Genomic DNA, 50,241 nt, shown 5'->3' on the forward strand with positions numbered 1-50,241 from the left:
GACCCGCCGCGCGGGCGGGGGCGGCGGCCAGCCGACCCCCCAGGGTGGCTACCAGCCGCCGCCCCCGCCCGGAGGGTATCCGCCTCCGCCGCAAGGCAATTACCCGCCCGGCGGATTCCCGCCGCCGCAGCAGGGCGGTTACCCGCAGGCCGCGCCCGCCCTGCCCAAGGAGGCCTACACCTCCTGGTTGACTCGCGTTGCCGCCTGGTTCATCGACTACATCCCGGTGTTCATCCTGGTCGGGCTCGGACAGGGCATCGCGATCCTCACCGGCGACAACAACTGCGAGAACATCAACGGCGGCTACGCCTGCACGTCGGAACCGTCGGCTCTCGGCGCGACAGTGAGCATCCTGGCGTCGGTGCTGACCTTCGCCTACGTGATCTGGAACTACGGTTACCGGCAGGGCACGACGGGCTCCAGCATCGGCAAGTCGGTGATGAAGTTCAAGGTCGTCAGCGAAAAGACCTTCCAGCCCATCGGTTTCGGGTTGTCCGTGGTCCGCCAACTGGCCCACACCGTGGACACGATCATCTGCTACATCGGGTACCTCTTCCCGCTGTGGGACGGCAAGCGTCAGACGCTCGCCGACAAGATCATGACCACGGTGTGCCTCCCCACCACCCCGCAGGGGCAGCACGGGCAGCAGCCGACGCACCACTACTGAGCCAGGGAATCGGCGCCGGCGCTGGGATGCGCCGGCGCCGATCGCTGCGCCCCGGTGCCGGGTCGACAGCGAGACGGTCCCCAGGGCTACCGTGGCAGCATGAGTGAGCAGCGCAGCGCGTCCGAGCACTTCCGGGCACTGGGACCGGCGACCAAGGCCATCCACGCCGGCTACCGGCCCGATCCGGCCACCGGCGTGGTCAACACCCCGATCTACGCCAGCTCGACGTTCGCCCAGGACGGGGTCGGCGGGCTGCGCGGCGGCTTCGAGTACGCCCGTACCGGCAACCCGACCCGAGCGGCCCTGGAATCCGCCTTGGCTGCAGTCGAATCCGCAACCCATGCTCGCGCGTTCAGCTCGGGGATGGCCGCCACCGACTGCGCGCTGCGCGCGGTCCTGCGGCCGGGAGATCACCTCGTCATCCCCGACGACGCCTACGGCGGCACCTTCCGGCTCATCGACAAGGTGTTCACGCAGTGGGGGATCAGCTACACCGCGGTGGCACTCGGCGATCTCGACAAGGTGCGGGCAGCGGTCACCGACCGCACCAAGCTGATCTGGGTCGAGACGCCGACCAACCCGCTGCTCTCGATCGCCGACATCGCCGGCATCGCGTCGCTGGCCGCCGAACGCGGCGCGAAAGTGTTGGTGGACAACACCTTCGCCTCACCGGCACTCCAGCAGCCCATGCTGCTCGGGGCCGACATCGTGCTGCACTCGACCACCAAGTACATCGGCGGACACTCCGATGTCGTCGGCGGCGTGCTGGTGACCAACGACGAGGCTCTCGACGACGCCTTCGCGTTCCTGCAGAACGGCGCCGGCGCGGTACCGGGCCCGTTCGACGCGTACCTGACGATCCGCGGCCTCAAGACGCTGCCGCTGCGGATGCAGCGCCACAGCGAGAACGGCGCAGCCATCGCCGAATTCCTCACGGGACATCCCGCGGTGGAGACCGTCCTCTACCCGGGGCTGGCAGACCACCCGCACCACGACGTCGCGGCCCGGCAGATGAGCGGGTTCGGTGGGATGGTGTCGGTGCGGCTGAAGGGCGGCCCGCAGGCTGCACGCGACTTCTGTGCGCGCACCGACATCTTCATCCTGGCCGAGTCGCTCGGCGGCGTGGAGTCGCTGATCGAGTACCCCGGGGCGATGACACACGCCTCGACCGCGGGCTCGCAGCTCGAAGTCCCCGACGATCTGGTTCGCCTGTCGGTCGGTATCGAAGACGTGGCGGACCTGCTCGGCGACGTCGAACAGGCGCTCGCTTAGGTCAGCTCTGCCAGCGCCTGCCGCACCGCCGACGCGGTGACGGCGAGGTTGACCTCGGCCAGCCCCGTCGGCGACTCGTCCAGCCAACTGCCGGCGGCGATCTCGCCGGCCCGGGCGTGCACCCACCGCCAACCGCGGTCGTTGAGGCTGAGCAGCGCCCCCAGGCCGTCGGCGGCATGCAGCACGGTGATGATCGCCGCGGTCGCGGCGGAGGGGGGCCGTCGCTCGAACAGCGCCGCCAGCAGCGCGTCGCGGGCGGGTCCCACCCGGCGGCGGTCGGTCGGCGAGGTACTCGTGCGTCGTCGCAGAGCGCTGGTACGCACGGCGACCCGACGGATCTGGCCGGTCCGCTCCAAGTGTTCGGCCAACCGGTGTTCGGCCGACCGACCCAGGACCTTGATCGCCTGGCCCGGCCGTCGCGGGGCTCTGCCGATGTAGTCCACCGCCGGTGCGGTCAACGGATCGACCGGGCCGGCAGCCGCGAGCGCCACCAGAGTTCCCGGCGGTGCCGCCTCGCCGTCCACCGCAGGGCGCACCCGGCAGGCGTACGCCACATCGAGCAGGGTGGCGGCCGCCAGCGCATGAGCGCGCCGCGTGTCATCGAGGCCGGGTTGGCCGGATGCGTTGTCGACCAGGAGCAGAAACAGCTCTTCAGCGATCTGCGCCACGCCGGTCAGCCGTGATAGGGCTCCGCGGAGACCAGCGTGACCTTCACGGTGTTGCCGTTGGGCACGGTGTAGGTCCGCGTGTCGCCCACCTTGGCGTCGAGCAGCGCGCCGCCCAGCGGAGAGTTCGGGGAGTACACCTCGAGCTTGCCGTCGGTGACGCCCTCCTGGCGGGTTCCGATGAGGAACGTCTCGGTGTCGCTCTCGTCGTCGTCGTAGTAGACCTTGACCACCGAACCGGGCAGCGCGACGCCCGACTGCTTGGGTGCCTCGCCCACCTTCGCGGTGTTGAGCAACTCCTGCAGCTGGCGAATCCGGGCCTCCTGCTGGCCCTGCTCTTCACGGGCGGCGTGGTAGCCGCCGTTCTCGCGCAGGTCGCCCTCTTCGCGGCGGTCGTTGATCTCGGCCGCGATGACGGGGCGGTTGGCGATCAGCTGGTCGAGTTCGGCCTTCAGCCGGTCGAACGCCTCTTCGGTCAGCCAGGTGACCTGGGTGTCAGTCATATCGGCGCGCTCCTGTCGTCGTCGCTTTCAGCGCTTCTCGCGTGAAAAGTTCTCGGGCACGGTGCCGGGGCGGTGCTGAGGAACCAGCGTGTATCAGCGTGTATTGCCGCATCCGCCCGTTGTCGCAACTCATCTGTCGTGATCGTCGTAACGGCGCTCAAATGCAGCAATACACGGCCCCAGCAGGAACCGTGTACTCAGCCATGATAGCACCGGGCGGCCACCCGATTTTCATGTTTTCGCAGTCCGCGGTTGGTTGCGGGACGATCCGTTGTTGCTCGCCCTACCCGCCGACCAGGTACGACGGCACGTCGGTACCGCACCCGTAGACGTCGCCGACAACCGCCGGCCGAGACGTCGTCACCGTCGTCCGGATCTGGACGATCTCGGTCGTCGACGGCGCGACCAGCAGCTCCCGGCGGCCCACTTCGTCACCGTCGTAGGACCGGGCCCGCACGATGCACACCACCGGCGCAGAAGGGTCGTCGCGGGTGATGCTCGCCGTCACCTCCACGGTGCGGTCGTCGACGACGCGGTATCCGCCCAGTTCCCCCTTGACCTCCGGCGATCCCAGCCGGGAGTACGCCACCGCGGCGATCGTCACACCGAGCACCACGACCGCCGCGAACAGGCCCACGATGACCCATCGGCGGGTGCGTCGGCTGCGCTGTGGCGCGCCGTAGCGCGACGCAGGACGGTCGAGGGGACTGTCGGTCATCACGTTTTGCATGCCCGTCGTTCGGATGGGTGTACTAGGACTGGAACTATAGGACGTGTCGGATGTGTTGAATTCGACCGTGAGTGTCCATCCAGGTGAGCAGCTAAGAGGGAACTGTTGAGCGAACTGCGGTTGATGGCCGTGCACGCGCACCCCGACGACGAGTCAAGCAAGGGCGCGGCGACGATGGCCCGCTACGTCGATGAGGGCGTGCGGGTGATGGTGGTGACGCTGACAGGCGGCGAGCGCGGCGACATCCTGAACCCGGCGATGGACCTGCCCGAGGTGCACGGCCGGATGGCCGAGATCCGCCGCGAGGAGATGGCCAAGGCGGCTGCCATCCTCGGCGTCGAGCATCACTGGCTGGGCTTCGTCGACTCCGGCCTGCCCGAGGGCGACCCGCTGCCGCCGCTGCCGGAAGGGTGCTTCGCGCTGGAACCGCTCGAGGTACCCACCGAGGCCCTGGTCCGGGTGATCCGCGACTTCAAGCCGCATGTGATCACTACCTACGACGAGAACGGTGGCTATCCCCATCCCGACCACATCATGTGCCACAAGGTGTCGGTCGCGGCGTATGAGGCGGCCGCCGACCACCTGCTCTACCCGGACGCCGGCACGCCGTGGGCGGCCCACAAGCTCTACTACAACCACGGCTTCCTGCGGCAGCGCATGCAGGTGCTGCAAGACGAGTTCGCCAAGAACGGCCAGGAGGGTCCCTTCGCGAAGTGGCTGGAAAGCTGGGATCCGGAGATCGACCTGTCCGCCAACCGGGTGACCACGCGCATCGAATGCGCGAAGTACTTCCAGCAGCGCGACGAAGCGCTGCTCGCGCACGCCACCCAGATCGACCCGAAGAGCTTCTTCTTCACCACCCCGATGGAGTGGCAGCAGCGGCTGTGGCCCACCGAGGAGTTCGAGCTCGCCCGGTCCCGCGTTCCGGTGTCGCTGCCCGAGACCGATCTGTTCACCGGTATCGAGGGGCGGAACTGAATCCATGGTGACCGCCGTGTCCCTCCATGCTCTGGCCGTCGACATCCTGGCCCAGAACCCGCCGCAGCAGAGCGGACCCGACTTCGGCAAGGCCAGCCCGTTCGGCCTCATCGTGATCGTGGTGCTGCTGATCGCGGTCTTCGGACTGGTGTGGTCGATGAATCGGCATCTGAAGAAGGTGCCGGCATCGTTCGACACCGACGCCGATACCGACGCCGAGGACACCGGCGCCCCCGACGCCGATCCCGATCTGGCCGCCGGAAACCCGGCGGATCCGGCGGCGCGCCGTGAGCCCGACGCCGGCACGTAACACCCTCGGGGCGGCCCTGAGCCCCTATCTGCGCCAGCACGCCGACAACCCGGTGCACTGGCAGCAGTGGAGCGCCGAGGCGCTGGCCGAGGCTGCCGCGCGCGACGTTCCCATCCTGCTGTCCATCGGCTACGCCGCGTGCCACTGGTGCCATGTGATGGCCCACGAATCGTTCGCCGATCCTGAGGTGGCCGCGGTGGCCAACGCCGGGTTCGTCTGCATCAAGGTGGATCGGGAGGAGCGGCCCGACCTCGATGCGGTCTACATGGCCGCGACGGTGGCGCTGACCGGGCAGGGCGGCTGGCCGATGACGTGCTTCCTGACCCCCGACGGCCGCCCGTTCTTCTGCGGCACCTACTACCCGAAAGCGACCTTCCTGCAACTACTCTCGGCCGTCAGCGAGACGTGGCATCAGCGCCGCGCCGAGGTGGAGCAGGCCTCGGCGCACATCGCGGGCGAACTGCAGGCGGTGGTCGGCGGCCTGCCCGGGGGCGCACCCGTGACCGCGGAGGTGTGTGACGGCGCGATCGATGCGGTGCTCACCGATGAGGACGCGGTGCACGGCGGTTTCGGTGGACCCCCGAAGTTTCCGCCGTCGGCTCTGCTGGAGGCACTGCTGCGCCATCACGAACGCACCGGTGCGGACGGGGCCCTGCAGGCAGCGGTCCGCGCGGGTGAGGCGATGGCGCGCGGCGGCCTCTACGACCAGCTGGCCGGTGGATTCGCCCGCTACAGCGTGGACGAGGCCTGGGTGGTGCCGCACTTCGAGAAGATGCTCTACGACAACGCCCTGCTGCTGCGCGTGTATGCGCACTGGGCGCGACGCTCTCGTGATCCGTTGCCGCTCAGAGTGACTCGGGAGACGGCGAGATTCCTGCTCGACGATCTGCGCCGCGACGGCCTGTTCGTCTCGTCGCTGGATGCCGATGCCGCCGGACGTGAGGGGTCGACGTACGTGTGGACACCGGCGCAGCTGCGCGACGCGCCGGGTGACGACGCTGCTTGGGCTGCAGGGGTTTTCGGGGTGACCGACGCCGGCACCTTCGAGCGCGACGCGTCGGTGCTGCAGCTGCGTACCGATCCCGTCGACGCCGAACGGTTCGCCGCCGTGCGGGCCGCGCTGCGCGCGGTGCGCGCCGAGCGTCCACAGCCGGAGCGTGACGACAAGGTCGTCACCGCATGGAACGGCCTCACGATCACCGCACTGTGCGAAGCCGGCGTCGCGCTGGCCGAGCCCGAGCTGATCGACGCCGCCGCGGCGTGCGCCGACGCGCTGCTGGATCTGCACCTGCGCGACGGACGACTGCGCCGCACCAGCCTGGGCGGCGTCGTCGGGCCCGGCACGGCGATCCTCGAGGACCACGCGGCGCTGGCCACCGGACTGCTCACGCTGCACCAGGTGAGCGGCGAGCAGCGGTGGCTGGAGTCAGCCACCGAGGTGCTCGACCTGGCGCTGGACCACTTCGCGGATCCGGACAACGCGGGCCGCTGGTACGACGTCGCCGACGATGCCGAGCAGCTGCTGGTGCGGCCGGCTGATCCGTTCGACGGGGCCACGCCGTCCGGGGCGTCGTTGCTCGCAGAGGCGCTCATGCTGGCGGCGCACCTCGTCCCGTCCGACCGGGCGGCCCGCTACGCCGATGCGTTCGACGCCACGCTCGCAGCAGCCGCCCCGGTGATCACCGGCGCGCCCCGTTCGGCCGGGCACTGGCTGGCGATCGCCGAAGCCGCGGTGCGCGGCCCGATCCAGATCGCGGTGTCGTGCGACGACCCGTCGACGTCGGATCTGCTGGCCACCGCTCGCGTGCTCGCGCCCGGTGGCGCGATCGTCGTCGGCGGCCCGGCCGACGGTTCGGAACTGCTGCGAGACCGGCCGCGGGTGGCCGGCATCGACGGACTCAAGGATGCCGCGTACGTGTGCCGCGGGCGGGTGTGCGATCTGCCCGTCCGCACAGCGGACGATCTCGCCGCCGCGCTGGGTCCGTCCGTGTAGCGTTGCGGCTCATGAGCTTCGAGCCCGACGTCCTGCAAGGTTTCGTCAAGCGCTACCTCGACACGGTCGCCAACGGCAAGGCCGAGGATGTCGCGGCGCTCTACGCCGAGGACGCCACGCTGGAGGATCCGGTCGGGTGCGGGGAAGTGCACATCGGCCGGCAGGCCATCGCCGGGTTCTACAAGGGCATGGAAGGTGATCACGACATCACCACCGAGCTGCTGACATTCCGTGCGGGTGGGCACGAGGCCGCGTTCACGTTCGCGATCACCGTGGGCGGTGCGATGCGGATCGAGCCGATCGAGGTGATGGTGTTCGACGGCGACGGCAAGATCACGTCGATGAAGGCCTACTGGAGCCAGGAGAACATCACCCCGCTGTAAGGGGCGCTGTCGTTCTGGGGGAAGGGTTCAGCCCGAGAAGACGGCGAACCACATCGCGATGTAGTGGCAGATCGCCGCGACCGCCGTGCAGGCGTGGAAGAACTCGTGATGACCGAAGGTCGTCGGCCACGGGTTGGGCCACTTCAACGCGTAGAGCACACCGCCGATGCTGTACAGCGCGCCACCGACGATCAGCAGCACCACCGCGGCCACCCCGGCGCCTTGCATGATCGGACCGATGAACCAAGCCGCCACCCAGCCCAGCAGGATGTAGAGCGGCGTTCCCACCCATCGCGGCGCCGACGGCCAGAACATCTTCAGCAGCACCCCGGCGAGCGCACCGCCCCACACGATCCAGAGCAGCACCCGACCGCTGTCCTCGGGCAGTGCGAGCACAGCGAACGGCGTGTAGCTGCCGGCGATGAACACGAAGATCATCGAATGGTCGGCGCGCTTCATCCAGGTGCGCGCCGTCTTCGACTGCCACGTCACCCGGTGGTAGGTCCCGCTGACGGTGAACATCGCCACGATCGTCAGCGTGTAGACCAGCGTCGCCAGACCCGCCTGCGTGGACTTCATCGACCACGACACCGCGACCAGCGTGGCACCGCAGATGACGGCAATCACCGCGGAGTAGACGTGAATCCACCCCCGCAGCCGCGGCCGGCCCAGGAACTGGGCGACGCCTTCGGCGACCGCCTCGGGTAGATCCTCGGGGTCCCGCGGCGTGTCGGCGGTGTACCAGGGCTCGAGAGATGTCGGCATTTCACCTCCGCTGACTGGCGTGGACAATCCACGGGCCACAGTAGTCTGGATCATCGTGGACCTCATTCCGCCGCGGCTCAAGGAACCGGCTTACCGGCTCTACGAGATGCGGCTGCGCCAGGGGTTGGCCCGGCAGAAATCCGAGCTCCCACGCCACATCGCGGTGCTGTGCGACGGCAACCGTCGGTGGGCCCGTGAACTCGGTCACGACGACGTCGCGTACGGCTATCGCGCGGGCGCGGAGAAGATCGCGGAGATGCTGCGCTGGTGCGCCGAAGCCGGCATCGAGATGGCGACGGTCTACCTGCTGTCCACCGAGAACCTGCAGCGCGACGCCGATGAACTCGCGGCCCTGATCGACATCATCACCGATGTCGTCGAGGAGATCTGCGCGCCGGCCAACCAGTGGACCGTCCGCACCGTGGGAGATCTCGCTCTGATCGGCGAGGAACCCGCCCGCCGGGTGCGCGAGGCCGTGCAGTCGACGGACGCGAACGGCGGGAGGTTTCACGTCAACGTCGCCGTCGGGTACGGCGGCCGGCAGGAGATCGTCGACGCGGTCCGTGCCCTGTTGAGCAAGGCGATGGCCGACGGCGCCACCGGGGACCGATTGATCGAAGCCGTCACCGCTGAGGCGATCTCGGAGAACCTCTACACCTCCGGCCAACCAGACCCCGACCTGGTCATCCGGACCTCCGGCGAGCAGCGCCTGTCGGGGTTCCTGCTGTGGCAGAGCGCGTACTCCGAGATGTGGTTCACCGAGGCGTACTGGCCCGAGTTCCGGCGGGTCGACTTCCTGCGGGCTCTGCGCGATTACAGCGCCCGGCACCGCCGCTACGGGCGCTAGGGGCCCGTGATGCTCGGCCTGTCCGCCGCGGTGTTCGCACTGAGCTGGTGGCTGGGCCTCTATCTGCTGGCCCGCGATCCGCGCAAACCGGTGCTGGTGCTCGCCGCGGTCGGCCTCACCGGCTTCGCCGCCGTGGTGGCGCTCGACGCGGTCCGCACGGGCGCCGGCGTCGACGCGCTCGGCCGGATCGAGGTGTATCTCGTCGCCGTGCCGGGGGTGGCGTGGTTCGCCGTCCTGCTGGAGATGTCGCGCCCGCGGGACTGCGTGCGCGGCCGGGGCCGGGAAGCCGCTCTCGTCGGCGCTGCGGCCGTCGTCGCCGCCACCGGAGCCGCGATGGCCGGCGATGTCGAGGGGCCGCTGCGCCTCGGTCACTGGGTGTTGTTGGCCGCGGTCTCCATCCCGGCCGTGGGCGCGCTGCTGGCCGCGGTCCTGCGTCGTCACCAGCCCCGCCCCGTCGTCGGCTTCGTCGTCGTCGCCACGCTTTTCTTCGCGCTCGGCAACGCGATCCTGGTCATCCCGCTCGGTCTGGTTCCGAGCTGGCTCGCGCTCGCCTCGACCGGGTGCGACGTCGTCCTGCTCGGCGTCGCGGTCGCACTCGGCGACGCCTTCGACGAGGGCCAGGCACTGCGCAAGGACATGCTTCGATCGGCGCTGGGCACCGCGGCGGTGGCGGTTCTGTTCGGCGGTCAGGTGTTGCTCGGGGTGGCCGTCTCGGGGCCGGGCGCCACACTGGTCGTACTGCTGTTCACCAGCCTGGCGGTCGCGATCACGGTCAACGTGCTGGCCGACCCGCTGGCCGGCCTCCTGGACCGGCTGGCGTTCTCCCGGACACCCGCGCTGAGCGCCGAACGCGCCGCGCTGCGCAGCACCGAGGCGGCACTGCCGCGCCGCGCGGCCAGCCCCCTCGACGACATGGACGACGAGACGTTCGTACGCGTGACGCGTCGCGCACTGGGGCACTACGCGGACCTGTCCAAGCTCGTCGCGAGCCCGCTGACTGCGCTGCCGATCATCGACGAGCGCCTCATGCGGCGCGGGGCATCCGATCGACCACTGGAACGCGCCAACGAACTGCGCGCCCTGCTGGCCGAGCGCATCGCCGGTCTCAAACCCCGCGACGGCAACGACTTCGGCACCACCGAGGCGTGGCGGCACTACAACGCGCTGTACTTCCCCTACGTCGTCGGCGTCCGTGCCTACGCGCAGAACGCGACCGCCGCCGGCCTGGACCCGGTGGCCCGCCGGGCGTGGCAGTGGCTGGCCACCGAGGTGCCGCAGCGCTCGTTGCACAACTGGCAGAACGCGGCCGCGCGCGTCATCGCCACCGACCTCAAGAGCAGCCTCGTCGACGTGCGCTGACCTGCGGCTGGCAGTAGTTGGCAGCGTTCGGTGTCGATGTGGCACCGACATCGGCGCACCGTCATGGCAGGTACCGGAGTCGCCGTCGGAAGAGGTTACGGCGTCGGCTCCGGTACCGGTCGTCCATCGAGAAAGGAACCCGTCATGACCGCCACCGTCTCCTCCCGCCTCGGCGCGGCGAGCGACTCACTGCTGCGCTTCGCTATGCGCGCCGACGCCGTCTGCAGCGGCCTGACCGGAATAAAGCTGCTGATCCTCGCACCCACCGTCGCCCGCGTGTCCGGCACGACACCGACCGTCGAGTACGTGACGGGTGCGTCGTTCGTCGTGTTCGCCATCGCGGTGCTGGTGTTCGCGTCGCGGCCGCGCATTCGCACCGCCGGTGCGGTGCTGGCCGCCGGCAACCTGGTGTTCACCGTGGCCACCGTGATCGTGGTGTTGGCCGGGGTGTGGCCGCTGACCACCACCGGTGTGGCGCTGTTCCTCGGCACGGGCGTCTACACGCTCGTGATGGCCGAACTGCAGTTCCAGGGTGTGCGCCGCATCAGGGCTCGCGGCTAGAGCTTGCGCAGCCGCAGCCGGTTGATGGAGTGGTCGGCGTCCTTGCGCAGCACCAACGTGGCGCGCGGACGCGTCGGCAGGATGTTGTCCATCAGGTTGGGCCTGTTGATCGAATTCCAGATGTCGCGGGCGGCGAACACGGCCTGCTCGTCGGTCAGCGTGGAGTAGTGGTGGAAGTGCGAGGCGGGGTCGGCGAACGCGCCGGCCCGCATCGACAGGAACCGCGAGATGTACCAGTTCTCAATGTCCTCGATGCGGGCGTCGACATACACCGAGAAGTCGAACAGGTCCGACACCATCAGCGCCGGCCCGGTCTGCAGAACGTTGAGACCCTCCAGGATCAAGATGTCCGGGTGGGCGATGATCTGCTTCTCGCTGGGCACGATGTCGTAGAGCAGATGTGAGTACACCGGGGCGCACGCCGCGTCGGCGCCCGACTTGACCGCGGTGACGAAGCGCATCAGGGCCCTGCGGTCGTAGGACTCTGGAAAACCCTTGCGGTGCATCAGGTTTCGACGCGACAACTCGGCGTTGGGATAGAGGAAGCCGTCAGTGGTGACCAGGTCCACGCGGGGGTGATGTTCCCAGCGGGCCAGCAGCGCCTGCAGCACACGCGCGGTGGTGGACTTGCCGACCGCCACGCTGCCCGCCACGCCGATGACGAACGGCACCGGCCGGTCCGGATTCTGCTGCGGCTCACCGAGGAAGTCGGCGGTCGTGGAGAACAACGCCTGCCGCGCCGCCACCTGCAGGTGGATCAACCGCGCCAGCGGCAGATAGACCTCTTCGACCTCGAGCAGGTCGATCTTCTCGCCGAGACCCCGTAGCCGGACCAGTTCGTCCTCGGTCAGCTTCAGCGGGGTCGACATCCGCAGTGCCCGCCACTGACGTCGGTCGAACTCCACGTAGGGGCTGGGTTCGCTCAGCCGAGCCATGGGCACAGTCTTGCAGTTAGCGTGGTGACCATGGACGCCGGTACTGGTTCTGACACGCTGGTGCGCGACTACCTGATGCTCGGGTTGCGCTTCGATCGCATCGAGGAGGGCTACGTCGACTCGTTCACCGGTGACCCCGCGCTGCGCCGTGCGGTGGCCGACGAGCCCGCACCCGACCCCGCCGACCTGGCGCGTGATGCGCGCCGGTTGCTCGGCGAACTGCCCGCCGGTCTCGACGACGATCGCGCCGCGTTCGTGGGCGCGCACCTGCGGGCCCTCGAGTGCGCGGCACGCACGTTCGCCGGGGAGAAGGTGGGGTTCGTCGACGAGGTCGAGGCCTACTTCGACGTCCGCATCAGCAAGGGCGATCCCGAGCGCTACCGCGAGGCGCACGTCAAGCTCGACGACGCACTCGGCGGCACCGGCCCGCTGGCCGAGCGAATCGCCGCCCACCGCGCGGCCGAGGAGATCCCGCCGGCGCGGCTCGAGGAGGCCATCCACGCGTTCTCCAGCGCGCTGCGCGACAACGTCCGCGCCGCGTTCCCGCTGCCGGAGCGCGAGACCATCACCTACGAGGTGGTGGGCGACAAACCGTGGTCGGGCTTCAACTACTACCTCGGCGACTACCGGTCCACGGTCGCCGTCAACGCCGACCTCAAGCAGCAGATGGCGAACCTGCCACGGCTGGTCGCCCACGAGTCCTACCCGGGCCATCACACCGAGCACTGCCGCAAAGAGGCCGGGCTCGTCGAGGCCAAAGGTCAGGCCGAGCAGACGATCTTCCTGGTCAACACCCCGCAGTGCCTGATGGCCGAAGGCCTGGCCGATCTGGCGCTCTACGCCGCCGTCGGGTCGGGCTGGGGGAGTTGGGCCGCCGAGATCTACGCCGATCTGGGCCTGCGGTTCGACGGCGCACGGGCCGAGACCATCTCGGAGGCGACGGCCGCGCTGGCCGACGTCCGGCAGGACGCGGCGCTGATGCTGCACGACGAGCACCGCGACGTCGACGACGTCGTGGCCTTCCTCAAGCGCTGGTTGCTCGTCGACGACGACCGCGCCCGCCAGATGCTGCGGTTCCTGTCGTCGCCGCTGTGGCGGGCCTACACCAGCACCTACGTCGAGGGGTACCGGCTGCTGCGCCGCTGGCTCGACGACCGGCCCGACGGCGTCACGCTGACGCAGCGGTTCACCACCCTGCTTGACGAGCCGCTGATCCCGTCATCGCTGCGGACCGCCTGACCCCGCCGGTTGTGCGGTTTCATCCGCGACTCGCCGGGTCAGGCGTATGAGGGCGCACACTCGCCGGGTTTTCCGGGCGGGCTCGTCGCCGACTAGGCTCGACACCATGACTGCCACCTCCGCCAAAGGTCAGGGCATCGAATACGCCGACACCGCCAGCGAGGCCTACCGCGCCGCGCTACGGGTGATCGAGAGCGTGGAGCCGCGTATCGCCGAGGCCACCCGCAAAGAACTCGACGACCAACGGCATTCGCTGAAGCTGATCGCCAGCGAGAACTACGCCTCGCCCGCCGTGCTGTTGACGATGGGCACCTGGTTCTCCGACAAATACGCCGAGGGCACCGTCGGGCACCGCTTCTACGCGGCCTGCCAGAACGTCGACACCGTCGAGGCGCTCGCCGCCGAGCACGCGCGCGAGCTGTTCGGGGCGTCGTACGCATACGCGCAGCCGCACTCGGGCATCGACGCGAACCTGGTGGCCTATTGGGCGATCCTGGCTACCCGGGTCGAGACCCCGGGCCTGGCCGAGCTCGGTTCGAAGCACATCAACGATCTGTCCGAAGCCGACTGGGAGACGCTGCGCGCCAAGTTGGGCAACCAGAAGCTGATGGGCATGTCGCTGGACACCGGCGGGCACCTCACCCACGGGTTCCGGCCGAACATCTCGGGCAAGATGTTCCACCAGCGCCAGTACGGCACCAACCCCGAGACGGGGTTCATCGACTACGACGCCGTCGCCGCGGCCGTGCGCGAGTTCAAGCCGCTGATCCTGGTGGCCGGCTACTCGGCGTACCCGCGCCGGGTCAACTTCGCCAAGATGCGCGAGATCGCCGACGAGGTGGGCGCGACGTTCATGGTCGACATGGCGCACTTCGCCGGCCTGGTGGCGGGCAAGGTGTTCACCGGCGACGAGGATCCCGTGCCGCACGCGCACGTGGTGACGACGACGACGCACAAGTCGTTGCGCGGCCCGCGTGGCGGCCTGGTGCTGGCTACCGAGGAGTACGCGCCGGCGGTCGACAAGGGCTGCCCGATGGTGCTCGGCGGCCCGCTCTCGCACGTGATGGCCGCCAAGGCCGTCGCCCTCGCCGAGGCCCGCCAGCCGGAGTTCCGCACCTACGCCCAGGCGGTCGCCGACAACGCGCAATCGCTCGCCGACGGTTTCGTCAAGCGGGACGCCTCGCTCGTCACCGGTGGCACCGACAACCACCTGGTGCTGCTCGATGTCACGTCGTTCGGGCTGACGGGCCGCCAGGCCGAGTCGGCCCTGTTGGACTCCGGCATCGTCACCAACCGCAACGCGATCCCGGCGGACCCCAACGGCGCCTGGTACACCAGCGGTATCCGATTCGGCACGCCCGCGCTGACCACGCGCGGATTCGGCGCCGACGAGTTCGACCGGGTGGCCGAGCTGGTGGTCGAGGTGCTGTCCAACACCCAGCCCGCCGCGGGGCCGAACGGCCCGTCCAAGGCCAAGTACACGCTGGCCGACGGAACCGCGGACCGGGTGCGCTCCGCCGCGGCTGAGCTGCTCGAGGCCAACCCGCTCTACCCGGGTCTGACGCTCTAGACGAAGGCCCGCGACACGGCCGGGGAATTTTTCGATCCCCACAGAATTGGGTTACTGTAACTGCATGGCACAGAAACCTGTCGCTAACGCGCTGACCCTCGAACTCGAGCCCGTCGTCGAGGAGCAGCTGAGGCGTCACCTCGACACCGAGGACGCCTGGTTCGCTCACGACTATGTGCCCTTCGACCAGGGCGAGAACTACGCGTTCCTCGGCGGCCGGGATTGGGACGCTTCCGATGTGACGCTGCCCAAGAAGGTCACCGACGCCGTCGAGATCCTGCTGATCACCAAGGACAACCTCGCCGGCTACCACCGCGAGCTGGTCGAGCACTTCATCCTCGAGGACAAGTGGGGCCGGTGGCTCGGCCGCTGGACCGCCGAGGAGCACCTGCACGCCGTCGCGCTGCGCAATTACCTCGTCGTCACCCGTGAGGTCGACCCGTCGGCCAACGAGGACGTGCGCGTCGAGCACGTGATGAAGGGCTACCGCGCCGACAGCTACAGCCAGATCGAGACGCTGGCGTTCATGGCGATGTGGGAACGCGCCCACGCCGTGTTCTGCCGCAACCTGGCCGCCGAGACCGACGAGCCGGTGCTGCGCGGCCTGGTGGAGAAGATCGCCCGCGACGAGGAACGCCACACCGAGTTCTTCACCGCCCTGGTCGCCCACTGCCTGAGCTCCCTGCGTGACGAGACCGTCGATGCGATCGCCACGCGCGCCGCGGCCCTTGATGTCGTCGGCGGCGACATCGACGCCTATGCCGACAAGGTGGCCACCGTCGCCGAGGCAGGCATCTTCGACCGGGCTGCATTGCAGCAGGTCGTCGCCGACTCGCTCGCGGCATGGGGCGTGAGCGGCGAGCCGCGTCTCGCGGAGTTCATCAGCTCGTAACGGGGCAGCCGCCTCGGCACGGCGCGCCTGCGCGGCGCGGATGCCCGCGCGGGAGTAGCGTCGTTTTCGATGGCTAGCGAATTGCTCTGCTGTCCGGGCGGTCCGAATCGTTTCGACGAAAGGACCGGCCCCGGTCCTTTCGGCCGCGCCCGCGTCCACCGAGATGTTCGCGCCGGGGCTCCGCGAACTCGCGCAGCCTCGAGGAGCGCTACGTGACCGATTCTCCCATCCGGACCTACGTTCTCGACACCTCCGTCCTGCTATCCGATCCCTGGGCCATCACGAGGTTCGCCGAGCACGAGGTCGTGGTTCCGCTGGTGGTGATCAGCGAACTCGAGGCCAAACGCCATCACCACGAGCTCGGCTGGTTCGCCCGCCAGGCGCTGCGGATGTTCGACGATCTGCGTCTGGAACACGGTCGGCTCGATCAGCCGGTTCCCGTTGGGGCACAAGGTGGAACGCTGCATGTCGAGCTCAACCACAGCGATCAGACCGTGCTCCCGTCGGGCTTCCGCACCGAGAGCAACGACACCAGGATCCTGACGGTCGCCGCCAACCTGGCCGCCGAGGGCAAACAGGTCACCCTCGTCAGCAAGGACATCCCGCTGCGGGTCAAGGCGGGCGCGGTGGGCCTGCTGGCCGACGAATACCACGCCCAGGACGTCGTGACGTCCGGCTGGACCGGGATGACCGAGTTGGAGGTCACCTCCGACGACGTCGACGGCTTGTTCGCCGACGGGGAGATCGACCTCGAAGAGGCTCGGGATCTGCCCTGCCACACCGGAGTTCGGTTGCTGGGCAGCAACTCTCACGCGCTGGGCCGGGTCAATCCGGACAAGCGGGTGCAATTGGTCCGTGGGGACCGCGAGGTGTTCGGCCTCCGGGGAAGGTCAGCCGAACAACGCGTGGCTCTGGATCTGCTGCTCGACGAGTCCGTCGGCATCGTGTCTCTCGGCGGCAAGGCCGGCACCGGCAAGTCCGCGCTGGCCCTGTGTGCCGGTCTGGAAGCTGTGCTCGAGCGGCGCACGCAACGCAAGGTCGTGGTGTTCCGGCCGCTGTACGCCGTCGGCGGCCAGGATCTCGGCTATCTGCCCGGCAGCGAGAGCGACAAGATGGGGCCGTGGGCGCAGGCCGTGTTCGACACCCTCGAGGGGCTGGCCTCTCCCGCGGTGCTCGAGGAGGTGCTCTCGCGCGGCATGCTTGAGGTGCTGCCGCTGACCCACATCCGCGGCCGGTCGCTGCACGACTCGTTCGTGATCGTCGACGAAGCGCAGTCGCTGGAGCGCAACGTGCTGCTCACAGTGCTGTCGCGGCTGGGCAGCGGGTCGCGGGTGGTGCTCACCCATGACGTCGCGCAGCGGGACAATCTGCGGGTCGGCCGGCACGACGGTGTCGCCGCGGTGATCGAGAAGCTCAAGGGGCACCCGCTGTTCGCCCACATCACGCTGCTGCGCAGCGAGCGCTCGCCGATCGCGGCGCTGGTCACCGAGATGTTGGAGGAGATCAGCCCCGGCGCCCTGCCGTGACCCTGTGATCTGGCACGCCGCGCGCTGGGCGGCGTGCCAGATTCGCACGGTAGGCTGCCCGACGTGCGTAGGCGTTCCGACAGCTTGACCTGGCGTTATGGCCGGACCGTTCTCGGGACGGCCGCGGCGGTGGCCGTCCTCCTCGTCGGTGGGCTCACCGGTCACGTGCGGCCCGCCAATGCCGACGACGTGGACTGTGCTCAGGTCAAGTGCGTCGCGCTGACGTTCGACGACGGTCCGACGCCGTTCACCGACCGGTTGCTGTCGATCCTGCGCGCCAACAACGCGGACGCCACGTTCTTTCTGATCGGCAACAAGGTGGCCGCCAACCCCGCGGGCGCCAAGCGGATCGCCGACGCCGGCATGGAGATCGGCACCCACACCTGGGAACATCCGAACATGACGACGATTCCGCCGGAGGACATCGCTGCGCAGTTCAGCAAGGGTGTCGACGCGATCGTCGCTGCCACCGGAGTGCGGCCCTCGTTGTCGCGCACCGCCGGTGGGTTGGTCAACGACGCGGTGCTCGCGGAGGCAGGCCGGCAGGGCTTGGCCGACATCAACTGGGACGTCATCCCGTTCGACTGGGCCAACGACAGCAACACCGCGGCGACCAGGGCGCTGCTGATGAGCCAGGTCAAGCCCAACTCTGTCGTGCTGATGCACGACACCTACTCCTCGACTGTGGATCTGGTGGAGCAGTTCATTCCGGTACTGAAAGCCAACGACTACCACCTGGTGACGGTGAGCCGCATGCTGGGACCGCGCCAGCCGGGCACGGTGTACGGCAGCCGCGACAACGGGCCGCCCGTCAACGGTCTCGTCGACCTGCCGGCCGGTCAGATCCCGCCATTGCCGGCGACGCCGTCGCCCGCGCCGATGCCGAACTTCCCGATCACCGACATCCCGGGCCAGAACTCAGGCGGTCCGAACAACGGCGCGTAGGTCCGGCGCGTAGGTCCCGCGACCAGACGCAAACTCGAGCGGACACGCCGTGAAAGTGCTCGAGTTCGCGTCTGTCCCCTACTTCGTGGGGGCCCCACGCGGAAGAAAGTCCTACTCTCCGTCGCGAACTTTCGCCATCTTCAGCACGTCCAGGCGCTTGTCCAGTTCCTCTTCGGAGAGCTTGTCGCCGATCAAGCCGCGATCGATGACGGTCTGCCGAATCGTCTTGCGCTCCTTGAGCGCTTCCTTGGCGACCTTGGCCGCCTCCTCGTAGCCGATCGCCGAATTCAGCGGCGTCACGATCGACGGCGACGATTCGGCCAGCTCGCGCAGGTGCTCGTCGTTGGCCACCAGCCCGTCGATGCAGCGCTCCGCGAACAGCTTCGACACGTTCGACAGCAGCGTGAACGACTCCAGCACGTTGCGCGCCATCATCGGGATGTAGACGTTGAGCTCGAAAGCACCCGAGAGCCCGCCGACGGTGACGGCGGCGTCGTTGCCGATCACCTGTGCGGCCACCTGCGTGACTGCCTCGGGGAGGACGGGGTTGACCTTGCCCGGCATGATCGAGCTGCCCGGCTGCAGATCGGGCAGCTGCAGTTCGCCGAGCCCGGTCAGCGGTCCCGAGCCCATCCAGCGGATGTCGTTGGCGATCTTGGTCAGCGACACCGCGATGGTCTTCAGCGCACCCGAGGCCTCCACCAGGCCGTCGCGCGCCGCCTGCGCTTCGAAACTGTCGACCGCCGTACGCAATTCGGCGATGCCGGTCTGGTCGACGAGCACGTCGACCACCTTCGCGCCGAACCCGTCGGGGGCGTTGAGGCCGGTCCCGACCGCGGTGCCGCCGATCGCCAGCTCGCCGAGGCGGGGCAGTGTCGCCTTGACTCGCTCGATGCCGGCCTGGATCTGCCGGGCGTACCCGCCGAACTCCTGGCCCAGCGTCACCGGCACGGCGTCCATCAGGTGGGTGCGGCCCGACTTGACCGTGGTCCGCCATTGCCGAGCCTTGCTCTCCAGCGACTCGTGCAGCACCTCGAGCGCCGGAATCAGATGGCGCACAGCGGCTTCGGTGGCCGCGATGTGCGTCGCGGTGGGGAAGGTGTCGTTGGAGCTCTGCGACATGTTGACGTCGTCGTTCGGATGCACGGTGACACCGGCCGCGGCTGCGATCGAGGCGATGACCTCGTTGGTGTTCATGTTCGAGCTCGTGCCCGACCCGGTCTGGAACACGTCGATCGGGAACTGGTCGTCGTGTGCTCCGTCAGCGATCTCGGCAGCAGCGGCGATGATCGCGTCGGCCTTCTCCGGTGCCAGCAGGCCCAGGTCCTTGTTCACCTGTGCGCAGGCACCTTTGAGCAGCCCGAGGGCACGGATCTGGGTGCGCTCCAACGGCCGGAACGAAATCGGGAAGTTCTCCACCGCACGCTGGGTCTGAGCCCGCCACAGCGCGTTCTTGGGCACCTTGACCTCGCCCATGGTGTCGTGCTCGATGCGGTATTCGACCTCGTTGTCGCTCATTCGCTTCCTGTTCGTCTCGGGTGGGGATGGTCAGGGCAGGGGATATGCGGCGGTCTTGTCGCCGGTGAAATCGACCGCGGAGTATTCGTTGAGCTTGGCGAGGCGGTGGTACGCCTCGATCATCCGCACGGTGCCGGACTTGGAGCGCATGACGATCGACTGCGTCGTGCAGCCACCGCCGGAGTAGCGGACGCCCCGCAGCAGGTCGCCGTCGGTGACGCCGGTGGCGGAGAAGAACACGTTCTCCCCGGAGACCAGATCCTCGGTGTGCAACACGCGGTCCAGGTCGTGGCCGGCGTCGATGGCCTTCTGCCTCTCGGCGTCGTCGGTGGGTGCCAGCACGGCCTGAATGGCGCCACCCATGCACCGGATCGCGGCGGCGGTGATGATGCCCTCGGGGGTGCCGCCGATACCGGCCAGCAGATCGGTGCCGGAGTTCGGGCGGCAGGCGGAGATCGCGCCGGCGACGTCGCCGTCGGAGATCAGCCGGATGCGAGCGCCTGCCTGTCGGACGTCCTCGATCAGCTGGGCGTGCCGCGGCCGGTCGAGCACGCACACGGTGAGGTCGGCGACGCTGGAGTTCTTGACCTTCGCGACGCGGCGGATGTTCTCGCCGATGGGGGCGGTGATGTCGATGACGTCGACAGCATCGGGTCCCACCGCGATCTTGTTCATGTAGAACACGGCTGACGGATCGAACATCGCCCCGCGCTCGGCCACGGCGAGCACGGAGATGGCGTTGGGCATGCCCTTGCTCATCAGCGTGGTGCCGTCGACGGGGTCGACGGCGAAGTCGCATTCAGGCCCGTCGCCGTTGCCCACTTCTTCGCCGTTGTAGAGCATCGGGGCGTTGTCCTTCTCGCCCTCCCCGATGACGACCACACCGCGCATCGACACCGAGTTGACCAACTCGCGCATCGCGTCGACCGCGGCGCCGTCGCCGCCCTCTTTGTCTCCGCGCCCCACCCAGCGGCCCGCCGCCATCGCGCCCGCCTCGGTGACTCGCACCAGTTCCAGGGCCAGGTTGCGGTCGGGGGCTTCCCGCCTCGATTCCGTCATGGGCGAGATTGTCCCATTAGCGGGCCACCGATCGGGAGCTGGGATACTGGCAGTCATGACCACGCCGCCCGACCCCGGTCAGCCCGCAGGCAGTGAAGGCGCCGAGCGCCCCGCAAGCGGGTACGCGGTACCCGTCGCCAAGCCCGCCAAGGCCCGTCTCCTGCAGGACGGCCGCGACATGTTCTGGTCGATCGGTCCGCTGATCATCGCCTGCGTGGTGCTGGCAGGCGTGCTCGGCAGATGCTCGTTCGCGCCGACGGGCCCCGGTGAGGGCCCGCCTCCCACCTACGACGCCCGTGCCTCGCTGCAGGCCGACGCGGATGCGTTGAAGATCCCGATCCGGGTTCCGCAGCTGCCCCGCGACTGGCGGGCCAATTCGGGGAGCCGTAAGGGCATCGAGGGGGGCCGCACCGATCCGCAGACCGGTCGGCAGGAGCGTGCGGTGGCCTCGACCATCGGCTACCTAGCACCCAGCGGCATGTACCTGAGCCTGACGCAGAGCAACGCCGACGAGGACAAGTTGATCGCCTCGTTGGGGCCAGATCTGGTGCCGACGGGCACCGAGGACGTCGACGGCATCCGATGGGTCGTCTATCAGGGTGGCGAGCAGGACGGCCGGGCCGCCGAGCCGGTGTGGACCGCCCAGCTGCGCGGTCCGTCGGGACCTGCCCAACTCGCGCTGCGAGGGGCTGCAGGTACCGACGAGTACCGTACGCTGGCTGCTGCGACGCAGTCCCAGCAGCCGCTGACTGTCAACTGATCGACTCACCTGACTCAACGATGGAGACGTGATGACTTTTCCTGTTGCAGACCTGTCGGGGTGGGTCTCCGAGCCCTTCACCGCTGCCGGCTATACCCACGGCGTCTACCGCAAAGGCGAGGGGCCCGGCGTCGTGCTGATCCCCGAGATGCCCGGCCTGCACCCCGGTGTGCTCGCTCTCGGTAATCACCTGGTGGACAACGGGTTCACCGTGGCCGCACCATCGCTGTTCGGCACCCCCGGCGCGCCGGCGCTGCGCCCCGGCGCGGTCCCCGTGCTGCTGAAAGGGTGCGTGGCCAAGGAGTTCGCGGCGCTGACGACGAACGCCGACCGGCCGGTCGCGCACTATCTGCGGGCGCTGGCCCGCGACCTCAACGAGAAGACACCCGGGAAGGGCGTGGGCGTGATCGGGCAGTGCTTCACCGGTGGCTTCGCGCTCGCGGCCGCCGTCGACGACAGCGTCCTCGCCCCGGTGATGAGCCAGCCGTCGGTGCCGCTTGCGTTGACGCTCAGGCACAAACGCGATCCCGGCGTGTCCGAAGCCGAGATGGCGACGATCGAACAGCGCGCCCGGACCGAGGGCCTGTGCGTGATGGGCCTGCGGTTCAGCGAGGACGCGATGGCACCGGGGGAGCGGTTCGCCACGCTGAAGAACCGCCTCGGCGACGCCTTCGAATGCATCGAGATCAACTCCAAGAAGGGCAACCCCGACGGCTTCGGTCGGATGGCGCACTCGGTGCTCACCGATCAGGTGCGCGAGGTCGACGGGCACCCGGCCTACGAGGCACGCAAACGCGTGGTGGAGTTCCTCAAGACCCGCCTGACCTGAGCGCCCGGACCGGCAGCAACCGCTGCCACCACGGCGGCTTCTTCTCGTCGTCGGTTGGATCGCTGGTGAGCGAATCCAGCGGCGCGCCTTTGTCGACGGCGAGGTAGACGCTGATCGTCGTCACGATCACGATCATCAGCACCGGCCCCAGCACGATCCCCCAGAAGCCGAACATCCTCAGCCCGGCGAACACCGCCAGCAGCATCAGCGCAGGGTGCAGATGAGCGCTCTTCGGCACGAGAAACGGGCGCAGCAGGTTGTCGATGCTGGTGGTCACCAGGACGTGGAACACCACGATGAACACGCCGCCGGCGACGTTGCCGAAGACCGCCAGGCCGACACCGAGCGGGATCGTGACGATGCCGCTGCCCAGCGGGATGAACGACAGTGCGGTCAGGAAGATCAGGAACATGAAGAACCCGTCGTGCAGCCCGGCCACGTAGATGGAGACTGCGCCGGCGACTCCCTGGCACACCGCGATGATGAACTGGCCCTTGACCGTCGCGGACACCATCGCGCCGATCTTGGCCAGGTAGATGTCGGACACCTCCCGTCCGAGCGGGTTGAGGTCGCGGAACAGGTCGGCCACCGCGCCGCCGTTGGTGAGCATGGCGAGGAACACGTACAGGAAGATCACGAGTGCCGTGACCGTCGCGGCGATGCTGCCCACCGAGTCGCGCGCGAAGTCGAGCGCGACCTGACCTGCGCCCTGGCCGACCCTGGTGGCCGCCTCCCGCACCGACTCCTGGGTCAGCGTGACGTTCACGAACGGCAGCCGGGCGAGCACCTCGTTCGCAGAATCGAGCAGCCGCTGCGCCAGCGCGGTGAAATCGGTCTGCTCGGCCCAGTGCCCGATGCTGGTCACCATCTGACGAATCTGCAGCACGGCCAGCACGATCACGCCGGACAGGGGGATCACCACGGTGGCGACGGCAGCCAGCAGCGTCGCCGTCGCAGACAGGCCGGTGTTCATCCGCGCCCGTAGCCGGTGGTACAGCGGGCTGAACAGGTAGGCCAGCACTGCGGCCACCGCGATGAGCAGGAGGTACGTGCGCAGGAAATACGCGCCGAACCCGAGTGCGGCCACCGTGGCGACGGCCAGCGCGCGCTTCTGCGTGAGCGTGAAGCCTGCCGTACCGGTGACGTTCACGGTGCCTGGTCCATCAGCCGCATCACATGACCGAGCAGGTCCGGGTAGCGCAACAGATGCGCTCCGCCGTTGATGTCGAGCACCTCCCCAGTCAACCAGGAGGATCGCGAATCGCACAGATAGACAACGGCATTGGCGACGTCCTCGGGGGTGCCTGCCCGGCCGAGGGCGGTGTTGTCGAGGTAGTCCTCGACCACGCCGGGCACTGCGGCCGCGGGTTCGGTCAGTGGCGTGTGCACGAATCCCGGCGCCACCGCGTTGACGCGAATGCCGCGCGGGCCCATCTCGAGCGCGGCCACCTGGGTCAACATCGACAGACCCGCCTTGGCGGCGCAGTACGCGCTCATGCCCGCTGCGGCCTGGCGGCCGTTGAGAGAGCTGATCTGCACCAGCGAGCCGCCCGCGCGCAGGTGCCGACCAGCGTGCTTGGTCACGATGAACGCACCGACCAGGCACACGTCGATCACGGCGCGGAAATCCTCGGCCGGCATCTCGGTGATCAGCCCGAGCGTGCTGAAGCCCGCACAGTTGACTGCGATGTCGAGGGCTCCGACGTCGTCGAAAAGGCGCTCCACAGACGGTTCGTCGGAGACGTCGACCCATGCCGCGGAGTGCGGTGCGCCCAGCGCGGAGGCGCGTTCGGTGGCCGCGTCCCGGTCGCGGTCGGCCACGACGACACAGCACCCGTCGGCGGCCAACGCCTGCGCCGTCGCCCAGCCGATGCCGGAAGCTCCACCGACGATCACAGCGACCCGCTCGGTCATGGTGAACTCTCCTTCGGGGCAGGACAGGAAGCGGGTTACAACGTCACACCTGGCCAATCAAAAGGCAATAGCGCTGACGGATTCCCGGCTGGCAGACTCGACATCGTGACCGAATTGCAGAGATCCGAGTCGATTTCGGTGGCGGTGCCGCCCGATCAGCTCTACGCCCTGGTGTCCGATGTGACGAACATGGGTCAGTGGAGCCCGATCTGCAAGGCCTGCTGGTGGGATGAGGGTGACGGCCCGCGCGTCGGGGCGTGGTTCACCGGCCGCAACGTGCTCCCCGAGCGGACCTGGGAGACGCGCAGCAAGGTGGTGGCTGCCGACCCGGGCCGCGAGTTCGCCTGGGAAGTCAACAACGGCTGGGTGCGGTGGGGATACTCCTTCGAGCCCGACGGCGACGGCAGCCGGCTCACCGAACACTGGGAGTTCCTGCCCGCGGGGCTCGAAGGCTTCCGTGAGCGTTTCGGGGACGCCGCGGACGAGGAGATCGCCAAGCGCAGCGAGGCGGCCCGCACCGGCATCCCGGCCACGCTGGCGGCGATCAAGGAGTCGGCCGAGAGCGCCGCCTGATCCTGGGGCCGGTTACCAGTGCGATGCGCGGCAGCCGGCCGCGATGTTGTGGCAGTGTTTGCCTTCCTTGCACCTGCTGCATGAGCAGCGGCATTCGTGGTCGGAACGTCTGGTCATGGTGCTCCTTCTCGTCGGATACAGCGAAAACCGATGTGGCTCATACCCGTATCGACCTGCTGAGGTCTGCGTGCGGCGGGCCGATAGCGTTTGCAGTAACTGTCGGCACACAGAAACGAGCCACCCTTGACGACCTTGCGTGGCACGGGGGTGCCAGGCTGGCGCGGGTCGTAGGTGTCGCCAGCGCAGCAGGGTTGGTTGTCGCGGCTGTCGCCGTACCAGTCGAGCGTCCACTCCCACACGTTGCCGGCCATGTCATGGAGCCCGTAGCCGTTCGGGGGATAGCTGCCCACCTGCGTGGTCTGGCCGTACCCGGTGTCGGGCAGATACGGGAATTCTCCGTGCCAGTAGTTGGCCAGCCGTTGGCGTGGCCCCTCCGGTTTGTCGCCCCAGGTGTATGGCGTGTGCGCGAGGCCGCCGCGGGCGGCGACCTCCCACTCGGCTTCTGTCGGAAGCTGTAGCCCCGCCCACTGTGCATACGCGTCGGCGTCGTCGTAGGCGATGTGGACGACGGGGTGGTCTTCGCGGCCGCGCAGCGTCGAGCGTGCGCCGCGGGGATGATCCCAGCACGCGCCGGGGGTCCACCGCCACCACAGGTTCAGGTGACGCAGGTCGACCGGACCGCTGGTGCGCTGGAAGACCAGCGATCCCGGCACCAGGTTCGCCGGCGGCGCACCGGGGAAGTCCGCGGGGTCGAGCGGTCGTTCGGCGACGGTGACATAGCCTGTCGCAGCGATGAAGTCGGCGAATTGCGCATTGGTGACCGGATGTCGCTGGATGTCGAACTCGTGCACGGAGACGGTATGGGTCGGCGCCTCTTCCGGATAATGGTCGTCGGACCCGACGACGGTGGTCTGCGCGGGGATCCGGACCAGGTCGTCACTCATCGAAGACGCACGCCCAGTCGTTCTTCATGCTCACCGTCGTCCAGCCGAACCGATCGGCGTGATCGAGCAGACGTTCGGCGCCTGCGGTGTAGGCGAATTCGCGGTCGGGATCGTCGTGAAGGACAACGAGGCGCAATGACGGCCCACCAGGCAGACCCGAGTACATGAGCATCTCGTCGTCGCCGTTCGAGTTACCCGCGGACAGGATGGGCCGCCGGCCGATACGGCTCCAGATGCGAACGGGTTTCTCGGGGCCGTCATCGAACACATCCAACGTCGGCTGGATCAGCAGGTTGCCGTGTCCGTCCTGACCCGAGAAGTTCAGGCCTTGTGCGCTCCCGACGACTCGCTCCGGGGGTATGCCATAGATGGTTCCAGTGATGGGGCGCATGAAGTCCCGGGCACCGCCCGAGACGATGTAGCAGGTGAAGTCGTGCGCCTCGAGGTAGCGCAGCAGGTCGACCATCGGTGTGTACACACAGTCGCGGTACGGCCGGCTCAGCGTCGGGTGCGTCGCCTCGGCGAAGAAGGCGGTCACCAACGCGGCGTGAGCTTCCACAGTCATCAATTCGTGTAACGACATCACCGCAGCAGCAAGGGTTTTCAGCGCTGTGTCATCCCCCTGGTAGTGGCTGGTGATCGCATGCCCGAACCATGCGAGATCGGCCGTGCTCGCTGCGAGATACGGCTGCTGGCTGGCCAACGACGGATTCGCGCGGGCTTTCTCGGCGAGGCGGCGGACGAGGAAGTCCAGCTGGATGTAGGCCGGCTTCTCACACCACAGCGTGCCGTCGTTGTCGAAGACGGCGACGCGCTCGGCCGGTGCCACCTCCTGCACGACGCGCTCCACGAAAGCGAGAATCTCGGACTTCGTGGACCCGTCGTTCCAGGATTCGAGCATCTAGTCCTTCGCCAGGAATTCGTGCAGCTTCTCGACCGCCTGGTCCACACTGAAACTCGCCGGCGCGTGGCGGGGCCGGAACTCGGTGAAGGTCTCGAGGAACTTCGTTGCCATGGCCGTCGCGTAGAACACGAAGAAGTCGTGGCGCAGCAACCACTCGTAGTACGTGTTCGAGGTGATGTCGGCGTACTCGAACGGGTCGGTCCGCAGGTTGAACAGCTTGGGCACCCGCAACGGTGTGAACGGCTCCGCCCAGATGCGCAGCGTGCCCTGGCAGCGCTGCTCCATGAACACGATCTTCCAATTCTCGAAGCGCATCGCGACCAGGTCGCCGTCGTCGGAGAAATAGAAGAAACCCCGCCGCGGGCTCTCTTCGACCTCCCCGGTCAGGTAGGGCAGCAGGTTGTAACCGTCGATGTGGACCTTGAACTCTTTGTCTCCGACGGTGTGGCCGGCCTTCAGCTTCTCGCTGATGCCAGGGTCGCCGGCGGCGGCCAGCAGGGTGGGAAGCCAATCGTGGTGCTGGATGATCTCGTTGGAGACCGCGCCGGCGGCGATCTTGCCTGGCCACCGAATCATTTCCGGAACCCGGAACGCCCCTTCCCAGTTGGTGTCCTTCTCGCTGCGAAACGGTGTGGTGCCCGCGTCCGGCCACGTGTTGCGGTGGGGACCGTTGTCGGTCGAGTACACGACGATCGTGTCCTCGGCGATGCCGAGCTCGTCGAGAACGTCGAGCACCGTACCGACGTTGCGGTCGTGATCGATCATCGTGTCGTGGTACTCGGACTGCCACAGGCCGGCTTGGCCGCGGCTCTCGGGCTTGGTGTGGGTGTAGAGATGCATGTGGGTGAAGTTGCACCAGACGAAGAACGGATTCCCCGCATCGTGCTGGCGGCGGATGTAGTCGACAGAGGCCGCGGCGATGTCGTCGTCGATGGTCTCCATGCGCTTGGCGGTCAGCGGTCCGGTGTCCTCGATGGTTTGTTTGCCCACCGGACCGTACCTGGGATCGTCGGGTTCGCTGGAAACGTCCTCTGTCGCCGCGCATTTGAGGACCCCACGCGGTTTGGCCAGCCGATAGAGCCGCGGATAGCGGTCTTCGTGCGGATAGTCGAAGTTCTCCGGTTCCTCTTCGGCGTTGAGGTGATAGAGATTGCCGAAGAATTCGTCGAAGCCGTGCACGGTCGGCAGATATTTGTTGAGGTCGCCGAAATGGTTCTTGCCGAACTGGCCGGTGGCATAACCCAGCGGCTTGAGCAGTTCCGCGATCGTCGGATCTTCGGCCGCCCAGCCGATGTCGGCGCCGGGGATGCCGACCTTGCTCATGCCGGTGCGGTACACGCTTTGCCCACTGATGAAGGCTGCTCGCCCCGCGGTGCAGCTTTGCTCACCGTAGGAATCGGTGAATCGCATGCCCTCGTTGGCTATTCGATCGATGTTCGGGGTGCGGTACCCCATGATGCCGTCGCTGTAGCAGCTCAGGTTGGTGATCCCGATGTCGTCGCCCCAGATGACGAGAATGTTCGGTTTTCCGTCCGGCATGGTGCCCCCCTCGCAGTCCCGCACCTTGGGGCCAGCGTAGGACGGCGACCGCGCCAAGTCAGCCGTTTGGGCGGAAACTCAGCCTTCGGGAGGCGCCGGTGCGGCGGCGTGCACCAGCGGCTCACCGGAGGCGGCCTTCATCCGTTCGAACAACTCGACGTAGTAGGGCAGGCACTGCTCGATCGCCTGCTCGGTGGTGAACAGCGGCTGGTAACCGAGATCGCGCGCCGCCTTGGCGATCGAGAAGTAGTTGTCGAGGTAAAGCCGTTCCACGGCAAGGGGTTCCAGTAGCGGCTTGGGCGCCCCGAAGCGGAAGTGCAGGAACTGCCACAGCGTCATCGCCAGCCACACCAGCCGGCCGGGTACCCGCAGCCGTGGATACGGTTGACCGCAGGCCTCCACGACCGGGCGGGAGAACTCGAACATGTTGATCGGCTCGCCGTCGTTGATGAAGTACGCCTGACCGGGGGCGGTGCCGCCGGGCACCAGGTGCTCGGCCGCCAGGATGAAGCCGTGCACCAGGTTGGCGACGTAGGAGTTGTCCAGCTTGACGTTCTTGCTCCCGACCAACACCTTGACGTGGCCGGCGAGCACGCTCTCGAAGACACGGCGGAACATGGTCTGGTCACCCCGGCCCCAGATGCCGCTCGGCCGGATCGAGCACGTGAGCATCCCGTGCTCCCCGTTGGCGGCCAGCACGAACTTCTCGGCCGCCACCTTGGTCTCGGTGTAGAGGTCGTTGAAGCGTTCGGTGTAGGGCAGGGTCTCGTCGCCGCCGGAGATGCGCTGTCCGCCCATCACGACGCTGTTGGACGCTGTGTAGACGAACCGCTTGGTGCCGGCGTGCTGCGCGGCGCGCACCAGGTTCTGTGTGCCGGTGACGTTGACCGCGAAGCTGCGCTGCCGGAATTCCTCGCTCACCGACCCGCCACCGGTCAGATCGATGATCGCTGCGGTGTGGAACACGGTGTCGATGCCCTCGACCGCGCGGGCGACGTCAGCGGTGCTGGTGATGTCGCCTTCGAGGACCTCCAGCTGCGGGTGGGCGGCCAGGGGTGAGGCCACCCGGTCGAAGCTGCGCACGTGCAGTCCGCGGTCGAGGAGTTCGGTCACGAGGTTGGCTCCCACGAAGCCGGAGCCGCCGGTGACGAGGACCCGGCCGAGTTCGGTCGTCAGCGATGCATCACCCATGGGGGCAGACTAACTGAAACGTGTTCCAATTTTCCAGCATAAGCCGGGCGGCAGGCCCGCGATCAGTCGTCGGAATCGTCGCCGGCGGCCAAGGCGTCGGCCACCCTCTTACGGGCACCAGCTAAGTGCTCTTCGCAACATTTTGCCAGTGCTTCGCCGCGTTCCCACAGTTTCAGCGACGCATCGAGATCGAGGCCGCCGTGCTCGAGTTGCTGCACGACCTCGATGAGTTCGTCGCGAGCCTCTTCGTAGCCGAGCTTGCTAATGGGCTTCATCATCACCGCTCCTCCGCCTGGCCCTCGCTGATCGCCGTCACCGCGCCGTCGGACACCCGCACGCGCAGGCGCACCCCCGCCGGCGCATCGACCACCGACTGCAGCACCTGCGGCTCACCGCCGGCCGGCACCACCTGGACGACGGCATAACCCCGCGCGAGCGTCGCTGCGGGTCCCAGTGTGCTCAACCGCGCCGACAGGTGACCGATCCGATCGGATTCCACGTCGAGCAGCCGGGCGATGTCGCGGCGTCCTGCCCGTCGCGCCCGGTGGATCTCGTCGGCCCGGGCAGCGATCGCCTCCAGCGGGCGGGCCAGCACCGGCCGGCTGCGCAGCTGGGTCAGCGTGTGCTGCTCCCGGTTGACCCAGTTCCTCAGCGCCCGTCCGCTGCGCCTGCGCAGGTCGGCCACCAGCGCCAACTCGGCCGTCGTATCAGGCACGATGCGCTTGGCCGCGTCCGTGGGCGTCGCGGCCCGAAGATCGGCCACCAGATCGCAGAGCGGATTGTCGGGCTCGTGACCGATGGCGCTCACCACCGGCGTCGTGCATTTCGCGATCTCACGGCACAGCGTCTCGTCAGAGAACGGCAGCAGGTCCTCGACGCTGCCACCCCCGCGGGCCAGCACGATGACGTCGACCTCGGGGTGTGCGTCGAGCGCGCGCAGCGCCTCCACGATCTGGGGTACGGCGTTGGGACCCTGCACCACCGTGTTGCGCACGTCGAAGCGCACCGCGGGCCAGCGCGCCGAAGCGACGGCCATGATGTCGTGCTCGGCCGCCGACGCCCTTCCGGTGATCAAACCGATCGTGCCCGGCAGGAACGGGATCGGCCGTTTCAGCCGGGCGTCGAACAGGCCCTCGGCCTCGAGCAGGCGGCGCAGGCGATCGATGCGGGCCAGCAGCTCGCCGATGCCGACGGCTCGGATCTCGCTGACGCGCAGCGAGAACGTGCCGCGGCCGGTGTAGAAATTCGGTTTGCCGTAGACGATCACCTGCGTGCCGTCGGTCATCTTCACCGGCGCGTTGGTGACCAGGTCCCGGGGGCACGTCAGCGACAGCGACATGTCCGCGGCGGGATCCCGCAACGTGATGAACGCGGTGTTCGAGTTGGGCCGCAGTGTCAACTGCGCGATCTGTCCCTCGACCCAGACCGCGCCCAGCTTGTCGATCCACCCGGCGACGCGGATCGCGACGCCGCGAACGGGAAAGGGGTTCTCCGGCGACTGCCCCGGACTGGTCACTTCGCCGACGCGCGCGTGATCCTGTTGGCCAGCAGGGTCTGGAACGGGGCGCGTGCCTTCGTCGTCTCCTCATAGGAGAGCAGCGCCTCCAGATCGGAGATCCGCAGCGATGTCAGACGCGCGCGCAGCTGGGCCAGCGTCAGGTTCTGGTAATCGATCTCGGTGACGATCTCCGGCGCATCGGTTGACGACGTCGATGAGGCCGACGAGGCGGGTGTCGAGGTGGTGTTCGGCGTCTCGGGCTCCTCGCTGAACAGCGCGAAGCGGCCCTCGGTGAGCCGTTCCCCGTCGCGCACCGGCAACGTCACGACATCGGCGCCGGACTGCTCGGCGGCGCCCAGGTCCTCGTCGAACGTCGCCCATTCCGGCTGCTCGTCCTTGGGCGGAAACATCGTGTCGAGCGTCTCGTCGCCCTTGATGACCAGGACCGCGACGTCCTGCTGCACCTTCATGACCATCTGGGCGATCTGACTCACGACGGTCATCGGGTACATCAGGATCGTCTGCGGGAGCTTGCGGGTTTCCTCGATCGCGGTCACCGCTGCACCCACCAGCAGACGGACCCCGTACGGTGCAGTTGCCATGGCGACAGCCTACGGCTGGGCGAGGCAGGGGACCGATCAGTACCCTGGACTCATGCCGCCGACTGTCAACATGGGGATTCCAGGCGCCAGCCGATCCGCGCTGGGTACGGGTCTCGCGCACGACGCGGGTAAGCGGGTCCTGCTGGCCGAGCCGCGCGGCTACTGCGCCGGCGTGGACCGCGCGGTGGAGACCGTCGAACGTGCTCTGGAGAAGCATGGCGCGCCGGTCTACGTCCGCCACGAGATCGTGCACAACCGCTACGTCGTCGACACGCTGGCCCAGGCCGGCGCGGTGTTCGTCGAACAGACCGACGAGGTGCCCGAGGGGGCCATCGTCGTGTTCTCCGCGCACGGCGTCGCGCCCACGGTGCACGAAGAAGCCAAGGCCCGGAAGCTGCAGACCATCGACGCCACGTGCCCGCTGGTCACCAAGGTGCACAACGAGGCCAAGCGGTTCGCCCGCGACGACTACGACATCTTGCTCGTCGGCCACGAAGGCCACGAGGAAGTCGTCGGCACCGCGGGGGAGGCGCCCGACCACGTCCAGGTGGTCGACAATCCCGACGCCGTCGACAACGTCACGGTCCGCGACCCCGACAAGGTGGTCTGGCTGTCCCAGACGACGCTGTCGGTCGACGAGACCATGGAGACCGTGCGACGGCTGCGGGAGAAGTTCCCGACGCTGCAGGACCCGCCCAGTGACGACATCTGCTACGCCACCCAGAACCGTCAGGTGGCGGTCAAGGCGATGGCGCCGGAATGCCAGCTGGTCATCGTCGTGGGCTCCCGCAATTCGTCGAACTCGGTGCGGCTGGTCGAGGTGGCATTGGGTGCCGGCGCCTCGGCGGCGCACCTCGTCGACTACGCCGACGACATCGACCCCGCCTGGCTGGCCGATGTGACGACGGTCGGGGTGACCTCGGGCGCCTCGGTGCCCGAGATCCTCGTCCGCGGTGTCCTCGACCGGTTGGCCGAACACGGTTTCGGGACCGTGCAGCCGGTGACCACCGCCAACGAGACACTCGTGTTCGCTCTGCCGCGGGAGATCCGGCCGGCACGCACCTAGCGGGTACCTTCGGCCCCTGTGGGTGTGCTGAAGCGATCGTCGGCTGTCCTGCTCGTTCTCCTGCTCGTCGTGGCGGGCTGCAGTAACGCCGAAGACCGATTGCGGGACACCGTCTCCGCGTTCGCCGACGCCCTCAGCCGCGGCGATGCGGCCGCGGCGGCCGCGCTGACGACCGACCAGGCCGCGGCGGGCAAGACGCTGGACGCATTGTTCGCGAGCCTGGGTAAAGACGTCCATGTCGGTGTCACCTCGACAGCAGAGGACAACGGCGCGGGCACCTTCGGGCTCGACACGACGTGGAAGTTCGGGCCGCAGAAGCAGATCGAGTGGAGCTACAGCGCCGACGGCCGGGCCGTGAGCGCCGGCGACGACTGGAAGATCCAGTGGGATGCCACGACGGTCGCGCCGGGTCTGGACAAAGGGCCGCTGTCGTTCAGCACCCTCGTCCCGCAACCCGCCGCTCGCGTCCTCGACCGCACCGGCGCCGAACTGCTCACCCAGCACGTCGTCACGCTTGTCGACCTCGCGCCCGGCGCGGACGTCAATGCCGTTGCGGCACTGCTCAATCCGATCGCACCCACGATCACCCAGGAGTCGCTGGCCGGTGAGTTGGCCGGCGGCAAGCCCGTCACCGCGGTCACGTTGCGCGACGAGGACCTGGCACCCATCGAGGCTGCGCTGACGGCGCTGCCGAACGTCACGCTGCGGCCGCAGACCCGGCTGCTCGCGACCGACCGTGCGCTGACCTCACCCACATTGTCCGGGCTGTCGGACCTGTGGCAGCAGCGCACGGACGCCGCGGACGGCTGGGCCGTGACCGCCCAGACCGCGGCGGGCGCGCAGCGCGTCGGCGGGCAGGACGCCAAACCTGTCGGTGACATCGCCGCCACGCTGGACATCGGGATGCAGCGTGCCGCCGAGGGCGCGCTGGCGCCGCTGCCGACACCGGCCGCTCTGGTGGCGATCCAGCCGTCGACGGGCAATCTGCTCGCGGTCGCACAGAACGCTCCCGCCGATGCGCAGGGGCCACTGGCGCTGACCGGTCTCTATCCGCCGGGGTCCACCTTCAAGACCGTCACCGTGTCGGCCGCACTGCAGGCCGGCCAGGTGAGCGCGGACACCGTCCTCGGCTGCCCCGGCACCGAGAACATCGAGGGCAGGCAGATCCCCAACGACGACGAATTCGACCTCGGGGAGGTGCCGCTGCACACGGCGTTCGCGAAATCCTGCAACACCACGATGGGGCGGCTCGCAGTCAACCTGCCGCCCGACGGACTGACGAAGGCCGCGGCTCAGCTGGGCCTGGGCGTCGATTTCACCGCGCCGGGGATGACCACCGTGACGGGGTCGGTGCCGGTCGCCGACACGTCGGCACTGCGCGTCGAGGAGGGCATCGGGCAGGGCAAGGTCACCGCGTCGCCGTTCGGGATGGCGCTGGTCGCCGCGACGCTGGCCCACGGATCGGTACCCATGCCGGCGATCGTCGCCGGGCAGCCGGCCACCGCGGACCGCACCCCGGCGCCCCTGCCCGCCGGGGTCGACGAGCAGATCAAGGCGATGATGGCCGAGACCGTGTCCGGGGGCACTGCCACCCAACTGCAGGACATCCCCGGCATGCTCGGCAAGACGGGGACCGCCGAGTACGTGGGACCCGACGGGGTGCAGCGCGCGCACGGCTGGTTCGTCGGCATCCACGACGACCTGGCGCTGGCGGTGTTCGTCGGTGACGCCGACAGTTCCACGCCGGCGGTGGATGCCGCCGGCCGGTTCCTGCGGAGCTAGATGTCGTATTCCCAGCGGTCGGCGTCGACGTCGCGCGAGGGCCGCCGGCGCGGCCGGTAGTCCTGGTCGTCCGCGTCATCGCCGCCGCGGTACCGCACCCGTGAAATCGGGTGGTGGGTGCTGCTCTCGCGCGGCTCGTACTCGTCGTAACGGGGTCGGCGCGCGGGGCGTTCGTAGCCGCTTAGGCGCTCGCTGGGCGGGATGCGGGACTCTCGCGTCGACGACGACTCCCGCGCCGACGCACGTTGCCCCGATGGCCGGGGGCGGCGCCTCGGCTCGGACGCAGGTGCGTCGTCCGGGCGGGGTCGGCGGCGGCGCGGCCGATCGAGATCGACGACCGGTTCGATGATCTCGGTGGGATCCGGCGGCCGGGCATGCCGCGACCGTGAGGGTGCGGCGCGCTTGGTGGGCCGTTCGGTACGCGACCGCGCGGTGGCCTTGTCGCCAGGGCCCGCGGCCTCGGCGCGACGGCCCGCGGTGTGGCGCCGGCGCGGCGGCTTGGTCTTCTTCTCGGCCGGGTCGGCCGGGTCGGCCTTGCCGCCGCCGGTGACGAAGCTCGACAGCTTCGCCGACACCGGGCTGCTGTGGCCCGCCGGAGAGGCGCCGAGGTAGCGGCGCGCGATGCCGACGACGAGCACGGCCGCAGAGGTGAAGAACATCAGGGGGAAGCGCTCGATCAGCGGATACCCACAGTTGATCAGCAGGTCCTTGATGCCTTTGACCTCACTGCTGTGCATCAGGAAGTACGCGCCGGGCACCGTGACGAACAGCAGCAGCGGTGGCTGGATGACGGCGGTGAACAACCCGCTGCGCCGAACGGCGAGGACCGCGGTGAGACAGCCCATGACGTAGAGCACAGAGAACACGGATGTCAACGCGCCTCCGCCGCCGCTGGCGTCGATGGCGAAGCCCGCCGTGCTGGCGGCGACGGCGATCAGAATGGCGCCCCACCAGGGCACTCCCGCGATACCGGGGTGCGCGGAGCGGAGTTCGGCTGGCACCGCCGAGCGCGCACGCTGTCCTGACACACGTCGACCGTACCGGCTGAGGTGGCCGCATGCCGCCAGCGGACGCCTGTGTGGCGATGGCGGCTGGCCGACATCTGGCAGACTGTGGACTCCGTGGGCCTGAATCTGGGAATCGTCGGACTGCCGAACGTGGGCAAGTCGACCTTGTTCAACGCGCTGACACGCAACGACGTGTTGGCCGCCAACTACCCGTTCGCGACGATCGAACCGAACGAGGGTGTGGTGGCGCTCCCGGATCCGCGGCTGGACAAGCTGGCCGAGATGTTCGGCTCGGAGAAGACCGTGCCGGCGCCGGTGACGTTCGTCGACATCGCGGGCATCGTCAAGGGCGCGTCCGAGGGTGCCGGCCTGGGCAACAAGTTCCTGGCCAACATCCGGGAAAGCGATGCGATCTGCCAGGTGGTGCGCGTCTTCGCCGACGACGACGTCGTGCACGTCGACGGCCGGGTCGATCCGAAGTCCGACATCGAGATCATCGAGACCGAGTTGATCCTGGCTGACATGCAGACGCTGGAGCGTGCGCTGCCGCGGCTGGAGAAGGAAGCGCGCACCCACAAGGATCGCCGGCCGGTGCAGGAGGCGGCGCTCGCCGCGCAGGAGGTGCTCAACGGCGGCACGACCCTGTTCGCGGCAGGTGTTGACGTGACGCTGCTGCGCGAGCTGAATCTGATGACCTCGAAACCGTTCCTGTACGTGTTCAACGCCGACGAGTCGGTGCTCACCGATGCCGCGCGGGTCGCCGAGTTGCGCGAGATGGTGGCGCCGGCGGACGCGGTGTTCCTGGACGCCAAGATCGAGGCCGAACTGCAGGAGCTCGACGAGGAGTCCGCAGCCGAGCTGCTGGAATCGATCGGTCAGACCGAGCGCGGCCTGGATGCGTTGGCGCGGGCCGGTTTTCACACGTTGAAGCTGCAGACGTATCTGACCGCGGGCCCGAAAGAGGCGCGCGCGTGGACGATTCACCAGGGCGACACCGCGCCGAAGGCGGCCGGGGTGATCCACTCGGACTTCGAGAAGGGCTTCATCAAGGCCGAGATCGTGTCGTTCGACGATCTGGTGGCCGCGGGCTCGATGGCCGCGGCGAAGGCCGCAGGCAAGGTCCGCATGGAAGGCAAGGACTACGTGATGGCAGACGGCGACGTGGTGGAGTTCCGCTTCAACGTGTAGTCGCCGCCGCTCGCTGATTCCGCAGCGCACCAGGCCGCGCTAGGTTTGGTCGATGATCGGTGACGAAGATGCCGACGTCGGGGATGACTCCGATCGGTGCAGCGCTGCGATGGACGAGCGCGAACGCAGCCTCACACGGCGCGAAACCGAACAGTCGCGGCGCGAACGGGTTTCTGACGAACGCGACCGGATCGCCGATGAACGTGACACGATCGCCGACGACCGCCAGCAAGTTGCGGATGAGCGCGAGCGGATCGCGGACGAGCGCGAAGGTGCCAACGAGCAGCGTGAGCGCGATCGCTTGCAACGCATCACGGACCGGGAAATCCGTTCCTTAGCAGGGGAGAGACGGGACCAGGCCGAAATAAGGCGCGAAGTAGCCGAGACGCGGCGGTCGATGAACGAAGGCCCGCCCCAGCGGTGCTGACAACTCGAGGAGTGGCGGAGTTCCGCTTGAGCGGCTGGCCGTCGAGCGTGGGGGCTGTGCACGCTTGGGCGCCTGATTGCGTACACAGGGCCACGGTGGGCGCCCGCGGGATGTCGGTGCCCCGGTCTAGCGTCGGCCGGCATGAAGCTCGTATCCGTCCGCCTCATCACCGCCGACGTGCCGCGGCTCGTGTCGTTCTACGAGATGGTCGCCAAGGCCTCAGCGGTGTGGGGTAACGAACTGTTCGCCGAGATCCCGACATCGGTCGGCACGCTCGCGATCGGCAGTGACAAGACCGTTCCGCTTTTCGGCGCCGGGTCCGCAATCCCCGCGGCCAACCGTAGCGCGATCATCGAGTTCCTGGTCGCCGACGTCGACGCCGAATTCGCCCGTCTGCGAGAACAATTGGACGATGTCGTCACCGAGCCGACCACCATGCCGTGGGGCAATCGCGCGCTACTGTTCCGGGATCCGGACGGCAACCTGGTGAATCTGTTCACACCGGTGTCCGAGCAGGCGCGCGCCAAGTTCGGCGTCTGAGAACGCATCAGCGCGGTGTCAGCCTCATGATCGGAATCTGACGACCGGTGTCCGCGGTCTTCTCCCGGTAGTCGTCGTAGCCCGCGTACACCTGCTCGGCCAGCGCGAAGAGTCGGGCGTATTCGTCGGGGTCGGTGACCTCCGAGGCGGTGAACGGCTCGCCGCCGAACTCGCACTCGGGCTGTGCGGTCAGATTGAAGTACCACGACGGATGCCGCCGCTTCCCGTAGTTCGAGGCGACGAGGATGACGTCGGAGCCGTCGTGGAAGTACGTCAACTGTGTCTGGCGCCGCTGCCCGGATTTCGCGCCGGTCGAGACCAGCGGGGCGTTGATGATCGGCCCCATGTTGACCCGGCCGCCGGTGAGCCGGAACAGATACGGGTCGGTGCGCCGCGCGACGTGGCGTGCGAAGAACTGACCGACCGGCGAGCGGCCGAAGCGCACCCCACGCTGATAGGAGCGGCCCCGCCTGCGGTGCGGGTCGACGTAGCGAAGCGGCATATCCGGAAAGCTACCCGAGGGTGGGAAAACGATTCAGCCGCGACGCGACGTGAGGCGCTGCTGCGCGCTGCGCTGTAGTTGGCTGACGGCGACAAGGGCGAGAAGGCCGACCGCCTGACGGGCGAGCACGGGCCGACGGGTGCGCTGGCGCCAGCTCTTCGACTGTGACGCGGAACGGCGGCCCAGGTAGAAGCCGAACAGACCTGTGGCCGCCATCATCGAGAACACGACGATGGCGGCCACAGTGTCAGCTTTCCCGACCGCGGTCGCAGTCAGGTCACAGGCGGGCTACACCTGATACATCAGCCCACGTAGCCGATGAACAGCCCGTTCCACCAGATGCCCCAGGAGTTGGAACCGGGATTCCACACCAGCGGCTGGGGGTCCCGGATACCGAGGTCGATCCAGTTGGCGGGCCGCCACACCGGAGGCAGGCCCAGACGCACCGGGTCACCCCAGTGTCCGGGCGGGCCGGCCAGCGGGCCCGGGCCCTTGGCCACCAGTCCGGGCGGCCCGAACGGGTTGTGGCCGGGCGGGTCGCCCGGCAGCCAGATGTCGTCGTGGCCGTGACCCGGTTTCGCCTGCGCAACACCTGCGCCGGTGCCGAATGCGGCTGAACTGAGTGCTATCGCCGCCACAGCGCCGGCGGCGATTCTCTTGATCTGCATGAAACCCTCCTCAGAGTCGCTGTAGACAACGCAACGACCCCCCGATCCGCTTTCTCAGCGTAGCCACAGAATTCGGCGAGTAAACCGGCGTGTGGCCGCGGCGGGGTCGGACGTGCGGTCAGGTTTCAGCGTCGAGCAGGCCAAGGCTGTTTCCCGCTTTGTTTGTGAACCACATCACGTGAGGGTCCGGGCCGGGTTTGATGTCGAATGGTCCGCGTACGTCCGGGGAGTCGACGAACGTCCACGCGTCGCGGTTTGACGCGTGGTCCGGTACGACGATTGCGATGCGGTCGGTGGCGGAGTCGACCAACCACAGACGGCCGTCCGCGCCGGTGCAGATCCCGTCGGGTTCGACCAGGTCGGGGTGGGTGATGAGGCGGAGGGTGTGGGTGGGGCGCTCGGGGTCGAAGGCCAGCAGGCCGGGAGGTTCGCGTGGGGTCAGCCACAGCGTGCCGTCATCGCTGCGAGTCCATGCGCGCGGAGTCGCCGGAAGCGATCCGATGGTCCTCACGTGTCCGGTGAGCGGGTCGACGCTGCCGATCGATGCCGCGTTCACCCACCAGGGCCGGCCGGCGCCGGTCACGAACAGAGCGGCCGGCGCGGCGATGCCGTCGTCTGTGATCAGCTGCAGCGACGCCACGGGATCTGCGGCGCACGGATCGATCGAGCCGATCGCGTCGGCGCCGCGCAGCGAGAACCACAGCCGACCATCGGGGGCGGCCTTGAGTGCCACCGGGCGACTGCCGGCGGGCAACGGGTAGGAGGTGATCGTCGAGGCCGGATCGGCGCTGTCCGGATCGATGGCCACCAACGCGTCGGAGCCGAGGCTTGTGCACCACACCCGACCGTCGGCCGCCGGAAAGATGTTGGCGGGGAAGCGAATGACGCCGGGCTCGGCGCCGAAGAGTTCGATCTGCCCGTTCCGGACGCGCCCTATCCGATCGTCGCCGATGTTGGTGAACCACACGTCGCCTGCTGCGGCGATGATGCCCGAGGGCGCGTTCAGCCCGAGATGGTGCAGAGCGGTGACCGTGGGCATGTCGAAACTGGTTCAGCCGGCCCGGTATTCGATCACGCGGTCCCGGCTCTGCAGCGTCTCACCCGCGATGACGACGAGTTCGGTGCTCGTCAGCCGGTAGGTGGTGGTGTCGTTATGCGCTTCGAATCCGGCCGGAATCAGCCGGACATCGTCGAGGCGCAGTGAGGCGCCGTCGCGCAGTCGCACGCCCCGGTAGGTGTATCCCTCCGCGTCGCGGCACACCGCGACGGCCGAGTGTTCGGTGCGGGCCACGGCGACGGCGCGCTGATCGGTGTCGCACCGTGCCGCCGAGTCGACGAACCCGCGGGAGTCCATCGGCATGCTCACCGGCGCGGCCGGTTCCACCGGGGCGGGGCGCGGCGGAGGCGAGGGCTTCGCAGGCGCCGCCACCCAGGCGGACACCGTGTTCGGCTGCGCCGGAACGGAGTGCACCTGCTGTTCGGCTGGACCGCGGGAGGCGAGCAGCGCGACGATGATCACCAGCGTGCCGAGTGAGGCGACGACGATGGACAACGCCGGACCGCGTGAGCGCGGCTCATCGTGAGCGTCGGGGGCTGGGGCGTGGTCGGTGACGGTCATGCCTGACGCTTCCTCGTCTCGCAGTGTCTTGAGGACAGCAAAGCATCGCCGGTGGACGAAAGCCGGTAGCCGCACCGGCGTTTCACACGGTGATTCAGGGCGAAACCGCGATCTCGGCGCCCAGTCGATAGCCGTCGGCCAGCGGCAGGTCATCACCACTCCAGAACGATCCCGGATCGAACCAGTTCGCGTTCTTCTCGGTGACGAGCAGGCCCATCTCCTCGTAGGTGATCGCCACGGTCTCCGCGCAGTAGGCGGTTTCCAGGCCCATCTGTGTCCGCTCGATCTTGCGCTTGTCGGCAGCTCGGCGAACAGCTTTGTGCACCAATGGGATTCCGCGCGTGAAGTCGCTGACGGTGGGAATCCGTCCGCGTAGCCAGCGCCCGGTGAGGCGTGCTGTGGAGGGAAACGGGGTGCCGTCCATGCGTGCGATCACGGTGAGCATGCGGTCCTCCTGCTCACCGTCGGCGTGCGGTGTGAGCTGGCGCAGCCAGCAGCGCTGGCCGTAGGCGTCCGCCCAGCGGTGTACCGCTGCCCGCAGATCGTTGAGCTGCACACCGCGATGGTGGGTTCCGGTCCACAGGTCGAGGAGCTTGTCGCCGAGCTCCGCGTGCCAGATCAGTGGTGGCAGATCCTCCAGCGCGACGGTCATCCCGACATGGTTGACCGGACTGTTGGTCATGGACTGGATCGCGCGGTCCGGGCCGGAGTGGCCGCGGAACAACCAGATGTCGCCGGTGCGCGTTTCCTTCAGCGCGCGTTCCAGGGACACCGTGCTTGGCTTCATGCCCGCAGCTTAGGCAGACTGACCGGCATGCGGGGAATCTGGAAGTGGGTCGGACTGGCCGGTGCGGCCGGCGTGGTCGCCGGCGGAGTGCTGGTCGCACGTGATCAGCGGCGGCGAAACTCTTACACTCCGGAGGATATTCGCGCTCGCCTGCATCAGCGCCACGCCCAGGCGCACGGCTCCGACGTCACGCGGTGACGGCGTAGAGCGTGTGCGTGCCGGAGAAGCCCTTCAACTCGGTGTCGCAGTGTCGTTCGACAACCAGATCCTCGCACTCGTCGCGGTCGTCGATCGCATCGCGCACGGCCGCACTGACCAGGATCTGACCGCCGTCGGCCTGCGCCGCGACCCGCGCGGCCAGCGCCACGTTGCGGCCGAAGACGTCGTCGCCGCGCAGCACCGACTTTCCCGTGTGGATGCCGATCCGCACCCGAATGCTGTTGCGGCGCTTGGACAGTGAGTGCTGGATGTCCAGGCCGCAACGTACCGCCTGTTCGGGACGGGCGAAAGCGACCATGAACCCGTCGCCCTGGCTCTTCACGACGTGACCGTCGTGACGCTCGACGAACCGGCGCACGGCCCGGTCATGTCTGGCGATCAACCGCACGAACGCGCGATCGCCGATGCGCTCGTTGAGTGCGGTCGACTCCTCGATGTCGGAGAACATGATCGCGAGCCGGCCGTTGCGGGACAGCCGGGCGAGATCGGGCCGTTCCACCTCGGCCCAGTCCGCGAGATCCTCGATCGAGGAACGCACCGCCGCGCCCAGCCCGTCCCTGCGCAGGATGTTCGCCGTCTGCCACACCGTTTTGACGGCCCTCGTGCCACCCGACACCAGCAGCTGTCGAGTGTCGAGGCGGTTCCGCAGCTCGTCTGCCTCCGCTTCCGCGGCCCGCACCCGTCGCCACAGCAATCCGATCGCGGCTGCCTCGCCGATCGCGACGACGGCCAGGGCCAGCGCGACGATCTGCATCCCGGTCACCGGTCCAGTATTGGATGCTGGAGGCGTGAGTTGTCCACAGGCCCCCTGTTACGAGAGTCGCTGGCTGCGTGCCAACAGCAGGGACGGCACCCGCGCGATCTGGTTGCGCGAGACATTGTTGCGGTCCTCGACCGGCGCGGCGAGCGCGGATGTGTGGGTGATGGCCTTCGATCCCACCGGGCACCGGGCGCTGCGAGAGTCGTTCCCGATCGACTCCGCGGCCTTCGAGGACGTGCCCTGGACCGCCCAGATCGGTCCCAGCAGCCTGACCGACACGGCCGCCGTCGGCGACATCGCCGGCCGCGCGCGCTGGGATCTGACGATTAGTCCGGGTGGGGAGCCCGCGGTGCGCATGCTCTCCGATCGGGCCTACCAGGCCCGGTTCCCACCGGCGAAGACGCTCGTGCGGCATCCGCGGGCGGAGATGGACGGCCGCCTCCAGATCGACGGTCTGACGGTCGACGTCGACGGATGGGTGGGCAGCGTCAACCACAACTGGGGCAGCCGGCACACCGCTGCCTACGCCTACGGGCAGGTGTGCGAGTTCGACGATGCGCCCGACACCACGCTCGAGATCGTCACGGCGCGCGCCGCGGTGGGGCCGGTGCTGTTGCCCGCGGTCACGCTCGTCGTGCTGCGCCACGCCGGCGTCGAATTCGCGGTGCGCAGCGTTCTCGGCAGTCTGCAGACGCATGGCCGATACGAGCCGTTCACCTGGAGCTTCGGCGCACGGGTGGGGGAGCAGACCATCGAAGGCGAGATCGTCGCCGCAACCGACGACGTGATCGGCTTGACCTACACCGACACCGGCGGCGCCGAGAAGTACTGCTACAACTCAGCGTTGGCGACCTGCAGACTCCAGGTGGCCGGCTTCGCCGTCGCGCGTACCGAATTGACCAGTGCAGCAGCGATGTTCGAGATCCTGACCGCCGACCAGGTGGCGGGTGTGCCGCTGCGCGTGTGAGTCAGGGCCGCAGCACGAACGACACGACGGCGTCGGAGAAGGCGTCGTTGTCGTCGCCCGCAGCCGTGTGTCCCGCGCCGGTGAGCTCGACGAACTCAGTACCCGGCACCTTGTTCAGGAAGTCGGCGACGGCCTCCTCGCTGACCACGTCGGACAGCTTCCCGCGGATCAGCAGGATCGGGATGGTCAGTTCGACGGCCGCCTGTTCGAGTTGCTCGACCCGCAGGAACGGATCGTCATGGGGCGCGGTGAGAAACGCCGGATCCCAGTGCCAGTACCAGCGTCCGTTGCGGTGCCGAAGGTTCTTCTTCAGTCCCTCGGGGTTCTGTGGCCGGGCGCGGTGCGGCAAGTAGGCGGCGACCGCGTCGGCGGCGTCGTCGAGGGAATCGAACCCGTGGACATGGCTGAACATGAAGTCGCGGATGCGCGCGCTGCCGTCCTTCTCGTACCGCGGCACCACGTCGACGAGCACCAGCCGGGTGACCTTGTGCGGGCCGGCGTTGCGCGCCACCTGGATGCCGGTGAGCCCGCCCATGCTGGCGCCGATCACGACTGTCGGGCGGCCGATCTGGTCGAGAACGCGCTCTGCATCGGCCGACAGCGCGTCGATGCTGTACCGGGCGTCGGGGGAGCGGTCGCTGTCGCCGTGGCCGCGGCTGTCCAGGGCCACCACGTGCAGCCCGCGGGAGGCCAACACCTGCCCGGTCTTCTTCCACGACCAGCGGTTCTGGCCACCACCGTGGAGCATCAGCACAGACGGGCGAGCGGGGTCACCGTTGTCGGCGGCCGAGGGCCGGTTCCATTCGTCGGCGACCAACTGCAGGCCGTCCGCGCCGGTGAAGGTCGCAATCGTCGCATCGCTGCTGGTCATGGTCCACCGCGTCCTCTCACCGGTCCCCGAAGCCCTGAGGCTACCCAGCGCATCGGATCCGCCGATCCCGGGTCCCGGTAGACCACAGTCGATCTATTATTTTCGGTTGTGCAAATTGTGGCCGGTTCCGACGACGAACGGCGGCGCATCATCGAGGCCGCCTACCGTTGCCTGTCCGATGCCCACCGGGAGCCGGTCACCATGTCGACGATCCTGCGCACCGCCGGTGTCTCCAGTCGCGCGTTCTACCGCCACTTCCGTTCCAAGGACGATCTCTTCCTGGCCCTGATGCAGCAGGCCGCGGACGAGCTCGCGGCGCGGGTGGATCGGGTGGCCGCTGCCGAAATCGGCAGCCCCGTCCACCAGTTGGCAGCCTGGATCGGCGAGGTCTTCGATCTCGTGGTCGACCCGCACCGGCGGATGAAGATGGCGGTGATCGACTCCGAGGAGGTCCGGGCCGCGGCCGGATATCGGGAGTCGCGGATGTATGCGCACGACAGTAGAGAGAGCTCACTTGCCGAGATCCTCCGCCGCGGGCGCGCCGTCGGTGCGTTCCCGCTCACCGATCCCGAGTACGACGCCGCCGCGATCAGCGCGTTGGTGAGCCGGTTCCTGTACACCGTCCTGCCTGACGACGTGCAGGCGGTCAAACAGGCCGAGTCCCGGTTGCTCGACTTCGCGCTGCGCGCCGTCGGCGCGGTGGCTCGCGAGTGAGCGTGACCGGCGATTGCGACTCGTGTTGCCGCACCACATTTTGGTGATATACGGTCTGCCAGCGTCCTCACAGATGTACCGTCACCCCACACACCGGGGGTTGGTCGGTCGGAGGCTTTGGCGGTGAACTGCTTGCGAGGAAGGACCGGTTGAATGGTCGCTTCCGACGTCATCAGCAAACCCGTACGTGCCTTCGGCGGGTTCTTCTCGATGGCCCTCGACACGTTCGTGGCGCTGTTCCAGCCACCGTTCGCGTGGCGCGAGTTCATCGCCCAGTCATGGTTTGTCGCGCGTGTGTCGATCCTGCCCACCCTGCTGTTGACGATTCCCTATACCGTTCTGCTGACGTTCATCACGACCATCCTGCTGACCGAGATCGGCGCGGCGGACTTCTCCGGAACCGGTGCGGCACTCGGCACGGTGCGCCAGATCGGGCCGATCGTCACCGTTCTGGTGGTCGCCGGCGCCGGCGCCACCGCGATGTGCGCCGACCTGGGGGCCCGCACGATCCGTGAGGAACTCGACGCGCTGCGGGTGATGGGCATCAATCCCATTCAGGCACTGGTGGTTCCCCGGGTGCTGGCCGCCACGGTGGTGTCGCTGGCGCTGTCGGCGACGGTGATCCTCGTTGGCCTCTCGGGTGCGTACTTCTTCGTCGTCTACATCCAGCACGTCTCACCGGGCGCGTTCGCGGCGGGGCTGACGCTGCTCATCGGCACCACCGACGTGATCATCGCGTTGGCCAAGGCGGCGCTGTTCGGGCTCTCGGCCGGCCTGATCGCCTGCTACAAAGGCATTTCCGTACGTGGCGGCCCGGCCGGGGTCGGCAACGCGGTCAACGAGACCGTCGTGTTCACCTTCATGGCGCTGTTCGCGATCAACATCGTTGCGACGGCTGTGGCGATCAAGATCACCGCATGACCGTCTCGCGGCCTCATTCCCAGTTCCCGTGGCTCAAGGCCCGGTTCCGCAGCGTGGCCGGACCGTGGAACGACATCGGTACGCAGACCAAGTTCTACGGCCGCACGTTGCGCTCGGTGGGCTACGTCTTCACCCACTACAGCGTCGAGCTGATTCGCATCATCGCCCAAATGGGTCTGGGCGCAGGAGCACTCATCGTCATCGGCGGCACCGTGGCGATCGTCGGGTTCCTCACGGTCACCACCGGCGCACTGGTGGCGGTGCAGGGCTACAGCGACTTCTCCACCATCGGTGTCGAGGCGTTGACGGGTTTCGTCTCGGCCTACTTCAACGTCCGGCTGATTGCGCCGGCCACCACCGCGATCGCGCTGTCGGCGACCATCGGCGCCGGCGCCACCGCCCAACTCGGCGCGATGCGCATCAACGAGGAGATTGACGCACTCGAGGTGATGGGCATCCGCAGCATCGCGTTCCTGGCGTCCAGCAGGGTGATCGCCGGTCTGTTCGTCGTGATCCCGCTCTACTGCGTGGGCGTGCTGATGGCGTTCTGGGCGGCGCGCTTCGGCACCACGGTGATCTACGGCCAGTCCACCGGCGTCTACGACCACTACTTCAAGACGTTCCTCAACCCGACCGACCTGATGTGGTCATTCGGACAGTGCATCGTGCTGTCGGTGATCATCATGCTCGTCCACACCTACTACGGCTACACCGCGCGCGGCGGCCCGGCCGGTGTGGGCGAGGCCGTCGGGCGGGCGGTGCGGACGTCGCTGATCGTCTCGGCATCGGTGCTGGTTCTGCTCTCCCTCGCCGTCTACGGCCAGTCCGGCAACTTCAACTTGGCGGGTTGACATGGACACACACGACGAAGGCCTGCATCCGGCGTGGTACACGCTGATCCTGCTCGTGGTGATGGCTGTCATCCTGTGGCTGACGTATTCGTTGTTCTTCGGCACCTTCACCTCCCACGAGACGGTCACGCTGACCTCCGACCGGGCGGGTCTGGTGATGGAGACGAACTCGAAGGTCAAGCTGCGTGGCGTGCAGGTCGGCCGCGTCTCGGCGATCGAGGGCGGCAGCGAGCCGGTGGCGCTGAAGCTCGAGATCGACAAGGACAAGATCGGCTTCATCCCCGGCAACGTCGAGGCTCAGATCCGGGCCACGACGGTGTTCGGTGCCAAATACGTCGACCTGATCTATCCGAGTGACCCGCAGGGCACGTTGCGGGCCGGTCAGGTGATCCAGTCGCGCAACGTCACCGTCGAGGCCAACACCGTGTTCCAGAACGTGGTCGCCATCATCGACCGGGTCGACGTGGCGAAGCTCAACAGCACGTTGTCCGCACTCGCCGACGGGGTGCGTGGCCTGGGCCCGCAGATCGGTGAAGCCACCACCGCCGTGAATCAGGTTCTCCTGCAACTCAATCCGCGCAACGAGACAATTGCGCAGGACTGGCGCACGCTGCGGCAGTTCAACGACACCTACAGCGCTGCAGCGGGTGACATCGTCACCACGCTCGACGCGCTCAGCACCACCAGCACGACGATCGCCAACCGCGCCACGGCGCTCGACACGCTGCTGATGTCCACGATCGGCCTGTCCAACAGCGGCATCAGCCTGCTGGCCCCCAACCAGGCCAACCTGATCAAGGCCATCAACGTGCTGCGGCCCACCACCGACCTGCTCTTCAAGTACAGCCCGGAGTACACCTGCCTGCTCACGGGCGCCAAGACGCTGCTGGACACCGGCGGGTACGAGGCGCCGGGTGGGAACGGCCGCAGCCTCATTCTCGACGTCGGCCTGTCTCTGGGCGACGATCCCTACCACTACCCGGACAATCTGCCGATCATCGGCGCCAAGGGCGGTCCCGGCGGCAAACCCTCCTGCGGCTCGCTACCTGACGTCGCCAAGAACTGGCCGGTGCGAAACCTGGTGACCAACACCGGGTTCGGCACCGGGATCGACTGGCGGCCCAACCCCGGTATCGGGTTCCCGGCCTGGGCCAACTACCTGCCTACCACCCGCGCGGTGCCCGAACCGCCGAGCATCCGCAACCTGTTCGGCGGACCGGCCATCGGGCCCATCCCGTATCCGGGTGCCCCCGCCTATGGGGCGGATCTGTACGCCCCCGACGGCAGCCCCCTGTGGCCCGGATTGCCGCCGGCCCCACCGCCGGGCGCACCGCGGGAGCCGGGCCCCACACCCGGGTCCGAACCGTTCATCGTCGCGAATCCGGCACAGATGCAACCCACTCCGTTGCCGCCGGTTCCGCTGCCGCGTGAGGCTGCCCCGTCACCATGACCACCATCGAGAACGCACGGAGAGGTGTCCCGCCATGGCAGGGCTGACGACCAGGATCAGGCACGACGCGTGGCGTCTCGCCGTGTTCCTGACCGTCTGCCTGCTGGGTGTCTTCGGGCTGTTCGCGGTGTTCGGCCAGATGCGATTCGGGGAGAAGACGCACACCTACCGCGCCGAGTTCATCAACGTGAGCGGACTCGAGGAGGGCGATTTCGTCCGGGTCGCCGGCGTGGAGGTCGGACGCGTCGACAAGGTTGCCATCGAACCGGATACAACGGCGATCGTGGAATTCACCGCCGACGACTCGGTGGTGCTCACCGAGGGCAGCCGCGCGGTGATCCGCTACGACGACCTGATCGGTGGCCGCTTCCTCGCGCTGCAGGAAGGCGCCGGCAGCACCGCGACGCTGAAGCCGGGCGACACGATCCCGATGGCTCGCACGGCGCCGGCCCTGGACCTCGATGCTCTGATCGGTGGCTTCCGGCCGCTGTTCCGGGCGCTCGATCCTGAACAGGTGAATGCGCTGTCAGGGCAACTGATCTCGGCCCTGCAAGGGCAGGGTGGGACTATCAACTCGTTCCTGGGCCAGACCGCCGCGCTCACCAGCACCCTGGCCGACCGGGATCAGCTGATCGGGCAGGTGGTCACGAACCTCGACGTGGTGCTCGGGTCGCTGGGTGACCAGAGCGACCAGTTCGCCAAGGCGGTCGACGGGCTGTCCGGACTGGTGGAGACACTCAAAGATCGCAGGCAGGACATCAGCACCGGACTGGCCTACACCAATGCGGCGGCATCGAGCATCGCCGACCTGCTGGCGCAGTCGCGGGAACCGTTCACCAAGACGGTGCGCGAAACCGACCGTGCTGCAGGCATCGTGGTGGCCGATCACGAGTACTTCGACAACCTGCTCAACACGCTTCCCGACGCCTACCAGGCGCTGGCACGTCAGGGGATCTACGGCGATTTCTTCAGCTTCTACCTCTGCGACATCGTGCTCAAGCTCAACGGCAAGGGCGGCCAACCCGTGTACGTGAAGGTGGCCGGTCAGTCCACGGGGAGGTGTGCGCCGAGGTGAAATCGTTCAGTGAACGCAATCAGTTGATCGTCGGCTCGGTCGGGCTGCTGGTGACGATCGGCGTGGTCCTCGGCTCGCTCAACTACTCCAAGTTGCCGTTCTTCCACGGCAATGAATACTCGGCGTTGTTCGCCGACGCCGGCGGGTTGACCACCGGTCAGGACGTGCTCGTGTCGGGCTTCAAGGTCGGCACCGTCACGTCGATCGACCTCGATCAGTCGCGCGCACGCGTCGCGTTCACGGTCGACAAGGAAATCCGGCTCGGGGACCGCACCGAGGCGGCGATCAAGACCAAGGGACTCCTCGGCACCAAGCTGCTCGAGATAACCTCCCGCGGCGACGGCCAGCTCGACGGCCTGATTCCGTTGGAGCGCACCACGTCTCCGTACCAACTGCCCGACGCACTGGGCGATCTGGCGTCGACCATCAGCGGCCTGAACACCGACCAACTGTCCGAGTCCCTGCGAGTACTGTCCGCCACGTTCGCCGACACCCCGCCGCAGCTGCGCATCGCCGTCGATGGCGTTGCCCGGTTCTCCCAGACCCTCGACGAGCGGGATGCCCAGTTACGCAACCTGCTCGGCAACGCGGACAAGGCGACGACGGTGCTGGCCGAGCGCAGCGATCAGATCGTGGGCCTGGTCAACAACAGCAACGCGCTGCTGGCCGAGCTGCGCACCCAGAGCGCCGCGCTGGATCAGATCTCCGGCAGCATCTCCACATTGAGCGAGCAGCTGCTCGGCTTCATCAACGACAATCGCGCGATCCTGCGGCCGTCGCTGGACAAGCTCAACGGTGTGCTGACGATGATCGACAATCGCAAGGAGCGCCTGCAGAAATCGCTGCACCTGCTGCAGCAGTACTCGATGTCGCTGGGTGAGTCGGTGTCCTCGGGCCCGTTCTTCAAAACCTATGTGGCGAACCTGTTGCCGGGTCAGTTCGTGCAACCGTTCGTCGACGCCGCATTCTCCGATCTGGGTCTGGACCCCAACGTGCTGCTGCCGTCGGAGCGCACCGATCCGCAGGTCGGCCAGCCGGGCACGCCGGCGCTGCCGATGCCCTACCCGCGCACCGGCCAGGGTGGCGAACCGCGCCTGACCATCCCGGACGCCATCACCGGTAACCCCGGTGACCAGGGCTGCGGACCGCCCGGCCTGCCCCTGCCGGGACCCACCGGGTGCTACCCCTACCGTGAGCCGTTGCCGGCGCCGCCGCCGGGCGGCCCGCCGCCCGGCGGCGGCGCCGGCAACGGCTCACGGTAGGGGTAGCACCCGGTGGGTCCCGGCAGGGGCAGGCC

Annotated in this window: 55 protein-coding genes; 30 read left to right on the forward strand and 25 right to left on the reverse strand. The window is 68.2% G+C overall.

Annotated features, from left to right (window positions below):
* Together DMB80_RS22510 and DMB80_RS22515 are read left to right on the forward strand one after the other, a co-directional pair.
* Positions 1-667 (forward strand): RDD family protein (locus DMB80_RS22510; RefSeq protein ID WP_111511900.1); only part of this gene is annotated, 667 nt, incomplete at its 5' end.
* 99 nt (positions 668-766) lie between these two features.
* Positions 767-1,939: a cystathionine gamma-synthase gene (locus tag DMB80_RS22515; RefSeq protein WP_046362016.1), complete on the forward strand. Its 1,173-nt coding sequence runs from the start codon at positions 767-769 to the stop codon at positions 1,937-1,939.
* On the opposite strand, the gene DMB80_RS22520 is transcribed toward DMB80_RS22515, so the two are convergent.
* From DMB80_RS22520 to DMB80_RS22530, 3 genes are all read right to left on the reverse strand, one after another.
* Positions 1,936-2,607, reverse strand: a complete 672-nt coding sequence (locus tag DMB80_RS22520; protein WP_111511901.1) for a GOLPH3/VPS74 family protein — start codon at positions 2,605-2,607, stop codon at positions 1,936-1,938. The two genes, DMB80_RS22515 and DMB80_RS22520, sit on opposite strands and share 4 nt — an antisense overlap.
* Before the next feature lie 5 nt (positions 2,608-2,612).
* Positions 2,613-3,107 (reverse strand): transcription elongation factor GreA, encoded by a 495-nt coding sequence (gene greA, locus DMB80_RS22525; RefSeq protein WP_111511902.1) that lies wholly within the window; start codon positions 3,105-3,107, stop codon positions 2,613-2,615.
* A 283-nt stretch (positions 3,108-3,390) separates the two neighbouring features.
* The gene (locus DMB80_RS22530; RefSeq protein ID WP_205538847.1) at positions 3,391-3,825 is read right to left on the reverse strand and encodes a DUF4307 domain-containing protein; all 435 of its coding nucleotides are present in this window, start codon (positions 3,823-3,825) and stop codon (positions 3,391-3,393) included.
* Between the two features lie 117 nt (positions 3,826-3,942).
* On the opposite strand from DMB80_RS22530, the gene mca reads away from it, so the two are divergent.
* Genes mca through DMB80_RS22550 form a run of 4 tightly spaced genes read left to right on the forward strand, consistent with a single transcriptional unit; the run spans position 3,943 to position 7,501 of the window.
* Complete coding sequence (gene mca, locus DMB80_RS22535; protein ID WP_111511904.1) at positions 3,943-4,815, forward strand: mycothiol conjugate amidase Mca; 873 nt, start codon at positions 3,943-3,945, stop codon at positions 4,813-4,815.
* 4 nt (positions 4,816-4,819) lie between these two features.
* Complete coding sequence (locus tag DMB80_RS22540) at positions 4,820-5,125, forward strand: hypothetical protein (protein ID WP_111511905.1); 306 nt, start codon at positions 4,820-4,822, stop codon at positions 5,123-5,125.
* Complete coding sequence (locus DMB80_RS22545; protein WP_111511906.1) at positions 5,103-7,118, forward strand: thioredoxin domain-containing protein; 2,016 nt, start codon at positions 5,103-5,105, stop codon at positions 7,116-7,118. Before DMB80_RS22540 ends, DMB80_RS22545 begins: the two co-directional genes overlap by 23 nt.
* An 11-nt stretch (positions 7,119-7,129) precedes the next feature.
* A complete protein-coding gene (locus tag DMB80_RS22550) occupies positions 7,130-7,501 on the forward strand; it encodes a nuclear transport factor 2 family protein (RefSeq protein ID WP_111511907.1) in 372 nt (123 codons plus the stop codon).
* A gap of 27 nt (positions 7,502-7,528) precedes the next feature.
* Here the strand turns inward: DMB80_RS22550 and trhA are convergent, their stop codons facing one another.
* On the reverse strand, positions 7,529-8,266 hold the full coding sequence (gene trhA, locus DMB80_RS22555) for a PAQR family membrane homeostasis protein TrhA (RefSeq protein WP_111511908.1): 738 nt from the start codon (positions 8,264-8,266) through the stop codon (positions 7,529-7,531).
* Between the two features lie 55 nt (positions 8,267-8,321).
* Between trhA and DMB80_RS22560 the strand changes: the two genes are divergently transcribed.
* The 3 genes from DMB80_RS22560 to DMB80_RS22570 all read left to right on the forward strand — a co-directional run bounded on the left by DMB80_RS22560 (position 8,322) and on the right by DMB80_RS22570 (position 11,033).
* A complete protein-coding gene (locus tag DMB80_RS22560; RefSeq protein WP_111511939.1) occupies positions 8,322-9,113 on the forward strand; it encodes a (2Z,6E)-farnesyl diphosphate synthase in 792 nt (263 codons plus the stop codon).
* A 9-nt stretch (positions 9,114-9,122) separates the two neighbouring features.
* Entirely contained in the window at positions 9,123-10,472 is a 1,350-nt protein-coding gene (locus DMB80_RS22565) for a hypothetical protein (RefSeq protein WP_111511909.1), read from the forward strand.
* A gap of 144 nt (positions 10,473-10,616) precedes the next feature.
* Positions 10,617-11,033, forward strand: a complete 417-nt coding sequence (locus DMB80_RS22570; protein ID WP_111511910.1) for a hypothetical protein — start codon at positions 10,617-10,619, stop codon at positions 11,031-11,033.
* Here DMB80_RS22570 and coaA read toward each other — a convergent pair.
* Complete coding sequence (coaA, locus tag DMB80_RS22575) at positions 11,030-11,968, reverse strand: type I pantothenate kinase (RefSeq protein WP_048422938.1); 939 nt, start codon at positions 11,966-11,968, stop codon at positions 11,030-11,032. The two genes, DMB80_RS22570 and coaA, sit on opposite strands and share 4 nt — an antisense overlap.
* A 30-nt stretch (positions 11,969-11,998) precedes the next feature.
* On the opposite strand from coaA, the gene DMB80_RS22580 reads away from it, so the two are divergent.
* The 5 genes from DMB80_RS22580 to DMB80_RS22600 all read left to right on the forward strand — a co-directional run bounded on the left by DMB80_RS22580 (position 11,999) and on the right by DMB80_RS22600 (position 18,140).
* Entirely contained in the window at positions 11,999-13,207 is a 1,209-nt protein-coding gene (locus DMB80_RS22580; RefSeq protein WP_111511940.1) for a DUF885 domain-containing protein, read from the forward strand.
* Positions 13,208-13,313: 106 nt separating this feature from the next.
* Entirely contained in the window at positions 13,314-14,777 is a 1,464-nt protein-coding gene (locus DMB80_RS22585; RefSeq protein WP_046362005.1) for a glycine hydroxymethyltransferase, read from the forward strand.
* Between the two features lie 64 nt (positions 14,778-14,841).
* A complete protein-coding gene (locus DMB80_RS22590; RefSeq protein ID WP_111511911.1) occupies positions 14,842-15,669 on the forward strand; it encodes an acyl-ACP desaturase in 828 nt (275 codons plus the stop codon).
* 212 nt (positions 15,670-15,881) lie between these two features.
* Positions 15,882-17,195: a PhoH family protein gene (locus DMB80_RS22595; protein ID WP_111511912.1), complete on the forward strand. Its 1,314-nt coding sequence runs from the start codon at positions 15,882-15,884 to the stop codon at positions 17,193-17,195.
* A 63-nt stretch (positions 17,196-17,258) separates the two neighbouring features.
* Positions 17,259-18,140, forward strand: coding sequence for a polysaccharide deacetylase family protein (locus DMB80_RS22600; protein ID WP_111511913.1), 882 nt, complete (start codon positions 17,259-17,261; stop codon positions 18,138-18,140).
* 111 nt (positions 18,141-18,251) lie between these two features.
* Here the strand turns inward: DMB80_RS22600 and DMB80_RS22605 are convergent, their stop codons facing one another.
* Complete coding sequence (locus tag DMB80_RS22605; RefSeq protein WP_111511914.1) at positions 18,252-19,658, reverse strand: class II fumarate hydratase; 1,407 nt, start codon at positions 19,656-19,658, stop codon at positions 18,252-18,254.
* A gap of 30 nt (positions 19,659-19,688) precedes the next feature.
* Entirely contained in the window at positions 19,689-20,717 is a 1,029-nt protein-coding gene (glpX, locus tag DMB80_RS22610) for a class II fructose-bisphosphatase (protein WP_046362000.1), read from the reverse strand.
* 55 nt (positions 20,718-20,772) lie between these two features.
* Here glpX and DMB80_RS22615 point away from each other — a divergent pair, with 55 nt between their 5' ends.
* Both DMB80_RS22615 and DMB80_RS22620 read left to right on the forward strand, forming a co-directional pair.
* Positions 20,773-21,477 carry a DUF4245 domain-containing protein gene (locus tag DMB80_RS22615; protein WP_111511915.1) on the forward strand — a complete coding sequence of 235 codons (705 nt, stop codon included), beginning with the start codon at positions 20,773-20,775 and terminating at the stop codon, positions 21,475-21,477.
* Positions 21,478-21,508: 31 nt separating this feature from the next.
* Entirely contained in the window at positions 21,509-22,306 is a 798-nt protein-coding gene (locus DMB80_RS22620) for a dienelactone hydrolase family protein (RefSeq protein ID WP_111511916.1), read from the forward strand.
* On the opposite strand, the gene DMB80_RS22625 is transcribed toward DMB80_RS22620, so the two are convergent.
* Together DMB80_RS22625 and DMB80_RS22630 are read right to left on the reverse strand one after the other, a co-directional pair.
* Positions 22,287-23,456 carry an AI-2E family transporter gene (locus tag DMB80_RS22625; protein ID WP_111511917.1) on the reverse strand — a complete coding sequence of 390 codons (1,170 nt, stop codon included), beginning with the start codon at positions 23,454-23,456 and terminating at the stop codon, positions 22,287-22,289. The genes DMB80_RS22620 and DMB80_RS22625 overlap by 20 nt on opposite strands.
* Complete coding sequence (locus DMB80_RS22630) at positions 23,453-24,220, reverse strand: SDR family NAD(P)-dependent oxidoreductase (protein ID WP_111511918.1); 768 nt, start codon at positions 24,218-24,220, stop codon at positions 23,453-23,455. Before DMB80_RS22630 ends, DMB80_RS22625 begins: the two co-directional genes overlap by 4 nt.
* 105 nt (positions 24,221-24,325) lie before the next feature.
* On the opposite strand from DMB80_RS22630, the gene DMB80_RS22635 reads away from it, so the two are divergent.
* Positions 24,326-24,793, forward strand: coding sequence for an SRPBCC family protein (locus DMB80_RS22635; RefSeq protein ID WP_046361995.1), 468 nt, complete (start codon positions 24,326-24,328; stop codon positions 24,791-24,793).
* A gap of 113 nt (positions 24,794-24,906) precedes the next feature.
* Here the strand turns inward: DMB80_RS22635 and DMB80_RS22640 are convergent, their stop codons facing one another.
* The 7 genes from DMB80_RS22640 to DMB80_RS22670 form a co-directional block, all read right to left on the reverse strand.
* A complete protein-coding gene (locus DMB80_RS22640) occupies positions 24,907-25,797 on the reverse strand; it encodes a formylglycine-generating enzyme family protein (protein WP_111511919.1) in 891 nt (296 codons plus the stop codon).
* On the reverse strand, positions 25,790-26,698 hold the full coding sequence (locus DMB80_RS22645; RefSeq protein WP_111511920.1) for an HAD family hydrolase: 909 nt from the start codon (positions 26,696-26,698) through the stop codon (positions 25,790-25,792). Before DMB80_RS22645 ends, DMB80_RS22640 begins: the two co-directional genes overlap by 8 nt.
* On the reverse strand, positions 26,699-28,240 hold the full coding sequence (locus DMB80_RS22650) for an arylsulfatase (RefSeq protein WP_111511921.1): 1,542 nt from the start codon (positions 28,238-28,240) through the stop codon (positions 26,699-26,701).
* Between the two features lie 78 nt (positions 28,241-28,318).
* Entirely contained in the window at positions 28,319-29,431 is a 1,113-nt protein-coding gene (locus DMB80_RS22655) for a 3-beta-hydroxysteroid dehydrogenase (RefSeq protein WP_111511922.1), read from the reverse strand.
* 62 nt (positions 29,432-29,493) lie between these two features.
* The gene (locus tag DMB80_RS22660; protein ID WP_111511941.1) at positions 29,494-29,706 is read right to left on the reverse strand and encodes an exodeoxyribonuclease VII small subunit; all 213 of its coding nucleotides are present in this window, start codon (positions 29,704-29,706) and stop codon (positions 29,494-29,496) included.
* Positions 29,707-29,708: 2 nt separating this feature from the next.
* Positions 29,709-30,947 (reverse strand): exodeoxyribonuclease VII large subunit, encoded by a 1,239-nt coding sequence (xseA, locus tag DMB80_RS22665; RefSeq protein WP_111511923.1) that lies wholly within the window; start codon positions 30,945-30,947, stop codon positions 29,709-29,711.
* The gene (locus tag DMB80_RS22670; RefSeq protein ID WP_111511924.1) at positions 30,944-31,531 is read right to left on the reverse strand and encodes a lipid droplet-associated protein; all 588 of its coding nucleotides are present in this window, start codon (positions 31,529-31,531) and stop codon (positions 30,944-30,946) included. The genes xseA and DMB80_RS22670 overlap by 4 nt, the downstream gene beginning before the upstream one ends.
* Positions 31,532-31,583: 52 nt before the next feature.
* Between DMB80_RS22670 and DMB80_RS22675 the strand changes: the two genes are divergently transcribed.
* A complete protein-coding gene (locus DMB80_RS22675; protein WP_111511925.1) occupies positions 31,584-32,597 on the forward strand; it encodes a 4-hydroxy-3-methylbut-2-enyl diphosphate reductase in 1,014 nt (337 codons plus the stop codon).
* Between the two features lie 18 nt (positions 32,598-32,615).
* Complete coding sequence (locus DMB80_RS22680) at positions 32,616-34,379, forward strand: penicillin-binding transpeptidase domain-containing protein (protein ID WP_111511926.1); 1,764 nt, start codon at positions 32,616-32,618, stop codon at positions 34,377-34,379.
* On the opposite strand, the gene DMB80_RS22685 is transcribed toward DMB80_RS22680, so the two are convergent.
* Positions 34,376-35,407 carry a DUF6542 domain-containing protein gene (locus tag DMB80_RS22685; protein WP_111511927.1) on the reverse strand — a complete coding sequence of 344 codons (1,032 nt, stop codon included), beginning with the start codon at positions 35,405-35,407 and terminating at the stop codon, positions 34,376-34,378. The two genes, DMB80_RS22680 and DMB80_RS22685, sit on opposite strands and share 4 nt — an antisense overlap.
* A 93-nt stretch (positions 35,408-35,500) precedes the next feature.
* Between DMB80_RS22685 and ychF the strand changes: the two genes are divergently transcribed.
* From ychF to DMB80_RS22700, 3 genes are all read left to right on the forward strand, one after another.
* Entirely contained in the window at positions 35,501-36,574 is a 1,074-nt protein-coding gene (gene ychF / locus DMB80_RS22690; RefSeq protein ID WP_111511942.1) for a redox-regulated ATPase YchF, read from the forward strand.
* A 52-nt stretch (positions 36,575-36,626) separates the two neighbouring features.
* Entirely contained in the window at positions 36,627-37,001 is a 375-nt protein-coding gene (locus tag DMB80_RS22695; protein ID WP_111511928.1) for a hypothetical protein, read from the forward strand.
* 141 nt (positions 37,002-37,142) lie between these two features.
* Positions 37,143-37,541 carry a VOC family protein gene (locus DMB80_RS22700; protein ID WP_111511929.1) on the forward strand — a complete coding sequence of 133 codons (399 nt, stop codon included), beginning with the start codon at positions 37,143-37,145 and terminating at the stop codon, positions 37,539-37,541.
* Between the two features lie 7 nt (positions 37,542-37,548).
* Here the strand turns inward: DMB80_RS22700 and DMB80_RS22705 are convergent, their stop codons facing one another.
* The 6 genes from DMB80_RS22705 to DMB80_RS22730 all read right to left on the reverse strand — a co-directional run bounded on the left by DMB80_RS22705 (position 37,549) and on the right by DMB80_RS22730 (position 41,101).
* Positions 37,549-38,043, reverse strand: a complete 495-nt coding sequence (locus DMB80_RS22705) for a nitroreductase/quinone reductase family protein (protein WP_111511930.1) — start codon at positions 38,041-38,043, stop codon at positions 37,549-37,551.
* A 33-nt stretch (positions 38,044-38,076) separates the two neighbouring features.
* Entirely contained in the window at positions 38,077-38,286 is a 210-nt protein-coding gene (locus DMB80_RS22710) for a hypothetical protein (RefSeq protein WP_053079328.1), read from the reverse strand.
* Positions 38,287-38,345: 59 nt separating this feature from the next.
* Positions 38,346-38,711: a hypothetical protein gene (locus DMB80_RS22715; protein WP_111511931.1), complete on the reverse strand. Its 366-nt coding sequence runs from the start codon at positions 38,709-38,711 to the stop codon at positions 38,346-38,348.
* 118 nt (positions 38,712-38,829) lie between these two features.
* Positions 38,830-39,750, reverse strand: a complete 921-nt coding sequence (locus DMB80_RS22720) for a Vgb family protein (RefSeq protein WP_111511932.1) — start codon at positions 39,748-39,750, stop codon at positions 38,830-38,832.
* 12 nt (positions 39,751-39,762) lie between these two features.
* On the reverse strand, positions 39,763-40,329 hold the full coding sequence (locus DMB80_RS22725; RefSeq protein ID WP_111511933.1) for a hypothetical protein: 567 nt from the start codon (positions 40,327-40,329) through the stop codon (positions 39,763-39,765).
* A gap of 94 nt (positions 40,330-40,423) precedes the next feature.
* Positions 40,424-41,101 carry a guanylate cyclase gene (locus DMB80_RS22730; RefSeq protein WP_111511934.1) on the reverse strand — a complete coding sequence of 226 codons (678 nt, stop codon included), beginning with the start codon at positions 41,099-41,101 and terminating at the stop codon, positions 40,424-40,426.
* Between the two features lie 42 nt (positions 41,102-41,143).
* On the opposite strand from DMB80_RS22730, the gene DMB80_RS22735 reads away from it, so the two are divergent.
* A complete protein-coding gene (locus DMB80_RS22735) occupies positions 41,144-41,314 on the forward strand; it encodes a hypothetical protein (protein WP_110798052.1) in 171 nt (56 codons plus the stop codon).
* Here the strand turns inward: DMB80_RS22735 and DMB80_RS22740 are convergent.
* Complete coding sequence (locus DMB80_RS22740) at positions 41,304-42,089, reverse strand: adenylate/guanylate cyclase domain-containing protein (RefSeq protein WP_111511935.1); 786 nt, start codon at positions 42,087-42,089, stop codon at positions 41,304-41,306. The two genes, DMB80_RS22735 and DMB80_RS22740, sit on opposite strands and share 11 nt — an antisense overlap.
* 34 nt (positions 42,090-42,123) lie before the next feature.
* Between DMB80_RS22740 and DMB80_RS22745 the strand changes: the two genes are divergently transcribed.
* A complete protein-coding gene (locus DMB80_RS22745; protein WP_205538853.1) occupies positions 42,124-43,062 on the forward strand; it encodes a hypothetical protein in 939 nt (312 codons plus the stop codon).
* 1 nt (position 43,063) lies between these two features.
* Here the strand turns inward: DMB80_RS22745 and DMB80_RS22750 are convergent, their stop codons facing one another.
* Positions 43,064-43,933, reverse strand: coding sequence for an alpha/beta fold hydrolase (locus tag DMB80_RS22750; protein ID WP_111511937.1), 870 nt, complete (start codon positions 43,931-43,933; stop codon positions 43,064-43,066).
* Between the two features lie 108 nt (positions 43,934-44,041).
* Here DMB80_RS22750 and DMB80_RS22755 point away from each other — a divergent pair, with 108 nt between their 5' ends.
* The 6 genes from DMB80_RS22755 (at position 44,042) to DMB80_RS22780 (ending at position 50,206) form a co-directional block, all read left to right on the forward strand.
* On the forward strand, positions 44,042-44,647 hold the full coding sequence (locus tag DMB80_RS22755; RefSeq protein WP_205538855.1) for a TetR/AcrR family transcriptional regulator: 606 nt from the start codon (positions 44,042-44,044) through the stop codon (positions 44,645-44,647).
* Positions 44,648-44,800: 153 nt separating this feature from the next.
* On the forward strand, positions 44,801-45,568 hold the full coding sequence (locus DMB80_RS22760; protein ID WP_046365745.1) for an MlaE family ABC transporter permease: 768 nt from the start codon (positions 44,801-44,803) through the stop codon (positions 45,566-45,568).
* On the forward strand, positions 45,565-46,419 hold the full coding sequence (locus DMB80_RS22765; RefSeq protein WP_046365746.1) for an ABC transporter permease: 855 nt from the start codon (positions 45,565-45,567) through the stop codon (positions 46,417-46,419). The genes DMB80_RS22760 and DMB80_RS22765 overlap by 4 nt, the downstream gene beginning before the upstream one ends.
* Before the next feature lies 1 nt (position 46,420).
* Positions 46,421-47,869, forward strand: a complete 1,449-nt coding sequence (locus DMB80_RS22770) for an MCE family protein (RefSeq protein ID WP_111511938.1) — start codon at positions 46,421-46,423, stop codon at positions 47,867-47,869.
* Positions 47,870-47,903: 34 nt separating this feature from the next.
* On the forward strand, positions 47,904-48,944 hold the full coding sequence (locus DMB80_RS22775) for a virulence factor Mce family protein (protein WP_073684369.1): 1,041 nt from the start codon (positions 47,904-47,906) through the stop codon (positions 48,942-48,944).
* Positions 48,941-50,206 carry an MCE family protein gene (locus tag DMB80_RS22780; RefSeq protein ID WP_111511944.1) on the forward strand — a complete coding sequence of 422 codons (1,266 nt, stop codon included), beginning with the start codon at positions 48,941-48,943 and terminating at the stop codon, positions 50,204-50,206. The genes DMB80_RS22775 and DMB80_RS22780 overlap by 4 nt, the downstream gene beginning before the upstream one ends.
* Positions 50,207-50,241 lie beyond the last annotated feature (35 nt).

The organism is Mycobacterium kyogaense, assembly GCF_003254575.1.
Lineage (GTDB): Bacteria > Actinomycetota > Actinomycetes > Mycobacteriales > Mycobacteriaceae > Mycobacterium > Mycobacterium kyogaense.

Coding starts and splice junctions, on each gene's coding strand:
- DMB80_RS22515 (WP_046362016.1), top strand. CDS start 767: ATGAGTGAGCAGCGCAGCGCGTCCGAGCACTTCCGGGCACTGGGACCG.
- greA (WP_111511902.1), bottom strand. CDS start 3,107: ATGACTGACACCCAGGTCACCTGGCTGACCGAAGAGGCGTTCGACCGG.
- DMB80_RS22530 (WP_205538847.1), bottom strand. CDS start 3,825: ATGACCGACAGTCCCCTCGACCGTCCTGCGTCGCGCTACGGCGCGCCA.
- DMB80_RS22540 (WP_111511905.1), top strand. CDS start 4,820: ATGGTGACCGCCGTGTCCCTCCATGCTCTGGCCGTCGACATCCTGGCC.
- DMB80_RS22550 (WP_111511907.1), top strand. CDS start 7,130: ATGAGCTTCGAGCCCGACGTCCTGCAAGGTTTCGTCAAGCGCTACCTC.
- trhA (WP_111511908.1), bottom strand. CDS start 8,266: ATGCCGACATCTCTCGAGCCCTGGTACACCGCCGACACGCCGCGGGAC.
- DMB80_RS22565 (WP_111511909.1), top strand. CDS start 9,123: ATGCTCGGCCTGTCCGCCGCGGTGTTCGCACTGAGCTGGTGGCTGGGC.
- DMB80_RS22570 (WP_111511910.1), top strand. CDS start 10,617: ATGACCGCCACCGTCTCCTCCCGCCTCGGCGCGGCGAGCGACTCACTG.
- coaA (WP_048422938.1), bottom strand. CDS start 11,968: ATGGCTCGGCTGAGCGAACCCAGCCCCTACGTGGAGTTCGACCGACGT.
- DMB80_RS22580 (WP_111511940.1), top strand. CDS start 11,999: ATGGACGCCGGTACTGGTTCTGACACGCTGGTGCGCGACTACCTGATG.
- DMB80_RS22585 (WP_046362005.1), top strand. CDS start 13,314: ATGACTGCCACCTCCGCCAAAGGTCAGGGCATCGAATACGCCGACACC.
- DMB80_RS22590 (WP_111511911.1), top strand. CDS start 14,842: ATGGCACAGAAACCTGTCGCTAACGCGCTGACCCTCGAACTCGAGCCC.
- DMB80_RS22605 (WP_111511914.1), bottom strand. CDS start 19,658: ATGAGCGACAACGAGGTCGAATACCGCATCGAGCACGACACCATGGGC.
- glpX (WP_046362000.1), bottom strand. CDS start 20,717: ATGACGGAATCGAGGCGGGAAGCCCCCGACCGCAACCTGGCCCTGGAA.
- DMB80_RS22615 (WP_111511915.1), top strand. CDS start 20,773: ATGACCACGCCGCCCGACCCCGGTCAGCCCGCAGGCAGTGAAGGCGCC.
- DMB80_RS22620 (WP_111511916.1), top strand. CDS start 21,509: ATGACTTTTCCTGTTGCAGACCTGTCGGGGTGGGTCTCCGAGCCCTTC.
- DMB80_RS22630 (WP_111511918.1), bottom strand. CDS start 24,220: ATGACCGAGCGGGTCGCTGTGATCGTCGGTGGAGCTTCCGGCATCGGC.
- DMB80_RS22640 (WP_111511919.1), bottom strand. CDS start 25,797: ATGAGTGACGACCTGGTCCGGATCCCCGCGCAGACCACCGTCGTCGGG.
- DMB80_RS22645 (WP_111511920.1), bottom strand. CDS start 26,698: ATGCTCGAATCCTGGAACGACGGGTCCACGAAGTCCGAGATTCTCGCT.
- DMB80_RS22650 (WP_111511921.1), bottom strand. CDS start 28,240: ATGCCGGACGGAAAACCGAACATTCTCGTCATCTGGGGCGACGACATC.
- DMB80_RS22655 (WP_111511922.1), bottom strand. CDS start 29,431: ATGGGTGATGCATCGCTGACGACCGAACTCGGCCGGGTCCTCGTCACC.
- DMB80_RS22660 (WP_111511941.1), bottom strand. CDS start 29,706: ATGAAGCCCATTAGCAAGCTCGGCTACGAAGAGGCTCGCGACGAACTC.
- DMB80_RS22670 (WP_111511924.1), bottom strand. CDS start 31,531: ATGGCAACTGCACCGTACGGGGTCCGTCTGCTGGTGGGTGCAGCGGTG.
- DMB80_RS22675 (WP_111511925.1), top strand. CDS start 31,584: ATGCCGCCGACTGTCAACATGGGGATTCCAGGCGCCAGCCGATCCGCG.
- DMB80_RS22695 (WP_111511928.1), top strand. CDS start 36,627: ATGATCGGTGACGAAGATGCCGACGTCGGGGATGACTCCGATCGGTGC.
- DMB80_RS22700 (WP_111511929.1), top strand. CDS start 37,143: ATGAAGCTCGTATCCGTCCGCCTCATCACCGCCGACGTGCCGCGGCTC.
- DMB80_RS22705 (WP_111511930.1), bottom strand. CDS start 38,043: ATGCCGCTTCGCTACGTCGACCCGCACCGCAGGCGGGGCCGCTCCTAT.
- DMB80_RS22715 (WP_111511931.1), bottom strand. CDS start 38,711: ATGCAGATCAAGAGAATCGCCGCCGGCGCTGTGGCGGCGATAGCACTC.
- DMB80_RS22720 (WP_111511932.1), bottom strand. CDS start 39,750: ATGCCCACGGTCACCGCTCTGCACCATCTCGGGCTGAACGCGCCCTCG.
- DMB80_RS22725 (WP_111511933.1), bottom strand. CDS start 40,329: ATGACCGTCACCGACCACGCCCCAGCCCCCGACGCTCACGATGAGCCG.
- DMB80_RS22735 (WP_110798052.1), top strand. CDS start 41,144: ATGCGGGGAATCTGGAAGTGGGTCGGACTGGCCGGTGCGGCCGGCGTG.
- DMB80_RS22740 (WP_111511935.1), bottom strand. CDS start 42,089: ATGCAGATCGTCGCGCTGGCCCTGGCCGTCGTCGCGATCGGCGAGGCA.
- DMB80_RS22750 (WP_111511937.1), bottom strand. CDS start 43,933: ATGACCAGCAGCGATGCGACGATTGCGACCTTCACCGGCGCGGACGGC.
- DMB80_RS22760 (WP_046365745.1), top strand. CDS start 44,801: ATGGTCGCTTCCGACGTCATCAGCAAACCCGTACGTGCCTTCGGCGGG.
- DMB80_RS22765 (WP_046365746.1), top strand. CDS start 45,565: ATGACCGTCTCGCGGCCTCATTCCCAGTTCCCGTGGCTCAAGGCCCGG.
- DMB80_RS22770 (WP_111511938.1), top strand. CDS start 46,421: ATGGACACACACGACGAAGGCCTGCATCCGGCGTGGTACACGCTGATC.
- DMB80_RS22775 (WP_073684369.1), top strand. CDS start 47,904: ATGGCAGGGCTGACGACCAGGATCAGGCACGACGCGTGGCGTCTCGCC.